The sequence below is a fragment of the Streptomyces sp. NPDC048637 genome, assembly GCF_040650675.1.
GTDB lineage: Bacteria > Actinomycetota > Actinomycetes > Streptomycetales > Streptomycetaceae > Streptomyces.
Map to the genome: position 1 here is coordinate 1 of NZ_JBEZHQ010000048.1, position 57,671 is coordinate 57,671.

Sequence of the window (57,671 nt, forward strand, 5' to 3'; positions counted from 1 at the left end):
CACCCGAACCTCCCACCTGGCAGCACTTCGCCCCGCCGAGCAACAAGCTCGGCGGGGCGAAACAACCCGGACCCCGGATTAACCAACGGCATCCCGGGTCGGTGCGGGGCCGTTCGAGCGGCGGTGGCGGGGCCGGCGGGCGACCCCGTGACGCGTCAGTTCCAGCTGTCGTGCAGCGGCTTGCCCTCGGCGTAACCGGCGGCGCTCTGCACACCGACCACGGCCTTCTCGGCGAACTCCGCCAGGGAGGCCGCGCCCGCGTAGGTGCAGGAGCTGCGGACGCCCGCGATGATCGAGTCGATCAGGTCCTCGACGCCGGGGCGCCCCTGGTCGACGAACATCCGCGAGGTGGAGATGCCCTCCTCGAAGAGCCCCTTGCGGGCCCGGTCGTAGGCCGACTCGTCGCTCGTACGGTTGCGCACCGCACGGGCGGAGGCCATACCGAAGCTCTCCTTGTACGGCCGGCCGTCGGCGGTGTGCTGGAGGTCACCGGGCGATTCGAGGGTGCCGGCGAACCAGGAGCCGATCATGACGTTGGACGCGCCCGCGGCCAGCGCCATGGCGACATCGCGGGGGTGCCGGATGCCACCGTCGGCCCAGACGTGCTTGCCGAACTTCTTGGCCTCCGCGGCGCACTCCAGCACCGCGGAGAACTGCGGCCGGCCGACGCCGGTCATCATCCGGGTGGTGCACATCGCGCCCGGTCCGACGCCGACCTTGATGATGTCCGCGCCGGCCTCGATCAGATCGCGGACGCCCTCGGCGGCGACGATGTTGCCCGCCACGATCGGGACCTGCGGGTCCAGCGCCCGGACCGCCTTGATCGCGCTGATCATCGACTCCTGGTGACCGTGCGCGGTGTCCACGACGAGCGTGTCCACACCGGCGTCCAGCAGGGCCTTGGCCCGGCCGGCCACATCGCCGTTGATGCCGACGGCAGCCGCGATCCGCAGCTTGCCGTTGGCGTCCGTGGCGGGGGTGTACAGGGTGGCGCGGAGCGCGCCCTTGCGGGTGAGGATGCCGACCAGCATGCCGTCCGCGTCGACCGCGGGCGCGAGCTTGCGGTTGGCGGCGTCGAGGCGGTTGAAGGCCTCCCGCGGGTCGATGTCCGCGTCCAGGACCAGCAGGTCCTTGGTCATGACCTCGGCCACCTGGGTGAAGCGGTCCACCCCGGCCAGGTCGTGCTCGGTGACGACGCCGACCGGACGGCCGCCCTCGACGACGATGCCCGCGCCGTGCGCCCGCTTGGGCAGCAGCGACAGGGCATCGGCCACGGTCGCGACCGGGGACAGCACGATCGGCGTGTCCAGTACCAGATGACGGCGCTTGATCCAGGTCACGACGTCGGTGACGACGTCGAGCGGGATGTCCTGCGGAATGACGACCAGACCACCACGACGGGCAACGGTCTCGGCCATCCGGCGGCCGGCGATCGCCGTCATGTTGGCGACCACGAGCGGGATGGTGGTCCCGGTCCCGTCGTGCGAGGACAGGTCCACGCCCTGGCGGGAGCCGACGGCGGAGCGGCCGGGCACCATGAACACATCGTCGTAGGTCAGGTCGTAGGGCACCGAAGAACTCTCTTCGAGCGCGCCGTTCTTCGGATTCAGGAATCGCATATGGCCAGGATACGGGCCCTGACCAGGGGTCATATGATTGTCTGAGCGCCCCGTCGGCCGTGTGTGCGATCCCCCAAGGGGCCCGGCGGAGGCCGGTGTGTCCCTGCCGCGCCGGGATGCGCTGTGCGGGCGGCGGACCGCATGGCATCGCCGCTGGTCGGGCCGCCGCGGCCGTCGCTACACGCCCTGCCGGGCCCGCCCCCGGGCCATGATCACGGCCAGGCCGGTGTCCGTGTCACGCCAGTGACCCACCGCATCCGCCAGCACACCCTCGACGATGCTCCACTCGTCGGGCGCCGCGGCCGCATAGCCCTGCCAGCCCGTCACCACGAGCAGCCGGCCGCGGTCGGCGGGGCACCAGGACAGATCGGTGAGGCAGTCGGCGAGCGCGTCCCAGTTGCGGCCGAACCAGTCCGGCAGCCGCAGCGCGCGGGCGCACCGCTCCATGAAGGCGGCCTTGTCCGCGACCCCGTCGAGATCCAGGGACGTCCCGGTCCAGCCGGCGTCCCGCGCGGCGGCCAGCGCGTCCGCCACCGAGCGCTCCGCGGGCCAGGGCAGCACTCCCGGGGGCGTGCTGCCGTCGAGCACCGCCGCGAGCGGCCGGGGCACGGAAGCCGTCATCGGAGCACCGCCTTGAAGGACCGGTAGTGATCGTGGGTGTAGTACGTCTCATGACCTTCGCCGGTGACGAGCCGGCGGGCGCCGCGATCCGGTGAGCCCGGCGTGGGCACCGTGTACTCGTGGTAGTAGCCGCGCGGATGACGGGGCAGCAGTTGCTCGCGGTTGCCGAAGACCGTGCCGTCCTGGGTGTACGGGAAGGGTCCGCCGGCGTCGATGAGGCGCAGGGTGTCCCGTGCCTGGGAGGGCAGCTCGCCGACCGGAACGACCGGCATGCCCTGCGCCCAGTCCGGTACGCCGGAAGCGCGCGGCGTACCGTCGACGGCCGTGGCGGTGGACCGTGGCGCGCCCTGCGAACTCCCGTTGTCACCACCGCCCGTGGAACACCCGGTCAGCACCAGGAGCAGCCCGGCGAGCAACGCGCCGACGACGGCGGCGGCACGGCGCGGGGAGAAGCGGATCACCATGCGCCGATGCTGTCACAGGCCCGCGCGGGCTGCTCGTCGATGACCGCGCCCCCGGGCCCGCGGGCGGCCCGGCACCGGGCCTCCCCGGCCCGCCCCGCACCGCGTCCGGACCCGGCGTGCGTCACGCCCCGTCAGGGTCCGCCCGGTCCAGTGCGGGGCGCGGCCCGGGGCCGGTCTCCAGCAGCAGATGGTCGGCGGCGGCGGTGTCCGTGACCAGGCTCGTCACCAGCCCGGAGCGCAGCACCGCGCCGATCGCGGCCGCCTTGCGCCGGCCGCCCGCGATGGCGACGACCTCCGGGATACGGCGCAGCCGGTCCGCCTCGACCGTGATGCACCGCTCGCCGAGGTCCCGGCCGATCCGCCGCCCCTCGGCATCGAAGAGGTGCGCCGACATCTCAGCGGCGGCACCCAGCGAGGCGTAGTGCTCCCGCTCCTGCTCCGTCAGCATGTCGTAGACGGTCGAGACGCCCGGCTCCCAGGAGCCGATGGAGACACAGGCGACGGTGACCTTGTCGAAGTAGTCGAAGGCGCGGGCGATGCCGGTCTGGCGGCGCAGCGCCTCGGCCGTCGCCGAGTCGGGCAGCAGCATCGGCGCGTAGATCGGGTGTGCCTCGCCCCCGGAGACATCGGCCGCGCGGCGCACCGCCTCGACGGAGCCACGGTCGGCGGTACCCGCGTCGTAGACGCCGGTCAGCTGCACAACGGTGCAGGGCGGCAGGCGGTGCAGCGCGGCGGCCATGTGAATGGTCGACCGGCCCCAGGCCAGCCCCAGCACATCGCCCTCGGCGACCAGCTCACCCAGCAGGTCGGCCGCGACTTCGCCGAGGTTCTCCGGGTCGGCGGCGTCCTCGGGCGGGGTCTGGCCTCCGAAGGCGGGGGGAGCGTCGGCGGGCGACTCGACGACCACCGCGTGCCGCAGGCCGTAGCGGGCCCGCAGGGCGTCGGAGCGTTCGGCGTCCAGCTCGGAGGGCACCCGGATCTCGATCCGTACGAGATCGCGCTCCAGCGCCGTCTCCAGCACCCGCGCGACCTTGAACCGGCTGACGCCGAATTCCTCCGCGATCTGAATCTTCGACTTGTTCTCAAGATAGAAACGGCGGGCCATGGCCGCGGCCTGCACCAGCTCGGCAGGGCCCATTCCGGACTGTGGGCGGCTGGCTACCACGAAATTCTCCCCTTTTGCGCATCTGATCGAGTCTTTGCTCATCCTTTCAGAAACCCGGGGGCGACGGGGACCATCACCGCCCCGACCCTCGTGAACGCTCGGTGGCGCCACGGACAAGGGACGGCGCGGCCGCACGACCAGGGATTCCCGTGGCCGGAATCGACCGGACCGCCCGCGCCCCCGCTCCGAAATTCAGTGCGCGCAGCCCCAGCCCGCCGCCGAGGTCGCCGCCTCGGCCTTCTCGCGCAGGTCCCGGACCGCCTTGGCCGGATCGTCCGCGCCGTAGACCGCGGAGCCCGCCACGAACACATCGGCGCCCGCCTCCGCGCACCGCTCGATGGTCTCCGCCGAGACCCCGCCGTCCACCTGCAGCCACAGCTGAAGGCCGTGCCGGGAGATCAGCTCACGGGTACGGCGGATCTTCGGCAGCATGATGTCCAGGAAGGGCTGACCGCCGAAGCCGGGCTCCACGGTCATGATCAGCAGCATGTCGAGCTCGGACAGCAGATCCTCGTACGGCTCGATCGGCGTGGCCGGCTTCAGCGCCATCGACGCCCGCGCCCCCTTGGCCCGGATCTCCCGCGCCAGCCGCACCGGCGCGGCCGCGGCCTCCACGTGAAAGGTCACGGAACCGGCCCCGGCCTCGATGTACTGGGGCGCCCAGCGGTCCGGGTCCTCGATCATCAGATGCAGATCGAGCGGGGTGTCCGTCGCCTTGCTCAGCGACTCGACAACCGGCACGCCGAGGGTGAGATTCGGGACGAAGTGGTTGTCCATGACGTCGACATGCAGCCAGTCGGCGCCCTCCACGGCCTTCGCCTCCTCGGCGAGCCGGGCGAAGTCAGCGGACAGAATGCTGGGGTTGATCAAGGCCATACCCCCAGTATGGCGTGCGGGCCGGGGGCCGACGGAGGCGGGACGGCCACGGGACTGCGGGCGGGGTGCTCCACGCCCTCACGACCGGGCCGGCACCACCATGAGCCCGCCCCTGGGGCAACCAGGGACGGGCTGAAGGATGCTCACCGAAGGGAGACCGGCCGCCCTCAGGCCGTCCGCCGCAGCAAGGCCAGATACATCGCGTCCGTGCCGTGCAGATGCGGCCACAGCTGGACGTCCGGGCCGTCGCCGAGGGCCGGTACGCCGGGCATCAGTGGGCGGGCGTCGATCCACTCCACCTCGACCGGCTCGCCGCCCCGTCCCTTGAGGACGTCGTCCACCACGGCCCGGGTCTCGGCCGGATGCGGTGAGCAGGTCGCATAGCCGACGACGCCGCCGACCCGGACCGCCGCGAGCGCCTGCCGCAGCAGCTCGCGCTGGAGCGGGGCGAAGCCGTCCAGGTCCTCGGGGCGGCGCCGCCAGCGTGCCTCCGGCCGCCGGCGCAGCGCGCCCAGACCGGTGCACGGCACGTCCACCAGGACCCGGTCGAAGGCGCCGGGCCGCCAGGCGGGGCGGGTGCCGTCGGCCGCGATGACCGCGTACGGGCCGGGGTTGCCCTCCAGCGCCCGGGCCACCAGACGTGCGCGGTGCGGCTGCTTCTCCGACGCCAGCAGGGCGGCGCCGCGCTGCGCGGCCAGCGCCGCCAGCAGCGCCGCCTTGCCGCCGGGGCCGGCGCAGCCGTCGAGCCAGGCGCGGTCGGAGCCCTCGACGGGCGCGTTCGCCAGCGCCAGGGCGACGAGCTGGCTGCCCTCGTCCTGCACCCCGGCGCGCCCCTCGCGGACCGGGTCCAGTGCGCCCGGCTCCCCGCCTTCCGCGAGCCGCACCGCGTACGGGGACCAGCGCCCCGGGAGGGCGCTCTCCTCGCCGGCCGCCGCCAGCAATTCCTCGGTGGTGCTCCGGCCGGGCCGGGCCACCAGGTTCACCTCGGGGCGTTCGTTGTCCGCCTCCAGCAGGTCCTCGATGCCGGCCCGGCCGCCACCGAGCGCGTCCCACAGGGCCGAGACGATCCAGCGGGGGTGTGCGTGGACGATGCCGAGGTGGTCCTCGGGGTCCTCGTCATACTCCGGGGCGACCCGCTCCAGCCAGCCGTCCAGGTCATGGGCCGCGATCTTGCGCAGCACCGCGTTGACGAACTTCGCCCGGCCGTCGCCCAGCACCACCCGCGCCAGATCGACGCTGGCGCTCACCGCGGCATGCGTGGGAATACGGGTACCGAGCAGCTGATGCGCCCCGAGGGTCAGCACGTCCAGGACCGGTGGGTCCACCTCGCGCAGCGGCCGGTCCACGCACTGCGCGATGATCGCGTCATACGTCCCCTGCCGCCGCAGCGATCCGTACACCAGCTCCGTCGCCAGCGCCGCGTCCCGGGCGTCGAAGTCACCGCCCTCACGCGCCTTGCGCAGCAACGGCGGCAGGACCAGATTCGCGTAGGCGTCGCGCTCGTCGACGGCCCGCAACGCCTCGAACGCGAGGATCCTGACCGGGTCCTTCTGCGGGCGGCGATAGGGCTTGCTGGGGCGACGGCGCGGCTGCTGACTCACAGAAAAGGTGCTCCGGATACGAGATGAGGGGTCCGTCCCAGACTACGCGGGCCCCCGGCCCGAGCGCGCGGGGCGGCCGGACCCGGGCCGGACCCGGGCCTGCCCGGGGTCCGCGGGTGACCCTCCCGACGACGGACCCGAGGACGACGGGTGACAACCCCGACGACGGACCCGAGGACGACGAGTGACGGCCCGACGACGGGCCCGCGTCGAGGGGGTCAGTCTCCCAGCCGCTCCCCGCCCTCGATTCGCACCCCGCGCGCCCAGTCCGCCGCCTTCATCGGCTTCTTGCCCTGCGGCTGGACCCAGAGGAGTTCGACGGGGTGGCTGCCGGTGCCGGCGTACACCGCCTTCTTCGTGACGGCGAGCGCACCGGGCGCCAGGCCCAACTCCGCGTGGTCCACGGCGGAGACGGCCGACATCAGCTTGAGGCGCTCGCCGCGGAACACCGTCCAGGCGCCGGGCGCGGGCGCGCAGCCACGGATCACCCGGTCGACCCGCAGCGCGGGCGCCGCCCAGTCCACCTTCGCGTCCTCGACCTCGATCTTCGGGGCGAGCGTGACACCCTCGGCCGGCTGCGGCACCGCCTTCAGCGTGCCGTCCTCGATGCCGTCCATCGTCGCCACCAGCAGCCCGGAACCGGCGAACGCCAGCCGGGTGAGGAGATCGCCGCTGGTGTCCGTCGGCCGGACCTCCTCGGTCAGCACCCCGAAGACCGGGCCGGAGTCCAGGCCGGTCTCGATCTGGAAGGTCGAGGCACCGGTCACCTCGTCGCCCGCGAGCACCGCATGCTGCACGGGCGCCGCGCCCCGCCAGGCGGGCAGCAGCGAGAAGTGCAGATTGACCCACCCCATGGCGGGAATGTCGAGCGCGGCCTTCGGCAGCAGCGCACCGTAGGCGACCACCGGGCAGCAGTCCGGCGCGATCTCCCGCAGCCGGGCCAGAAAGTCCTCGTCGCGCGGCTTGGCGGGCTTGAGCACCTCGATGCCCGCCTCCTCCGCACGGTCCGCGACGGGGCTGGCGACCAGCTTCCGGCCGCGTCCGGCGGGGGCGTCGGGCCGGGTCACCACGGCCACGACCTCGTGCCGGTCGGAGGCGATCAGGGCATCGAGGGCGGGTACGGCGACCTCGGGGGTGCCGGCGAAGACAAGCCTCATGGGTGGCGAACTACCTCTCACACGCAGCGGAACGACGCACCAGTCTATGGGTCCGCCGCAGGCCATGGGCGGTGCATCCAGGGGGCGTGCAGGATTTCCCGCGCCTCGTACGGAAGCTCGTACGCCCCCATACCGTGACCAGAGCCGCTGCTGTCGCGTTGGTCAAACAGCATTGACCCGGACCGGGCCGCTCTGGCGGCCCGCTCGCTTTCATCCTTCTTCATCCTTCCTTTTCCACGCCGGTTCGAGAGGCTTGCTCATGGCCGACCACGCAACCCACGACGCCCAGGCGCGCGCCAGCCTGCATCTCCTGGTGCGGGACATCGAACGGGTGCGCCGGCAGGTGGACGCACTGCGCACGCTGACCGCTCAGCTCGGCAACGTCTACCGGCCGCGGCGTACCGGCCCGTCCGCGGGCTTCGTCGTCTACGGACGCGCACCCGCCCCGACGGTGCGCCTCGCCCAGGAGCTGCGGGACAGCGTCGAAACCCTTGTCACGGCCGCGGTCGACTTCGACCGCTCGCTGGGATTCTCGTGGGACGCGGTGGGCTCGGCGCTCGGCGTCACCAAACAGGCGGTGCACCGCCGTTACGGCGCCCGCAGAGCCGCTGCCCAGCCCGCCGCGGAGCCCAACGGCGCCGAGCCGGCGGTGCGTTCACCCGAGTCCTCCGCGCCCCGTGCGGTGACCGTGGCCGCGGGACTGCCCGGCCCCGCGGCCGTCCCGGCCGCCCGGTCCATGCCCGCTCAGCCCTCCGCGGCCGCCCGCGACGAGCCGGCCCGGCCGGGCGCCTTCCCCGGCCCCCGCAACGGCTGAACCACCCGCGACACCGGGCGCCTTCGCCCCCACGCCGCTCGCCAACGCCCTGGGACGCCGACCTCGGTCCCGGGGCGGCGCCATGTCAGGGGAAGCGCCAGATCCGGGGAACCGCCAGGTCCACGGAAGCGCCGAGTCCGGGGCAGCGCCGAGTCCGATGGCGGGTACCCACGGTTCGCGGCGCCGCGGTGTCGGGCTGCCGGGCCGCCGGACAGCCGGGCATTGCAGCGCCCAGCCTCGCGGAGTCGCAGCCTCGCGGTGCCCTTCGCAGTCCCGGGGCCGCCTCCCCACCCCGCAACGCGCCCTGCACTCCGCTCCGGACGGACCGCCCGCTCCGGACGGACCGCCGCTCGCCCCGGACAGACCGCCGCCCGCCCCGGGCCGACGCTCACCCCAGATCGGGCGGATCGATCCGGACCCGTACAGCCTCCCCCTCCCGCTTGACCAACCGGGCCGCGCGAGCGGCCTTGAGCGCGGCGGCGAGGGCCGCACCCTGGCCGGGGCGGACCCGGACCAGCGCGCGCTCCCACTGCTCGCCCGGCGGCGGGTCGCCCGGCCGGCGCGGGCGCGCGGGGTCCGGCACCGGCAGCGGTACGGGCCCCAACACCTCGGCGTCCGCGGGGAGTTCGGCGGATCTCAACAGTTCGGCGACATCCTCGCCGCGGCCGGCCACGGAGGCCATCCGCGACACCGGAGGGAAGCCCAGCTCGGCCCGCTCGGCCAGCTCACGGACCGCATGGCCGACCGGATCCCAGCGGACCAGCGCCTGCACCGGGCGCAGCGTCGGCTCCGCGATCACCGCGACCGTGCCGCCCTCCGCCTGGCCGCGGACCAGCGCGGCGGCGCCCAGCCAGCGGCGCAGCGCCTCCTCCCCCGCCCGCAGATCCGGCCGCCCCAGCAGCGCCCAGCCGTCCAGCAGCAGCGCGGCCGCATACCCGCCGCCCTCGGCCACCGGCTCCGCGCCCGGGGTACTCACCACGAGCGCGGGGACACCGGGCACCGTGGCCAGCACATGGTCCCGCCCCGAGGTCCGCACCGGAACCGCCGGGAACACCCGGCCCAGCTCCTCCGCCGTCCGCCGCGCCCCCACGATCTGGGCCCGCAGCCGCGCACCGCCGCACTCGGAACAGTGCCAGTCCGGCTCCTGCCGTCCGCACCATGCGCAGCACAGCTCGCCGGCGTCCTGCGACTCCAGCGGGCCCGCGCAGGCCCGGCAGCGCGCGGGGGTACGGCACCGTTCGCACGCCAGCCGGGGCGCATATCCGCGGCGCGGGACCTGGATGAGCACCGGTCCGCGCTGGAGGCCCTCCCGCACCACCTGCCAGGCCATCGTCGGCAGCCGGGCGGCCCGCGCGGCGGCGTCCCGGGCCTCGTCGCCGTCGCTGACCGTACGTACCAGAGGCGCCGCGGCCCGTACCTGTTCACGCTCGGCGGTCAGCGGGCGTGCCCAGCCCGTCTCGACCAGCTGGGCTGCCTCGACCGTGCAGCTCAGCCCGCCCAGCAGGAATCCGGCGCGCTCATTGACCGACCGCTGGATGAGGACCTCACGGGCGTGCGGCTGCGGCGCATGCGGATCGCTGTGGCTGGCGTCCCCGTCGTCCCAGAGGGCGACCAGGCCCAGGTCGGCGACCGGCGCGAACATCGCCGCCCGGGTCCCGACCACGGCGCGCACCGCGCCACGGCTGACCGCGAGCCAGCGGCGATAGCGCTCCTCCGGCCCGGCGTCGGCGGTCAGCAGCACATGCCGGTCCGCGCCGATCACGTCGCCGAGCGCCGCGTCCACCCGGGCCGCGGCCCGCCCGTCCGGCACCACCACCAGCGCACCACGCCCGCCCGCCAGTGCCGCGGCCACCGCCCGCGCCAGCTCCTGCGGCCAGGTCGCCCCGGGCAGCGCCGTCCACACCGCCCGCGGCGCGTCCCCCCGGGTCAGCGCCGCCAGAAACCCGGCGCCCGCGCCATAGCGCTCCCAGCTCCCGGGCTCCGGCGGTGGGTTGGGCGGCAGGGGGGCGGGCGACGGCTTGGCCTCCGCGCGCGCCCGTCGTGGTGGCACCGCCAGCTGCACCACATCGGCGAGCGTCCCGGCATAGCGGTCCGCAACCGACCGGCACAGTCCCAGCAGCTCCGGCGTCAGCACCTGCTCGGACGACAGCACCTGCGCGACCGGGGCGAGCACCCCCCGGTAGTCGCTCTCCGCGACCCGCTCCACGATGAACCCGCTGACCAGCTTGCCGCCCTCGCGGCGGCCGCCCTTCTCCCCCGCCCCGAAGCGCACCCGGACCCGCACCCCGGGCTGCGCCTCGTGGTCCATCGCCGCCGGGACCGCGTAGTCGAAATACCGGTCGAGGTGCACCAGCCCCTTGTCGACCAGCACCCGCGCCACCGGCAGCTCGGCGGCCAGCTCGGCCCCCCGCCAGGTCCGCGGCTTCGCCCGCTCGGCCTTGGTCTCCCGCACGGCCTCCCGGATGAGGGCCAACTGCTCGCCCGCATCCGACGCCCCCGCCTCCGGTCGCCCGTTCTCCCTGCTCACAGCGTCAGTCTTAGCAGACCGCACCGACAGTGCCCGGCGGGCTGTGGACAGCCGACGGCCCCGGACCGCCGAGCGGTCCGGGGCCGTGGCACCTCACACGGGCGATACGGGACTTACAGCCCCGCGGCCTTCTTCAGCGCCTCCACCCGGTCCGTGCGCTCCCAGGTGAAGTCCTCCAGCTCACGGCCGAAGTGGCCGTAGGCGGCGGTCTCCGCGTAGATGGGACGGAGCAGGTCGAGATCGCGGATGATGGCCGCCGGGCGGAGGTCAAAGACCTCGCCGATGGCCTGCTCGATCTTGTCGGTGTCGACGGTGGCGGTGCCGAAGGTCTCGACGAAGAGACCGACCGGCTCGGCCTTGCCGATGGCGTAGGCGACCTGGACCTCGCAGCGGGCCGCGAGGCCGGCGGCGACGACGTTCTTGGCGACCCAGCGCATCGCGTAGGCGGCCGAGCGGTCGACCTTGGACGGGTCCTTGCCGGAGAAGGCACCGCCACCGTGGCGGGCCATGCCGCCGTAGGTGTCGATGATGATCTTGCGGCCGGTCAGGCCGGCGTCACCCATGGGGCCGCCGATCTCGAAGCGCCCGGTCGGGTTGACCAGCAGACGGTAACCGTCGGTGTCCAGCTTGATGCCGTCCTCGACCAGCTGGTTGAGGACGTGCTCGACGACGAACTCGCGGATGTCGGGCGCGAGCAGCGAGTCGAGGTCGATGTCGCTGGCGTGCTGCGAGGAGACCACGACGGTGTCGAGACGGACGGCCTTGTGGCCGTCGTACTCGATGGTGACCTGGGTCTTCCCGTCGGGACGGAGGTAGGGGATGGTGCCGTTCTTGCGGACCTCGGAGAGACGGCGGGAGAGCCGGTGCGCGAGGTTGATCGGGAGCGGCATCAGCTCCGGGGTCTCGTCACAGGCGTAGCCGAACATCAGGCCCTGGTCGCCGGCGCCCTGCTTGTCCAGCTCGTCGTCATCGCCCTCGACGCGGTTCTCGTACGCGGTGTCGACACCCTGGGCGATGTCCGGGGACTGCGCGCCGATGGACACCGAGACGCCGCAGGAGGCGCCGTCGAAGCCCTTCTTGGACGAGTCGTAACCGATGTCCAGGATCTTGTTGCGGACGAGGTTGGGGATGTCGGCGTACGCCTTCGTCGTCACCTCGCCGGCCACGTGCACCAGGCCGGTGGTGATCAACGTCTCCACGGCGACCCGGGATGTCGGGTCTTCCTTGAGGAGAGCGTCGAGGATGGTGTCGCTGATCTGGTCAGCGATCTTGTCGGGGTGGCCCTCGGTGACGGACTCCGAGGTGAACAGGCGGCGGGACACATCGCTCCCTGGGGTTGCAGCGGCTGCTGGCTGATCATTGGCGGATGGGCCGAGAGCTGCGCTCGGCCCGATCCACTCGCCAGTTTATCGGTCGTATGCGGCGTTCGGACACACGGTCTCGTTTTATGGACCCCCCGTGACCTGGGACACCACGCTTCACGGTAGGACGATCACCTTGAGGATGTGCCGGGTCAAGGGGACATGCCCGATTTTGTAGGGCCGGCGGAGTGATTCCGGGGCCGGTTCGGCGCCTCAGTGACGAGTCTCGGCCAGGCGGGGCGCGACCAGGTCCCAGACCGTATCGGCCAGGGTTTCCTTGGGTCCGTACGGTACCGGGGTCTCGGTACCGTCGGTGGCGAGGATCACTGCTTCGTTCTCCGCCGAGCCGAAGGCCTTGTGCTCGCCGACCTCGTTGACGACCAGCAGGTCACAGCCCTTGCGGGCGAGCTTGGCGCGGCCGTTGGCGAGCACCTCGTCGGTCTCCGCGGCGAAGCCGACCACAAGCTGACCAGGGTGGGCCCGCTCGGCGGAGAGCTCGGCGAGGATGTCCGGATTTCGCACCAGGGCGACGGGCTCCGGTTCCTGGCCCTCGACCTTCTTGATCTTGCCGGTGGTGTAGACGGCGGGGCGGAAATCGGCGACGGCGGCGGCCATGACCACCGCGTCGGCATCCGCAGCGGCCTTCAGCACGGCCTCGCGGAGCTGACGGGCCGTACCGATGTGGATCACGTCCGCACCGGCCGGATCGGGCAGCTCGGTGTTGCCGGCGACCAGAGTGACCCGGGCGCCGCGGGCCACCGCGGTACGGGCGAGCGCGTAGCCCTGCTTGCCGGAGGAGCGGTTGCCCAGGTAGCGGACGGGATCCAGCGGCTCGCGGGTACCGCCCGCGCTGATGACGACATGGCGCCCGGCGAGATCCTGCTCGGTCGCCCGGGTGCCGCGGGCCAGCACCCGGCGGCAGAGTTCGAAGATCTCGGCCGGGTCGGGGAAGCGGCCCTTGCCGGTGTCGACGCCGGTCAGCCGGCCGACCGCGGGATCGATGACGACCGCGCCGCGGCGCCGCAGGGTGGCGACGTTCTCCTGCGTGGCGGGGTTCTCCCACATCTCGGTGTGCATCGCCGGGGCGAAGACCACCGGGCAGCGCGCGGTGAGCAGGGTGTTGGTCAGCAGATCGTCGGCGAGACCGTGGGCGGCCTTGGCCAGCAGGTCGGCGGTGGCGGGGGCGACCACGACGAGATCGGCGGCCTGGCCGATACGGACGTGCGGGACCTCGTGGACGGACTCCCAGACCTCGGTGGTGGCCGGGTTGCCGGAGAGCGCCGACCAGGTGGCCTCCCCGACGAAGTGCAGCGCCGAAGCGGTCGGCACCACCCGTACGTCGTGCCCGGACTCGGTCAGCCGCCGCAGCAGCTCGCACGCCTTGTACGCAGCGATCCCGCCGCTGACCCCCAGGACGACCCTGGGCCGCTCCCGCTCCCGCTTGTCCATCGCTCGCCGCTCCCCGGCCTAGGTCCATACGTATGCCCCTATGACACACCAAGGGCCCGGCGGTCGCTCCGCCGGGCCCTTGGTGCATTGTTCAGCTGCTTACTGGGCGGGGCCCTCGATGGCCTCGGAGGTCAGCAGGCCCGCGTTGATCTCGCGGAGCGCGATCGACAGGGGCTTCTCGTGGACGTGCGTGTCCACGAGGGGGCCGACGTACTCGAGCAGGCCCTCGCCGAGCTGCGAGTAGTACGCGTTGATCTGGCGCGCGCGCTTGGCGGCGTAGATCACAAGGCTGTACTTCGAATCGGTGGCCTCGAGAAGCTCATCAATGGGCGGGTTGATGATGCCCTCGGGTGCAGTGATGGAAGAGGACACTCTCTACCTTCCGAAGGGGGATGAAGCGTGGGTGTAACGCAGAAGTCCTGGTCGGCCGGGGAGCTGCGCGGTCAGCCGCTGGTGTTCGCGTCCCCGGATCGATTCAGCATCAAGGCTAGCAGCTCACGGCTGACGTCCTCGACGGAGGTGTTGACAAGCGTCACATCGAACTCTTTCTCCGCTGCCAGTTCGACCCTGGCGGCGGAGAGCCGGCGCTCGATGACCTCCGGCGCCTCCGTGCCCCGTCCGGTGAGCCGGCGGACCAGCTCGTCCCAGCTCGGCGGGGCCAGGAAGACCAGATGGGCCTCCGCCATGGACGCGCGGACCTGGCGGGCGCCCTGCAGATCGATCTCCAGCAGGACCGGCTCCCCGGACTCCAGACGGTCCAGCACCGCCTTGCGGGGGGTGCCGTAGCGGTTGCCCGCGAACTCGGCCCATTCGAGCAGCTCACCGTTGGCGATGAGCTTGTCGAACTCCTCGTCCTCGACGAAGAAGTAATGGACGCCGTGCTGCTCCCCGGGGCGCGGCTTGCGGGTGGTGGCCGAAACCGAAAGCCAGACCTCGGGGTGGACCTTGCGCATATGCGCGACGACCGTGCTCTTGCCGACCCCGGAGGGGCCGGAGAGCACGGTCAGTCGCGGTTGTCTGGCCGGGGGCGCGGGGGTCGTCCCCCGGGAGACTGCAGAACTCATGCAGCGATTATTCCAGCTTCCCGGTGATGCCGGAAAATTCAGGAAGCAGTGCTGCCGAACTCGCGCTCCAGCGACGCGATCTGGTTGGAGCCAAGACCCCGGACACGGCGGCTTTCGGAGATGCCGAGCCGCTCCATGATCTGCTTGGCGCGGACCTTGCCGACGCCCGGCAGGGACTCCAAGAGGGCGGAGACCTTCATCTTGCCGATGACGTCGTTCTCCTGGCCCTGCTTGATGACCTCATGGAGGGAAGCACCGGAGTGCTTGAGCCGATTCTTGACCTCGGCGCGCTCCCGGCGAGCCGCGGCGGCCTTCTCGAGCGCGGCTGCGCGCTGTTCAGGGGTAAGGGGCGGAAGAGCCACGCCTACGTCACCTCGGATGTCGAACTGTCGGATACGGACCAGTGTGGAACCTAGTCACCCCGCACCTGCGGAGCAACGAGCAACGCGCTTACGTGCAGTGCTCTCGACGGAGACTAGCGGCAGAGTGCGCCGGAGTCAGCGAGAACAAGCGAAAAGTCCTGGTCAGACTCTGCCGACCAGGACATTTCGGGACTAAAGTCCCCGTCTTTCCGGCGTCAGGCGAGCGCGGTGCGCACTTCGTCGGCGAATCGGTCCGCCGCAGCACGCAGCGCCGCGGTGTCCGGACCGTGCCGCAGCACCCCCCGGCTGACGCTCGGGACGACATTGCGTACGGCGTCCCCGAAGACCTTCGGCAGGTCGGCGGGCGTGGCGCCCTGGGCGCCGATGCCGGGGGCGAGCAGCGGGCCGTTGATCGCCAGATCGAACGAGGAGAGATCGCCGAGCGTGGCACCGACGACCGCGCCGAAGGAGCCCAGCGGCTCGGCACCGGCGTTCTCGGCCGCAAGATGGCCGAGCATCGTCGCCGCGAGGGTGCTGCCGTCCTCGCGCACCGCCCGCTGGACCTCCGCGCCCTCCGGGTTGGAGGTGAGGGCGAGGACGAAGAGCCCGGCGCCGCTCTCCCGGGCCAGGTCGACGGCCGGCCGGAGTGAGCCGTATCCGAGGTACGGGGAGACCGTCAGGGCGTCCGAGAACAGCGGCGAGTCCTGGCGCAGGAAGGTCTCGGCGTAGGCGGCCATGGTGGAACCGATGTCGCCGCGCTTGGCGTCCATCAGGACCAGGGCACCGCGCTCGCGCGCCTCGACGACCGCGGTCTCCAGGACGGCCAGGCCGCGCGAGCCGAAGCGCTCGAAGAACGCGGACTGCGGCTTGAAGACGGCGACCGTCTCGCCGAGGGCCTCCACGACCGTGCGCGTGAACCGCGCCAGGCCCGCGACATCGTCGTTCAGGCCCCAGTCGGCCAGCAGCGAGGCATGCGGGTCGATCCCGACGCAGAGCGGGCCGCGGTCGTCCATGGCCTGACGAAGGCGCGTACCGAAGGGCAGGGTCATGCGGTGACCTTCTTGTGCTCGGCGCCGACGGCATCGGCGAGGGTGGCGTAGGGGCTGTTGCGCAGACGGGCGGCCAGCCCCTTGTGGATCGCGCGGCACCAGAACGGGCCCTGGTAGATGAAGGCGCTGTAGCCCTGGACGAGGGTGGCACCGGCGAGGATGCGCTGCCAGGCGTCCTCGGCGTTCTCGATGCCGCCGACCCCGATGAGGGTGATCTTGTCGCCGACGCGGGCGTAGAGGCGGCGCAGGACCTCCAGGGAGCGCTCCTTGACGGGCGCGCCGGACAGTCCGCCGGTCTCAGCGATCAGCTTCGGGTCGGAGGTCAGACCGAGGCCGTCGCGGGCGATGGTGGTGTTGGTGGCGATGATCCCGTCCAGGCCGAGCTCGACGGCGAGGTCGGCGACCGCGTCCACGTCCGTGTCGGCGAGGTCCGGGGCGATCTTGACCAGCAGCGGGACCCGGCGGTCGGTGACCGTACGGTCGGCGGCCTCGCGGACCGCGGTCAGCAGCGGGCGCAGATGCTCGACGGCCTGGAGGTTGCGCAGCCCCGGGGTGTTCGGGGAGGAGACATTGACGACCAGGTAGTCGGCGTGCGGGGAGAGCCGCTCGGTGGAGGTGACGTAGTCGGCGGTGGCCCCGTCCTCCGGGACGACCTTGGTCTTGCCGATGTTGACGCCGACGGTGGCCGGGAAGACCGGGTTGCGGGCCGCCAGACGGGCCGCCACGGACGCGGAGCCCTCGTTGTTGAACCCCATCCGGTTGATCAGCGCGCGGTCCGGTACGAGCCGGAACAGGCGCTTCTTGGGGTTGCCGGGCTGCGGCTGGGCGGTGACCGTGCCGATCTCGACATGGTCGAAGCCGAGCATGGTCATCCCGTCGATGGCGACGGCGTTCTTGTCGAAGCCGGCGGCCAGGCCGAAGGGGCCGTGCATACGGCGGCCCAGGGCCTCGGTGCGCAGCTCCTTGTGGCGGGGCGCGAGGGCGGCCGCGAGGAAGGTGCGCAGCACGGGGAGGCGCACGGCCAGCTGGATCCAGCGGAAGGCCAGGTGGTGGGCCTTCTCGGGGTCCATGCGCTTGAAGATCAGTTGGAAGAAGAGGCGGTACATCGGTCGGGGGTGCCTTCCGCGCTGAGGAGGTACTGGGGGGCTCATGAAGAGGGGGACACCGTTTCGGTGTCCCCCTCCCTGCCGCTACTCCTGGCGGGCCGCGGTGAGATGTTCGGCGTGTTCCTGGAGGGAACGCACGCCCACGTCTCCGCGGGACATGGCCTCGATGCCCTGTACGGCGGCGGCCAGCGCCTGGACCGTGGTCAGGCAGGGGACGCCGCGGGCGACGGCGGCGGTACGGATGTCGTAGCCGTCCAGCCGGCCGCCGGTGCCGTAGGGGGTGTTGACGATCAGGTCGACCTGGCCGTCGTGGATCAGCTGGACGATGGTCTTCTCGCCGTCCGGACCCTCGCCCTCGGACTGCTTGCGCACCACGGTGGCGTTGATGCCGTTGCGGCGCAGCACCTCGGCGGTGCCGGAGGTGGCGAGCAGCTCGAAGCCGTGGGCGACCAGCTCACGGGCCGGGAAGATCATCGAACGCTTGTCGCGGTTGGCGACGGAGACGAACGCGCGGCCCTTGGTGGGCAGCGCCCCGTAGGCGCCGGACTGGGACTTGGCGTACGCGGTGCCGAAGACCGAGTCGATGCCCATGACCTCGCCGGTGGAGCGCATCTCCGGGCCGAGGATGGTGTCCACACCGCGGCCGTGGATGTCGCGGAACCGCGACCAGGGCATCACGGCTTCCTTGACCGAGATCGGCGCGTCCAGCGGCAGGGTCCCGCCGTCGCCCGCCTTGGGCAGCATGCCCTCGGCGCGCAGCTCGGCGATGGTGGCGCCCAGCGAGATCCTGGCGGCGGCCTTGGCCAGCGGTACGGCGGTGGCCTTCGAGGTGAAGGGGACCGTACGGGAGGCGCGCGGGTTGGCCTCCAGGACGTAGAGGATGTCCCCGGCCATCGCGAACTGGATGTTGATCAGTCCGCGGACGCCGACGCCCTTGGCGATGGCCTCCGTCGAGGCCCGCAGCCGCTTGATGTCGAAGCCGCCGAGGGTGATCGGGGGCAGCGCACAGGCGGAGTCGCCGGAGTGGATACCGGCCTCCTCGATGTGCTCCATGACGCCGCCGAGGTAGAGCTCACGGCCGTCGTAGAGCGCGTCGACGTCGATCTCTATGGCGTCGTCGAGGAACCGGTCGATGAGGACCGGGTGCCGGTCGATCAGGCCGGCGTGCCGGGTGAGGTACTCCCCCAGCGAGGGCTCGTCGTAGACGATCTCCATACCGCGGCCGCCGAGCACGTAGGACGGGCGGACCATGACCGGGTAGCCGATCTCGGTGGCGATCCGCTTGGCCTCGGCGAAGGAGAAGGCGGTGCCGTACTTGGGGGCCGGCAGACCGGCCTCGGTCAGCACCCGGCCGAAGGCGCCGCGCTCCTCGGCGAGGTCGATCGCCTCGGGCGAGGTGCCGACGATCGGCACCCCGTTGTCCTTGAGCGCCTGCGCCAGGCCCAGCGGGGTCTGGCCGCCGAGCTGGACGACGACACCGGCGACCGGTCCTGCCTGGGTCTCGGCGTGCACGATCTCCAGGACGTCTTCCAGCGTCAGCGGCTCGAAGTACAGGCGGTCGGAGGTGTCGTAGTCCGTCGAGACGGTCTCCGGGTTGCAGTTGACCATCACGGTCTCGTAGCCGGCGTCGCTGAGCGCGAACGAGGCGTGGACGCAGGAGTAGTCGAACTCGATGCCCTGGCCGATGCGGTTGGGGCCGGAGCCGAGGATGATCACGGCCGGCTTCTCGCGGGGCGCGACCTCGGTCTCCTCGTCGTAGGACGAGTAGAAGTACGGCGTCTTCGCGGCGAACTCGGCGGCGCAGGTGTCGACCGTCTTGTAGACGGGGCGGACACCGAGGGCGTGCCGGACCTCGCGGACGACGTCCTCGCGCAGCCCGCGGATCGCGGCGATCTGGGCGTCGGAGAAGCCGTAGCGCTTTGCTTCCGCAAGGATCTCCGGGTTGAGCTTCTCGGCCGCGGCGATCTCGTCCGCGATCTCCTTGACGAGGAAGAGCTGGTCGACGAACCAGGGGTCGATCTTCGTGGCGTCGAAGACCTCCTGGGGCGTGGCGCCGGCCCGGATCGCCTCCATGACGGTGTTGATCCGGCCGTCGGTCGGGACCTCGGCCTTCTCCAGCAGCGCGGCCTTGTCGCCCGGCTCGGTGACGAAGTCGAACTGGCTGCCCTTCTTCTCCAGGGAGCGCAGGGCCTTGTTGAGCGCCTCGGGGAAGTTACGGCCGATGGCCATGGCCTCGCCGACCGACTTCATGGTCGTGGTGAGCGTGGCGTCGGCGGCCGGGAACTTCTCGAAGGCGAACCGCGGCACCTTGACGACGACATAGTCGAGGGTCGGCTCGAAGGACGCCGGGGTCTTCTCGGTGATGTCGTTGGGGATCTCGTCGAGGGTGTAGCCGACGGCGAGCCGGGCGGCGATCTTCGCGATCGGGAAGCCGGTGGCCTTGGACGCCAGCGCCGACGAACGGGAGACCCGCGGGTTCATCTCGATGACGATGACCCGGCCGTCCTCGGGGTTGACCGCGAACTGGATGTTGCAGCCGCCGGTGTCCACGCCGACCTCGCGGATCACGGCGATGCCGACGTCCCGCAGGGTCTGGTACTCGCGGTCGGTGAGCGTCATCGCCGGGGCGACGGTGATCGAGTCGCCGGTGTGCACGCCCATCGGGTCGAAGTTCTCGATGGAGCAGACGACCACGACGTTGTCGTTCTTGTCGCGCATCAGCTCCAGCTCGTACTCCTTCCAGCCGAGGATGGACTCCTCCAGGAGCACCTCGGTGGTGGGCGAGAGCGTCAGGCCCTGGCCGGCGATCCGGCGCAGCTCCTCCTCGTTGTGGGCGAAGCCGGAGCCGGCGCCGCCCATGGTGAAGGAGGGGCGGACGACGACGGGGTAGCCGCCGAGCTCGTCGACGCCCGCCAGGACGTCGTCCATGGAGTGGCAGATGACCGAGCGGGCGGACTCGCCGTGGCCGATCTTGGTGTTGACGGCCGCGACGACCTCCTTGAAGAGGTCGCGGTCCTCGCCCTTGTTGATCGCCTCGACGTTGGCGCCGATCAGCTCGACGCCGTACTTGTCGAGGGTGCCGGCCTCGTGCAGCGAGATGGCCGTGTTCAGGGCCGTCTGACCGCCGAGGGTCGGCAGGAGCGCGTCCGGGCGCTCCTTCGCGATGATCTTCTCGACGAACTCGGGGGTGATCGGCTCGACGTAGGTGGCGTCGGCGATCTCCGGGTCGGTCATGATCGTCGCCGGGTTGGAGTTCACCAGGATGACGCGCAGGCCCTCGGACTTGAGGACCCGGCAGGCCTGGGTGCCGGAGTAGTCGAACTCGGCGGCCTGGCCGATGACGATCGGGCCGGAGCCGATGACCAGGACGGACTGGATATCGGTGCGCTTAGGCACGCTGGCCCTCCATCAGGGAAACGAAGCGGTCGAAGAGGTACGCGGCGTCATGCGGACCCGCGGCGGCTTCGGGGTGGTACTGGACGCTGAAGGCCGGCTGGTCGAGGAGGTGCAGACCCTCCACCACGTTGTCATTGAGGCAGACGTGGGAGACCTCGGCGCGGCCGAAGGGGGTGTCGGAGACCTTGTCGAGCGGGGCGTCGACGGCGAACCCGTGGTTGTGCGCGGTGACCTCGACCTTGCCGGTCGTACGGTCCTGCACCGGCTGGTTGATGCCGCGGTGCCCGTACTTGAGCTTGAAGGTGCCGAAGCCCAGCGCGCGGCCCAGGATCTGGTTGCCGAAGCAGATGCCGAACAGCGGCGTCTTCCGCTCCAGGACTCCGCGCATGACGGAGACCGGGTGGTCGGCGGTGGCCGGGTCGCCGGGGCCGTTGGAGAAGAACACACCGTCCGGGTTCACCGCGTAGACGTCCTCGACGGTGGCGGTGGCGGGCAGCACATGCACCTCGATGCCGCGCTCGGCCATCCGGTGCGGGGTCATGCCCTTGATGCCCAGGTCGATCGCGGCAACGGTGAACTTCTTCGTGCCGATCGCCGGGACGACGTAGGACTCCTCGGTGGCGACCTGCGTGGACAGGTCGGCGCCCTGCATCTCGGGGGCCTGGCGCACCTTGGCCAGCATCGTGCCCGCGTCGGGCAGCGCCTCGCCGGAGAAGATGCCGACGCGCATGGCGCCGCGCTCCCGCAGATGCCGGGTCAGCGCGCGGGTGTCGACACCGCTGATGCCGACGATGTCCTGGTCGACCAGCTCGTCGTCCAGGGAGCGCACCGAGCGCCAGTTGGACGGGATGCGGGCGGGGTCACGGACGACGTAGCCGGCGACCCAGATCCGCTGCGACTCGGGGTCCTCGTCGTTCACACCGGTGTTGCCGATGTGCGGGGCGGTCATGACGACGACCTGGCGGTGGTACGAGGGGTCGGTCAGCGTCTCCTGGTAGCCGGTCATGCCGGTGGAGAACACCGCTTCGCCGAAGGTCTCCCCCACGGCCCCGTAGGCGCGGCCGCGGAAGGTGCGGCCGTCCTCCAGGACGAGTACGGCGGGGATCTTGGCGGTCCCCCTGGTGGAGGTCGTCATCGTGCGCCTTCCGTTTCGGTGTGCTCGGTGGTGCTGGTGTGGTGCTCGGTGGTGCTGGGCTCGGTGGTGCCCTGCTGCGTGGTGCTCAGCCGGTCGATGGCCTCGACCCAGGCCGGGTGCTCGCCCGCCCGGTCGGAGCGGAAGCCGGAGTCGATCTCCTTGTCCCCGTGCCGCCAGGTGACGATCAGCAGCCCGCCCTCGGGCAGGACCTTGCCGGCGATGCCCTTGTCGAGACGGGCGCCGCGCAGTGCGGCGGCCGGCACGAAGAAGTCCTCGGCGCCCGGCCGTACGACGTCCAGGCCCTGGTCGGTCAGGGTCAGCTCGGCGCGGCTACGGGTGCCCAGACCGCGCGCCACGATCCGGTCGAGCCACTGTCCGGCGGTGGTGGACCCGTGGTAGCGGCCGCTGAGGGTCAGCTCGGGCTCGCCGGTGTCGTCCGGGGTGGCCGGCAGCTCGGGCAGATCGCCCTGGAGCGTGCCGCGCCACTTCCAGCCCTGGCGCATCAGCCAGTAGACGAAGACGACGAAGACCAGCAGACCGACGACCCAGCCGATCCGTGCGGCCCAGTCGGTGACCGGCGCGGACTTCTGCGCTTCGGCCAAGTGGATCAGTGGAGGAGTCACGCCAGCTTCCCGTCGACGACCGTTGCCCGGCCCCGCAGGAAGGTGTGGGTGACGCGTCCCGGCAGCTCACGGCCCTCGTAGGGGGTGTTGCGGCTGCGGGAGGCGAAGCCCGCGGGGTCCACCTCTCCACGGTAAGCGGAATCGAGCAGTGTGAGGTTGGCGGGCTCACCAGCCGAGACGGGGCGGCCGTGGCCCTCCAGGCGGCCGATGTGCGCGGGGCGGAAGGACATCCGGTCGGCGACGCCGGCCCAGTCCAGCAGACCGCTGTCGACCATCGTGTGCTGGACGACCGAGAGCGCGGTCTCCAGGCCGACCATGCCCATGGCCGCCGCGCCCCACTCGCAGTCCTTGTCCTCGTGCGGGTGCGGGGCGTGGTCGGTGGCGACGCAGTCGATGGTGCCGTCGGCGAGCGCCTCGCGCAGCGCCAGGACGTCGGCCTCGGTGCGCAGCGGCGGGTTCACCTTGTAGACGGGGTTGTAGCTGCGGACCAGCTCGTCGGTGAGCAGCAGGTGGTGCGGGGTGACCTCGGCGGTGACGTTCCAGCCCTTGGACTTGGCCCAGCGGACGATCTCGACCGAGCCCGCCGTCGACAGGTGGCAGATGTGCACCCGGGAGCCGACGTGCGCGGCGAGCAGCACATCGCGGGCGATGATCGACTCCTCGGCGACCGCGGGCCAGCCGCCGAGGCCCAGCTCGGCGGAGACGATGCCCTCGTTCATCTGGGCACCCTCGGTGAGCCGGGGCTCCTGGGCGTGCTGGGCGACGACACCGTCGAAGGCCTTCACGTACTCCAGGGCGCGCCGCATGATCACGGCGTCGTCCACGCACTTGCCGTCGTCGGAGAAGACCCGCACACCGGCCGCGGAGTCGTGCATCGCACCGAGCTCGGCGAGCTTCTTGCCCTCCAGGCCGACGGTGACCGCACCGACGGGCTGGACGTCGCAGTAGCCGGACTCCTTGCCCAGCCGCCAGACCTGCTCGACGACGCCCGCGGAGTCCGCGACGGGGAAGGTGTTGGCCATCGCGTGGACGGCGGTGAAGCCGCCGACCGCGGCGGCCTTGGTGCCGGTCAGCACGGTCTCGGAGTCCTCGCGGCCCGGCTCGCGCAGATGGGTGTGCAGGTCGACCAGGCCCGGCAGCAGGATCTTGCCGTCGGCCTCGATGACCCGGGCGTCCCCGGCGCTCAGCCCGGTGCCGACCTCGGCGATGGTCTCCCCGTCGATCAGCACGTCCTGCGGCTCGCCACCGAGGACCTTCGCCCCGCGAATCAGGATCTTGCTCATGGTTACTTGCTCTCCTCGGTGCGGGTGCTGGTGCCGTTGCCGGCGGTGAGGGCGGGCTCGTTGCCGCCCAGCAGCAGATACAGGACGGCCATCCGGATGCTGACCCCGTTGGTGACCTGCTCGACGGCGGTGCAGCGCGGCGAGTCGGCGACCTCGGCGGTGATCTCCATACCGCGGTTCATCGGGCCGGGGTGCATCACGATCGCGTGCTCCGGCATCCGCGACATCCGGTCGCCGTCCAGGCCGTAGCGCCGCGCGTACTCCCGCTCGGTCGGGAAGAAGGCCGCGTTCATCCGCTCGCGCTGGACGCGCAGCATCATCACCGCGTCGGACTTGGCGACCACGGCGTCCAGGTCGTACGAGACCTCGCAGGGCCACTGCTCGACCCCGATCGGCACCAGCGTCGGCGGCGCGACCAGGGTGACCTCGGCACCCAGGGTGTGCAGCAGATGGACGTTGGAGCGGGCGACCCGGCTGTGCAGGATGTCGCCGACGATGGTGATGCGGCGCCCGGCCAGGTCCTGGCCCAGTCCCGCATCGGCGCCGACGAGGCGGCGGCGCATCGTGAAGGCGTCCAGCAGCGCCTGGGTGGGGTGCTCATGGGTGCCGTCACCGGCGTTCACCACGGAGCCGCCGATCCAGCCGGAGGTCGCCAGGCGGTGCGGAGCGCCGGAGTCATGGTGCCGGATGACGACGGCGTCCGCGCCCATCGCCTCCAGGGTGAGGGCGGTGTCCTTGAGCGACTCGCCCTTGGAGACCGACGAGCCCTTGGCGGAGAAGTTGATGACGTCGGCGGAGAGCCGCTTCGCGGCGGCCTCGAACGAGATGCGGGTGCGGGTCGAGTCCTCGAAGAAGAGGTTGACGACGGTGCGTCCGCGCAGGGTGGGGAGCTTCTTGATCGGCCGGTCGGCGACCCGGGCCATCTCCTCGGCGGTGTCGAGGATCAGTACGGCGTCGTCGCGCGTGAGGTCGGCGGCCGAGATGAGGTGACGCTTCATCCGGTTTTCTCCGTGGGTGAAGGAGGTGTACGGGAATGTCCGTTGAGCGGGCATGCCTGCGGACCCGGGGTCACCGGGCCCGTACGCCGTGCGCTATCGCTCGCCGGCCGGGGCGGTGTGCTTCACGCCGAGCAGCACGGCGTCCCGGCCGTCCTCCTCGGTGAGCTGGACCTTGACCGTCTCCCGCAGCGACGTGGGGAGGTTCTTGCCTACGTAGTCGGCGCGGATCGGCAGTTCGCGGTGGCCGCGGTCGACGAGGACCGCCAGCTGCACGGCGCGCGGCCGTCCGATGTCGCCCAGCGCGTCCAGGGCGGCGCGGATCGTGCGCCCGGAGAAGAGGACGTCGTCGACGAGCAGGACGACCCGGCCCTCGATGCCGTCGGCGGGGATGTCCGTGCGGGCGAGCGTGCGGGCGGGGCCCAGGCGCAGGTCGTCGCGGTACATCGTGATGTCGAGCGAGCCGACCGGGACCGTGCGGCCGGTGATCTCTTCGAGCTTGGCGGCCAGTCGCCGGGCGAGGAAGACGCCGCGGGTGGGAATCCCCAGGAGCACCACATCGTCCGCGCCCTTGGCGCGCTCGACGATCTCGTGGGCGATACGGGTGAGCATCCGCGCGATGTCCGGGCCTTCGAGCACCGGGCGTGCAGGGAGCTGAGCCGTCGTGTCGGAACTGCTTGCGTCCATATGAAACGGACCTCCTTCTCCGCCTCACGGGACGGACCTTAAAGGACGTCGGAATTACGCGCCCCAGGCTACCAGGGGGCCCTCCAGGACCCGTCGGCACCCCTGACGGGTGAGGGTCTGCCCCGTTCCGCTTGACGAAGTCAGATTACGCTGCGTAACCTCACAGTGAGTTACCAGCCCGCGGCGGAGCCGCATGTCGATACAGCCGTCTGGGGAGTTTTATGTCCAGCGAATACGCCAAACAGCTCGGGGCCAAGCTCCGCGCCATCCGCACCCAGCAGGGCCTTTCTCTCCACGGCGTCGAGGAGAAGTCCCAGGGCCGCTGGAAGGCCGTGGTGGTCGGTTCGTACGAGCGCGGCGACCGCGCCGTGACCGTGCAGCGCCTTGCCGAGCTGGCGGACTTCTACGGCGTTCCGGTGCAGGAGCTGCTGCCGGGCACGACACCGGGCGGAGCGGCCGAGCCGCCGCCGAAGCTGGTGCTCGACCTGGAGCGCCTTGCCCACGTCCCGCAGGAGAAGGCCGGCCCGCTGCAGCGCTACGCCGCCACCATCCAGAGCCAGCGCGGTGACTACAACGGCAAGGTGCTCTCGATCCGCCAGGACGACCTGCGCACCCTCGCGGTCATCTACGACCAGTCGCCCTCGGTGCTGACCGAGCAGCTGATCAGCTGGGGCGTGCTCGACGCCGATGCACGCCGTGCCGTGTCGCACGAGGAGCTCTGACACCCTCGTACCTGCAGAAACGTACCGCCGCCCCGGGCTTCCGGGGCGGCGGTTCTGCATTCCGGGGCCGTCCCGGGGCGCTCCGGTATTCGCGGGCACTCGCCGGTGCCCTCACAAAAGCCCCTGACGGCGCTCTGCGGGCATGCGACGGGCCCGGAGCACTTGTCCCTCGCTCCGGGCCCGTTCACACGCTCTGCCGACCGCCTACGCCTCGCGCCGCAGACTCGGCTTCAGCTCCTTGAACCGGCCGAGGAGGCCGTTGACGAAGGCCGGGGAGTCGTCCGTGGAGAACTCCTTGGCGAGCTGCACCGCTTCGTCGATCGCCACCGCGTCCGGCGTGTCGTCCACCCAGAGCAGCTCGTAGGCACCGAGCCGCACGATGCTGCGGTCGGCCGCCGGCATCCGGTCCAGGTCCCAGTCGACCGCGTAGGTGGAGATCAGCTCGTCGATGCGGGTGACATGGTCCGCGTATCCCTCGACCAGCTGCAGGGTGTACTCGTTCACCGGCGGCTGCCGTGGATCGGTCCGGGCGTGCCGCATCCAGTCCGCGAGCACGGACTGCACATCGGCACCGCGCTGGTCGGCCTCGAAGAGAATCTGGAAGGCGCGCTTACGGGCCTTGGTACGGGCAGCCACGGTTAGCTGTTCACCCGGCCGAGGTAGTCGCCGGTGCGGGTGTCGACCTTGATCTTCTCGCCCTCGGTGATGAAGAGCGGCACCTGGATCTCGTAGCCGGTCTCCAGCGTGGCGGGCTTGGAGCCGCCGGTGGAGCGGTCGCCCTGGACGCCGGGCTCGGTGTGCTGGATGACGAGCTCGACGGCGGCCGGCAGCTCGACGTAGAGCACCTCGCCCTCGTGCTGCGCCACGACGGCCTCGAAGCCCTCAAGGAGGAAGTTCGCGGCGTCACCGACGGCCTTGCGGTCGACCATCAGCTGATCGTAGGTGTCCATGTCCATGAAGACGAAGTACTCGCCGTCCATGTACGAGAACTGCATCCCGCGCTTGTCGACAGTGGCCGTCTCGACCTTCACGCCGGCGTTGAAGGTCTTGTCCACCACCTTGCCGGAGAGCACATTCTTCAGCTTGGTGCGGACGAAGGCCGGGCCCTTACCGGGCTTGACGTGCTGGAACTCGACGACGGACCAAAGCTGGCCCCCTTCGAGCTTGAGCACCAGGCCGTTCTTGAGGTCGTTCGTGGAAGCCACGGTTGCGGAATCTCCTGGACTGCAGGTGGTGGGTACCTCGGAGCCGTCCGCCGCAAGCCGTGGGGCTCACAGCGCGAGCAGCTCCTTGGTCGTGATCGTGAGTAGCTCGGGCCCGCCGTCCGCCTCGGGGCGGACGACGAGTGTGTCGTCGATCCGGACACCCCCACGGCCCGGGATGTGAACCCCCGGCTCGACGGTGACCGGCACGCAAGCGTCCAGTTTACCCATGGCGGCAGGGGACAACTGAGGGTCCTCATCGATTTCGAGTCCCACACCGTGCCCGGTCCACGGTCCGAGCCGCTCGCCGTACCCCGCGGCATCCAGGACATGGCGGGTCACCCGGTCCACCTCGCGGCACTCCACACCCGGCGCGAGCGCCTCGCGTCCGGCCCGCTGGGCTGCGAAAACGAGATCGTACAGCTCGATCTGCCAGTCCGAGGGCGTGGTGCCGATGACGAAGGTCCGGCCGATCTCGCAGCGGTAGCCGCGATAGTTGGCGCCCAGCCCGACGCTGAGGAAGTCGCCCTCCTCGACCCGCCGGTCGGTGGGCAGATGTCCGGGGCGGCCGGCGTTCGGGCCGGTCGCGACGGAGGTGGGAAAGGCCGGGCCGTCCGCACCGTGGTCGACCAGCCGGCGCTCCAGTTCGAGCGCGAGATGCCGCTCGGTGCGGCCGACCAGGATCGATTCGAGAAGCTCCCCCAGGGCCTGGTCGGCGATCTCGGCGGCGATCCGCAGACAGGCGATCTCGTCGTCGTCCTTCACCAGCCGCTGTGCCTCGACCGCGCAGGCCAGATCGGACAGCCGCAGCCGGGGCGCGACCTGCGAGAGCGCCCGGTGCCGGGTGACGGTGAGGTGGTGTTCCTCGACGGCCAGGATGTCCGCGCCGGCCTTCGCGGCCAGGTCGGCGCCGGCCACGACCGGGTCGCCGCCACGCGTCGGCAGCACCGAGACCCGTACGTCCTCGGCCGGGCGCCCCTCGGAGGGATCGCCGCTCAGCGGATTGCCGCAGAGCAGCACATCGTCGGCCGGTCCCAGCAGCAGCGCGGCACCCGGCGGCGCACAGCCGGTGAGGTAGCGGACGTTCGCGGGGCGCGAGATCAGTGCGGCGGCACTTCCGGCCCCGGCTACGCGGTCGCGCAGACGCGTGCGTCGGGCCGCGTACAACTCGGACATATCACGAGCGTACGGCGACTCCCCCGAGGCGGCCGGTCGAGCGGGGCCGCCCGGGGGACCGGTGCCGTACCGTCTACCAGTTGGGCGGGCTGGCGATGCTGCGGGCGACGACGTCGTCCAGCACCCGCACCGTCGTGGCGACGTCGTGCTGGGAGTTGTCGATGATCGGCAGGCCGGAGCCGTACCAGCCGGCCATCCGCCCGTGGATCCTGGCCACCTCTTCGTCGGAGAGCCGGCGGTTGCCGCTGCGCCGGGCGTTGCGCTCCAGAACGATCTCCAGACCGGGCAGCAGCACGATCGGCAGCAGACCGGGGCCCACATGGCGCTTCCAGCCGCCGAGGCCGACGACCGGCCGGTCGGGGAAGACGGCGTCGTCGAGGATGCAGGAGATGCCGTTGGCGAGGAAGTTACGGGCGGCGAAGCCGCAGGTACGGCGGGCGAGGCGGTACTGCGCCTCGGAGTGGTCGTTCCAGCCGGTCTGCGGGTCGGCGAAACCGGAGCGGACCCATTCGCGGACGTCGTCGAGGCTGATGTGCGCGGTCGGCACCCGCCGGGTGTCGGCCCAGTGGCGCGCCACGCTGGTCTTGCCGGCCCCGGCCGGGCCGATGAGCAGCACCGCGACGGCCGCATGCGCAGCGTCCGGTGCGGCATCGGTGGGCGGGCTGGGCAGCGGCACCGGGGCGGCCGGGGGAAGCCGCACCTGGCCGGTGATGTCCGTGCTGTGCGGGGTGGGCGGGGCCTGCTGGGGAGTGGGCCCGTGCCAGCCCTGGCCGGGGGCGGGCTGCTGCGCGGGCGGCGGGGCAGCGGGAGCCGGCGGCGGGACCGGAGGGGCCTGCGGCGAGGTGGGCGGGGTGTGCCCTCCCGGGGTGTGCCCTCCCGGGTTGGGCGTCCAGTGCATGGCGGCCCCGGGTCCTGATGCCTGCCCGTGGGGCGGTGGCAGCGGAGCCCCCACTGCGTACTGCATCCGGTGGCTCTCCGTCTCGTGCGGTCGACGTGGTGCGGTGCTCCCCCGGCTCACGCCGGGTGGTGCCCCCAGGCGCCGGGCCCGTCTGCCCGGTGCGTCGTGCGGTAACCCACCGGCCCGGAGGGGCCGTTGTGCCCCACGGCCGTCGGCATGGAGGGTACCGCTGCGAACGGTACCCTCCCGGACGCGGCCGGCGGGCCTGCTGCCCCCGGCGCTCGCGGCAGGAACGGCCGGGGGCGCCGGGGTGTGCCCGAGGGGGCGTCAGCCGCTCAGTTCCTCGGCCAGCGCACGGAGCGCGAGACGGTACGAGCCGATGCCGAAGCCGGCGACCGTACCGCTGGCGATGGCCGCGATGACCGAATTGTGGCGGAACTCCTCGCGGGCGTACGGGTTGGAGATGTGCACCTCGATCAGCGGGGCGGTGCGCTGGGCGGCCGCATCCCGCATGCCGTACGAATAGTGCGTGAAGGCACCGGGGTTGATGATGACCGGAATCGATCCGTCGGCGGCCTCGTGCAGCCAGCGGATCATCTCCCCCTCGTCGTTGGTCTCCCGGACCTCGGCCTCGAACCCCAGCTCCTTGCCGAGCCTGGTGCACTCCTCGACCAGCCCGGTGTAGGAGGTGGCGCCGTAGACGTCGGGCTCACGGGATCCCAGCCGGCCGAGGTTGGGCCCGTTGAGGACGAGCACCCGGCGGGTCTTGCCGCTCATGCCGTGCCCCTTCCGCTCACCCTGGCTCACGCCGCGATCTCCGCGTGTGCCGCGAGCAGCATGGCCGGGTCCGGGCCCTCCAGGACGGTCGGCTTGGCGAGGCCGTCCAGGACGATGAAGCGCAGCCGGTCGCCGCGGGACTTCTTGTCGACCTTCATCGTCTCCAGCAGCTTGGGCCACTGGTCGCCCCGGTAGGTCAGCGGCAGCCCGACGGACTCCAGGACGGAGCGGTGCCGGTCGGCGGTGGCATCGTCCAGCCGGCCGGCGATCCGGCCGAGTTCGGCGGCGAAGACCATGCCGACGGAGACGGCCGCGCCGTGCCGCCAGTTGTAGCGCTCGTTCTTCTCGATGGCGTGCGCCAGGGTGTGGCCGTAGTTGAGGATCTCGCGCAGACCGGACTCCTTGAGGTCCGCGGAGACCACCTCGGCCTTGACCCGGATCGCCCGCTCGATCAGCTCGGCGGTGTGCGCACCGTCCGGGCGCTTGGCGGCCTCCGGGGCCGACTCGATCAGGTCGAGGATCGCCGGGTCGGCAATGAAGCCGGCCTTGATGACCTCGGCCAGACCGGAGACGTAGTCGTGCACCGGCAGCGAGTCCAGCGCGGCCAGGTCGCAGAGCACACCGGCCGGCGGGTGGAAGGCACCGACGAGGTTCTTGCCCTCGGCGGTGTTGATGCCGGTCTTGCCGCCGACGGCCGCGTCCACCATGCCGAGCACAGTGGTCGGTACGGCGATCCAGCGCACCCCGCGCAGCCAGGTCGCGGCGACGAAGCCGGCCAGGTCGGTGGTGGCGCCGCCGCCGACGCCGACGATCACATCGCTGCGGGTGAAGCCGGACTGGCCGAGCGCCTTCCAGCAGTAGGCCGCGACCTCGGCGGTCTTGGACTCCTCGGCGTTCGGCAGCTGGACGGCGATCGCCTCGTAGCCCTGGGAGGCCAGGTCTTCGCGCAGCGCCTCGCCGGTGGCGGCCAGCGCCTCCGGGTGCAGCACCGCCACGCGCTTGACGCCCTCGCCGATCAGACCGGGGAGTTCACCGAGCAGCTGCCGCCCGACGAGCACCTCGTACGGATCGGTGCCCGCCGTGCCGCCGACCTGGATACGGGTGGCCTGCTCCGTCATGCCTGTTCCTCCCTGTGGGCGGCCTGCGGGGCGTCTCCCGCGGCCTGGCGTAGCTCCAAAGCGTCCAGGATCGCCTCGGCGACCTGCTCGGGGGTCCGCTCCCCCGTGGCGATCACGGCGCGCGCGACCTCGGTGTACAGCGGACGGCGGCGCTCCATCAGCTCGCGCCACTGCTTGCGGGGATTGACGGCCAGCAGCGGGCGGGGCGCGTCGAGGCCCACCCGCTTGACGGCGTCCGCGAGTTGGACGTCCAGGAAGACCACCGGAAGTCCGGTCAGCAGCTTGCGGGTGCCGTCGTCGAGGATGGCGCCACCGCCGAGCGCGAGCACTCCCGGGTGGCCGTCGAGCGCGGCACGTACCGCGGCCCGTTCCAGGTCGCGGAAGTGCGGCTCGCCCTCGTCGATGAAGATCTCGGCGATCGGCCGGCCGGCCGTTTCGACGATATCGGCGTCGGTGTCCCGGTAGCCGACGCCCAGCCGCTCGGCCAGCAGTGCACCCACCGTCGACTTGCCGGCCCCGGGCGGGCCGATCAGCACGACGGCCGGCGACGTCATCGGATCGCCAGGTTGTCGAGGAAGTTCTGCACATTGCGGCGGGTCTCCGGCACGCTGTCGCCGCCGAACTTCTCCACCACCGCATCCGCCAGCACGAGGGCCACCATCGCCTCGGCGACGATGCCGGCGGCAGGCACGGCGCAGACGTCCGAGCGCTGGTGGTGCGCCTTGGCCGCCTCACCGGTGGTCACATCGATGGTCGCCAGCGCCTTCGGCACCGTCGCGATCGGCTTCATCGCGGCGCGCACCCGCAGCAGCTCGCCGGTCGTCAGCCCGCCCTCGGTGCCGCCGGAGCGGCCCGAGCTGCGCTTGATCCCGTCGTCGGTCGAGAGGATCTCGTCATGGGCCTTCGAGCCCGGCACCCGCGCCAGGTCGAAGCCGTCGCCGACCTCGACGCCCTTGATCGCCTGGATGCCCATGAGGGCGGCGGCCAGCCGGGCGTCCAGACGCCGGTCCCAGTGCACATGCGAGCCGAGGCCCACCGGCACGCCGTAGGCCAGCACCTCGACGACCCCGCCGAGGGTGTCGCCGTCCTTGTGGGCCTGGTCGACCTCGGCGACCATCGCCTTGCTCGCGTCCGCGTCCAGGCAGCGCACCGGGTCGGCGTCCAGCTTCTCGACGTCGGAGGGCTTGGGGACGACTCCGTACGGGGCCTTGGCCGCGGCCAGCTCGACGACGTGCGAGACGATCTCGATACCGGCCGTCTCCTTGAGGAAGGAACGGGCGACCGCGCCGAGGGCGACCCGGGCGGCGGTCTCGCGGGCGGAGGCGCGCTCCAGGATCGGGCGGGCCTCGTCGAAGCCGTACTTCTGCATCCCGGCGAGGTCGGCGTGGCCGGGGCGGGGACGGGTCAGCGGCGCGTTACGGGCCAGCGCGGCCAGCTCCTCCGGGTCCACCGGGTCGGCCGCCATGACCTGCTCCCACTTGGGCCACTCGGTGTTGCCGACCATCACGGCCACCGGAGAGCCCAGCGACAGACCGTGCCGCACCCCGCCCAGGAAGGTCACCTGGTCCTGCTCGAACTTCATCCGGGCACCGCGGCCATAGCCGAGCCGGCGCCGGGCCAGCGCGTCCGCCACCATCTCCGTGGTGATCGGCACTCCGGCCGGAAGGCCCTCCAGCGTCGCCACGAGTGCGGGGCCGTGCGACTCCCCCGCCGTCAGCCAGCGCAACCTGCTCAACGGTGCTCCTCATGTACTGCTCATCCGCGTACGGTCTTCCCCCGATCCTCCCACGTCGCACGGGACGACCGGCGCCCAGTCCAGGGTGCGGACCGGGCGCGCGGGGACGTACGGGACGGACCGGGCCGACCGGGCCCGGTACGGAGCGTCAGCGGGCGGCGAGCGCCGCCTCACCTGCCGTGCGCATCGCGGCCAGCGGCGCCGGTGACCGGCCCGTCATCTGCTCCACCTGCAGTACGGCCTGGTGGACCAGCAGGTCGAGGCCGCCGACCACGGCGCCGCCGCGGGCGGCCCAGGCCGCGGCCAGCGCCGTCGGCCAGGGCTCGTAAAGCACATCGAAGAGCGTGCCGGGCCGGTCGGGGACCGCGGCGGCGAGCGCGTCGGTGGTCCCTGCCGGGGTGGTGGCGACGGTCAGCGGTGCCTCGAAGGCCGCGGCGGCGTCCTCCCAGGCGGCGGTGCGGACCGTGACCCCGAGCCGCTCGCCCCAGCCGCGCATCTCGTCGGCACGCGCCGCGCTGCGGACATACGCGGTGACCTCGCCGGTGCAGATCCGGGAGAGCGCGGCGAGCGCCGAGGAGGCGGTGGCTCCGGCACCCAGGACCGACGCCCGCTCGACCTGCCGCACCCCGCGCTCACGCAGCGCGGCGATCATGCCGGGGATGTCGGTGTTGTCGCCGAGACGACGCCCGTCGTCGGTGAAGACCACCGTATTGACGGCCTCAACGGAGGCAGCGACGTCGCTGACCTCGTCGAGCAGCGGCATCACCGCTCGCTTCAGCGGCATGGTCAGCGAAAGCCCACGCCATTCCGGGCCAAGCCCCGCACAGAAACCGGGCAGTGACGCCTCGTCAACCTCGAACCGGCCATACGTCCAATTCCGCAGCCCCAATGCCTCGTATGCGGCTCGGTGCAACACCGGCGAGAGGGAGTGCGCAATAGGCGATCCGAGGACCGCCGCCTTCTTCGTATCCGACACGACCCGGCCTTAGTTCGCGTTCTTCTGCGCTTGCTGTCGCTTGTTGAATTCCCTGACAAGCTTCATGTGATCGGTGAGATTCGTAGTGAAGTCCGTCTTCTTCCCATCGACCGAAATGAAGTAGAGCCACCTGTTGGACTTGTCCGGGTTGACCGTCGCCTTCAAGGCATCGTCCCCGGGGTTTCCGATCGGGCCGGGTGGCAGACCTCGATAGAAATAGGTGTTGTACGGGTCGTCGTAGTTCCGGATCTCGTCCGTACTGATATTGATTTTACTCTGATTCTTCAGGTAGTTGAAGGCCGAGTCAAATTCGAGCTTCTGGTTGGTGTCCGTGTTACTCGGGTCGAGCCGGTTGTAGACGACCGCCGCCATCTTCCGGAAGTCATCGTGCGTCATACCCTCGGCCTGGGTGAGGCTGGCGACAGTAATCAGCTGCAACGGGGACTTCAGATGGAATTTCTTGGCGTTCGCCTCCAGGTCGTAATTCGCGTACACCTGCTTCGCCCGGGAGACCATCTGCTTCAGAACATCCGTCGGCTTGGCCTTCTCACCGACGCTGTAGGTCGACGGATAGAGGAAGCCCTCCAGCGGGTCCTTCAGCTTCGACGAGCTCTTGACCCACGACGGCAGCCCGAGGCTCTTGGTCTCGGCCTCGGCGGCGTCCTTGGTCGTGCCCTTCTTGAGGTGGAGCTTCGTGTCGATCAGTTTGTAGACGTCGCCGGAGCGCAGCCCCTCACGGATCGTGAGGCCGTTGCGGCTCTTGGGGTCCACCATCAGCTCGACGGCCGAGGCCGCGGACATGTGCTTGCGCAGGGAATATGTCCCGGGCTGCAGGACTTTATCCTTCTTGCTGTCGGTAGCGGCCTCGGAGAAGGCGTCAGCGCTCTTGACCACGCCTGCACGCTTGAGGGCCAGCCCCATCTGCAGGATCGTGGAATTCTCCGGGATGTCGACCTGGACCTCGCCGGTTCCTTCGCCCTCGTAGTCGGGGGCCGAGCCGAGGTGGCTCATGATGAAGTCATAGCCGAAATAGCCGACGGTGCCGACGGCTCCGGCGAAGAACAGGGTGACGACCAGGCAGGCCCGGCCGCTGCGTCGCTTGTTCTTCTTGTTCTTCTTGTTCTTCTTCCCGCGGCGCTCGCGGCCGCCCCGGCCGTCCTCGCGCGGGTCGAGGTCGTCACGGCCGTCGTCATCGCCGTGGTCCGCGAAGAACGCATGCTCCGGCTCCGGCTCGCGCGGCTCCGGATCGGCCCGCCAGTCGTCGCCGGCACCGGTGCCGTCGTCGTAGTGCGGCTCCGGGTGCTGAGGGTGCGGCGGCTGCTGGTACTGCTGTTGCTGCTGCATCCCCTGCTGGCCCTGCATACCCGGCTGCCGCAGCTGCTGGGCCTGCGGCGGCGGATAGGCGTCCGGAGCGGCGTAGTAGTCGGAACCCGTCCCGCCGTACGGGTCGGCCGGCGGCTGCTGCCCGTAGGGGTCGTACGGGTCGTACGGCGACTGCCCGCCCTGCGCACCGTCCCAGCCGCCGTTGTAGTGCTGCTGGGCATACGGGTCAGCCTGCTGCTGGGGATACCGGTGGGCCTGGTGTCCGTCCCACTGAGGCTGCTGCTCCTGGCCTCTGGAGGAACCCTGGTCTCCGTAGAGCGGGTCCTCGGGATGCCACGGTTCGGAGCCGTAGCCCCGGCCATACTCGGTCATCGATCCCCTAGAGCCGAGAGGCGGTGCACTCGGTCTGGCAGCGCGTCCTTGCTGTACCCGATCCGCCTCTACTTGCACGCGCGGCTGTTCGAACGCCGCACATCGCGCGGAACGTTACCGTACCGCGATCAGATGACCACTTCGACGCTCTCGCCCGGAGGTTCCCCGGAGACGCGTTCGGTCTCCAGCGCGCTCTGCAGGATGACCACCGCGGCCGCCTGGTCGACCACCGAGCGGCCCTTCTTGCTCCGGACGCCCGAGGCCCGCAGGCCCTGGGTGGCCGTGACCGTCGACATCCGCTCGTCGACCAGCCGGACCGCTATGGGGGCGATGTTCCGGGCCATTTCCTGGGCGAAGGCCCGGACCTTGGCCGCGGCCGGCCCCTCTCCCCCACTGAGGGAGCGGGGCAGGCCGACCACGACTTCGAGGGGCTCGTACTCCTCGACGATCGCCTTGAGCCGACGGTGCGCTGACGGAACATCACGTCCCGGCACGGTCTCGACGGGGGTGGCGAGGACCCCGTCGGGGTCGCACGAGGCGACCCCGATCCGGGCATCCCCGACATCCACGGCGATGCGCCGTCCGCGTCGCATCTCACTCACGCGCGTCAGGCCGCCTCGGCGACGAGGCGCTCGACGGCCTCGATGGCCTCGGGCACCGCGGCGGGGTTCTGACCGCCGCCCTGGGCGACGTCCGGCTTGCCGCCGCCACCGCCACCGAGCGTCTTGGCGGCCGTACGGACCAGGTCACCGGCCTTGATACCGCGCTCGCGGGCGGCCTCGTTGGTGGCGATGACCGTCACCGGGCGGCCGTTGGCGACCGAGAACAGCGCCACGACGACGGCACGGTCGCCCTGGATCCGGCCGCGGACGTCCAGCACCAGCTTGCGCAGATCGTCGGCGGAGGTGCCGTCCGGGACCTGCCCGGCGGCCAGCGCCACCCCGCGGACGTCCTTGGCGCCGTCGGCCAGCCCCGCGGCGGCCTGCAGCACCTTCTCGGCGCGGAACTTCTCGATCTCCTTCTCGGCGTCCTTCAGCTTGGCCAGGACACCGGAGATCTTCTCGGGCAGCTCCTCCGGGCGGCCCTTGACCAGCTCGGTGAGCTGGGAGACGACGGTGTGCTCCCGGGCCAGGAACTTGTAGGCGTCCACGCCGACCAGCGCCTCGACGCGGCGTACGCCGGAGCCGATGGAGGACTCGCCGAGCAGCTTCACCAGGCCCAGCTGAGCGGTGTTGTGGACGTGAGTGCCGCCGCACAGCTCCTTGGAGAAGTCACCGATGGTGACGACCCGGACGCGGTCGCCGTACTTCTCGCCGAATTCGGCGATGGCGCCCTGCTTCTTGGCGTCGTCCATGCTCATGACCTCGGCGTGCACATCGAGCTCACGCGAGAGCACCTCATTGATCTTCTGCTCGACGTCCGTGAGGACCCCGCCCGGCACGGCGGCCGGCGAGCCGAAGTCGAAGCGGAAGCGGCCCGGGGAGTTCTCCGAGCCGGCCTGCGCGGCCGTGGGGCCGAGGGCGTCGCGCAGCGCCTGGTGGGTGAGGTGGGTGGCGCTGTGGGCGCGGGCGATGGCGCGCCGGCGGGTGACATCGATGGTGGCGTACGCGGCCGAGCCGAGCACCACCTCGCCGACCTGGACGGCGCCCTTGTGGACCGTGACCCCGGGCACCGGCTGCTGGACGTCACGGACCTCGACGACGGCGCCGGAGTCCAGCTTGATCCGGCCGGTGTCGGCGAGCTGGCCGCCGCCCTCGGCGTAGAAGGGGGTGCGGTCCAGGACGACCTCGACCTCGTCGCCCTCATGGGCGGCGGGGGCCGGGGCGCCGTTGACCAGGAGGCCGACGACCGTGGACTCGCCCTCGGTGGAGCTGTAGCCGGTGAACTCCGTGCTACCGGACTTGTCGGCGACCTCACGGTAGGCGGACAGGTCGGCGTGGCCGCTCTTCTTGGCCTGGGCATCGGCCTTGGCGCGCTCCCGCTGCTCCTTCATCAGGCGGCGGAAGCCGTCCTCGTCCACCGAAAGGCCCTGCTCGGCGGCCATTTCGAGGGTGAGGTCGATCGGGAAGCCCCAGGTGTCGTGGAGCAGGAAGGCCTTGTCGCCGGGCAGGACCGAGCTGCCGGCGGCCTTGGTGTCCGTGACGGCGGTGTCGAGGATGTTGGTGCCGGCCTTCAGCGTCTTGACGAAGGCGGCCTCCTCGGCGAGGGCGACGGTCTCGATGCGGCGGCGTTCCTCCAGCAGCTCCGGGTACTGCTGGCCCATGGTCTTGATGACCACGTCCAGCAGCTCGCCGACGACCAGTCCGCTCGCGCCGAGCAGGCGCATGTTGCGGATGGCGCGGCGCATGATGCGGCGCAGGACGTAGCCGCGGCCCTCGTTGCCGGGGGTGACACCGTCGCCGATGAGCATCGTGGACGTACGGATGTGGTCGGCGACCACGCGCAGCGAGACATCGCTGTCGTGGGAGGTGCCGTAGTGGACGCCGGTCAGCTCGGTGGCCTTGTCGATGACGACGCGCAGGGTGTCCGTCTCGTACATGTTCGGGACGTCCTGCAGGATCATCGCCAGGCGTTCGAGGCCGAGGCCGGTGTCGATGTTCTTGCTGGGCAGGTCACCGAGGATCTCGAAGTCCTCCTTGCTGGTGCCCGCACCCCGCTCGAACTGCATGAAGACCAGGTTCCAGATCTCCACGTACCGCTCGTCGTTGACGGCCGGGCCGCCCTCGATGCCGAACTCCGGGCCACGGTCGTAGTTGATCTCGGAGCACGGGCCGCAGGGGCCCGGGACGCCCATGGACCAGTAGTTCTCCTTCTTGCCCAGGCGCTGGATGCGCTCCCTGGGCACCCCGACGACGTCGTGCCAGATGCGCTCGGCCTCGTCGTCGTCCAGGTAGACGGTGATCCAGAGCTTCTCCGGGTCGAGGCCGTAGCCGCCGTCGGCCTGCGAGCCGGTCAGCAGCTCCCAGGCGTACTTGATGGCGCCTTCCTTGAAGTAGTCGCCGAAGGAGAAGTTGCCGCACATCTGGAAGAACGTGCCGTGCCGGGTGGTCTTGCCGACCTCTTCGATGTCCGGCGTACGGACGCACTTCTGGACGCTGGTGGCGCGCGGGGCGGGCGGCTTGACCTCGCCGAGGAAGTACGGCTTGAAGGGGACCATGCCCGCGTTGACGAGCAGCAGCGTCGGGTCGTCCGCGATGAGCGACGCCGACGGCACGACGGTGTGCCCACGCTCTTCGAAGAAGCGCAGCCAGCGGCGGCGGATTTCAGCCGACTCCATCAGTGGTCCTCTTTTCCAGTCGGTCCGGTCAGACCGGTGTGTCCGGTTGTTCTCGTGGTTCGGTACTGCGGTTCGAGCACCGCGCGACGCGGCGCGGGCAGCTCACGGACCTCGTTCGGCTCGCCGAGCCCCAGGGCGTCGTGCAGCTGCTCTTCACGGTCCGCCATTCCGGTCCGTACGTCCAATGCAAATTGGCGCAGCCGGTGTCCGGTCTCGACGGCCTTGTCCGCGGCCTGTGCGGCGAGGCTGTCGGGCTGCAGCTTGCGCAGCTTGCGGTGGACCTTGTTGGTGGCCCACACGCCGGCGGCGGCGCCGGTGGTGAACCAGAATGCGCGGCGGAACATCGCTGTGATCAGTCCTTGGAGCGACGGTTGCGGCGCCCGCCGCGGCGGGCGCCGGGCAGGGTACGGCCGAGGACGACGGTGCGCTTCGGCTCCGGTTCGCCCTTCTTGCCGATCGCGCGGCGCACGCCGTAGCCGAACGCCGCCACCTTGACCAGCGGGCCGCCGAAGGCGGAGGACACGGTCGAGGAGAGCGCGGAGGCGTTGGCGGTGACCTCTTGGACGTCGGCGGCGATGGCATCGACGCGGGCCAGCTGGGTGTGCGCGGAGCGGACCGTTGCGGAGGCGTCGGCGAGGAGGGGCACGGCCTGCTCGGACACCTCGGCCACCATCTTGGTGGTCGCCTTGAGCGTCTGTGCGAGCCTCACCAGCACGAGGGCGAGGAACGACACAAGGATCGCCCAGAAGACGGCCACGAGGATCCCGGCCACCTCTCCACCGGACACGTTGGCACCACTCTCCGACTGGTTTGGTCTGGTTCTCGTCCTGCTCGAACGGCAACCTTGACCTTATCGCGCCGTGACTGTCCGTCCGTACCCGTTCCCGGTGGCGCGGAGCGGCCGCCAGGGGAATCCGGCGACGTGATTGTACGGTCCGCATCCTGCCGAGTACGCTCCGTGTGCCATGCGACGCCTCACGCGCCCCGGTCCCGTCTCCCGCCCTTCCCCCGAGCGTCTGCGGGCGCCGGGCAGGCCGGGGAACCTTCCCGCGGAACTCAACCGCTTCATCGGCCGCGACGACGAACTGGCCGCGCTGGCACGGCAGCTGGACTCGGCCCGGCTGGTGACGCTCACCGGCCTCGGCGGCGTCGGCAAGTCCCGGCTCGCCCGCCATGGCGCAGCGATCTTGCAGGATCGCTTCTGCGATGGGGTGTGGCTGGTCGAACTGTCTTCTCTGCGCGAAGCGCATCTCCTGGACCACACCGTCGCCGAGGCGCTGGCACTGGCCGACCACAGCGGCCGTCCGGTGCGCGCCGCACTGTGCGACCACCTCGCCGGCCGGGAACTGCTGCTCGTCCTGGACGGCCATGAGCATCTGGTCGACGCCTGCGCCGAACTGACCGCGGAGCTGCTGCGCCGCGCCCCCGGGCTGCGGGTGCTGGCCGCCGGACGGCGGCCGCTCGGGCTCACCGGCGAGCAGACTGTGGCGCTGGCGCCGCTGAACACCGCCGATGCGACCGCCCTGTTCGCCGACCGCGCCGCGGCCGTGCTCGGCGGCTTCACCGTCGAAGCGGCCAACGAGGCGGCGGTCACCGAGCTCTGCGAGCGGCTCGACGGGATTCCGCTCGCGCTGGAGCTGGCCGCCGGACGGCTGCGCGCGCTGTCCGTGGACCAGGTGCTCCACCGGCTCGACGACCGCTTCCGGCTGCTGACCGGCACTGCCCGCGGCGCCCTGCCGCGCCATCAGACTCTGCGTACCGCGATCGGCTGGAGCCATGAGCTGTGCACTCCCGAGGAGCGGCTGCTGTGGGCGCGGCTGTCGGTCTTCGCCGGGCAGTTCGACCTGGAGGCGGCCGAGTACGTCTGCTCGGGCCCTGAGCTGCCGGCCGCCGAACTCCTCGACGTCATCGCGGAGTTGGTCGCCCAGTCGGTGCTGGTGCGCGAGGAGACCGCGGCCGGGGTGCGCTACCGGATGCTGGACACCGTACGGGCCTACGGCGCGGGCTGGCTGGCGGCGACCCCCGACGGTGACCGGCTGCGGCGCCGGCACCGCGACTGGTATCTGGGGCTGGCCACCTGGTGCGAACTGGACTGGTTCAGCTCCCGGCAGACCGAGATCGCGGCCCGGATCGAGGCCGAGCTGCCCAATCTGCGGGTGGCGCTGGAGCAGAGCCTGGAGTGCCCCGCCGATACGCACCTGGGCCAGTACCTGGCGGGCACTCTGTGGTTCTACTGGGTGGGCTGCGGGCGGCTCTCCGAGGGCCGGCACTGGCTGGACCGGGCCCTAGAGCTGGAGAGCGACCACGACGACGCACGGCTGAAGGCGCTGTGGGTGGCCGGCTATGTCGCGGTGCTCCAGGGGGACACCGTCGGCGCGCTGGGGGCGCTGCAGGAGTGCCGCGACGAGGCCGAGCGGACCGGCAACGCCACCGCGGCCGCCTATGCGCTGCACCGCACCGGCTGTCTGGCGCTGGTCTGCGACGACATGCCGCGCGCCGAGGGGCTGCTGCGCGGGGCGCTGCGGCGCTACCGGGAGATCGGCGAGCTCAACAGCAATGTGCTGCTGGGGCAGGTCGAGCTGGCGATGGCGGTGGCCTTCCGGGGCGAGCCGGCGGACGCGGTGCGGCTGTGCGAGGACGTCCTGGAGGTGTGTGAGGACCACGGGGAGCGCTGGACGCGGGCGTACGCCCAGTTCGTGCTGGCGTACGCGGCATGGTCGCGCGGCGACGGCGAGCGGGCCCGGGCCCTGCTGGAGGAGTCCCTGGCCGTCCATCACGCCTTCCACGACCTGCTGGGCGTGGTGCTGGCGATCGAGCTGCTGGCGATGGTGACGCTCGGCGAGGGGGACGCGGAGGAGGCGGCGGTGCTCCAGGGCGCCGCGGGCGGGATCTGGCCTTCGGTGGGGCTGCCGCTGTTCGGTTCGCGCCACTTCCGCCGGCCGCATGCGCTGTGCGAGGAACAGGCCCGGCAACGACTGGGGGCCGAGGGCTACGGGCGTGCCCTGCGCGCGGGCGAGCGTCTCGGCCTGGACGCGGCGGTGGCCCGGATCCTGCGGTCCGGCGGTCCGGTGCCCGCCCGGCACCGGACGGTGTGGATCGTGCCGCCGGGCACGAACGAGCCCGCCGCCTCCCCCTCCGCGAGCGGCGGGGAGACGGCGGGCTGAGCGTGGTGCTGCGCCTGCGGTGGTGCTTAGCGGGCGTAGTACTCGACGACGAGCTGCTCGTCGCAGATCACCGGGATCTCCTTGCGGTTCGGGTCCCGGTCGAGGCGGAACGCCAGAGCCGGCAGGTTGACCTCGAGGTAGCGCGGGGTCTCACCGTCGGTGTCGTAGCCACCCTCACGGGCGACCTGGAAGGGGTGCTTCTCGCGGCTGCGCTCGCGGACCATCACGACGTCGCCGGGGCGGACGCGGAAGGACGGCTTGTCGACCTTGCGGTCGTTCACCGAGATGTGGCCGTGGACGACCATCTGACGAGCCTGGTAGATGGTGCGGGCGATGCCCGACCGCAGGACGAGCGCGTCCAGACGGCGCTCAAGCTCGATGATCAGCGCTTCGCCGGTCTTGCCTTCGACCTTCCGAGCGCGGTCGTAGGCACGCGCCATCTGGCGCTCGCTGATGTCGTACTGCGCACGCAGACGCTGCTTCTCGAGCAGACGGACCTTGTAGTCACTGTTCTGCTTGCGGCCACGGCCGTGCTCGCCGGGCGGGTAGGGACGGGCCTCGAAGTACTTGACGGCCTTCGGCGTCAGGGCGATGCCGAGCGCGCGGGACTTCTTGACCTTGGGACGCGACTGGTTCACGTGGAACGGACCTCCGTGTAAGTTAGGTGAGGCTTACCTTAGCGCGAGGAGAACGCATGTTTCGACCTGGGATCCCCCTGCCCGGTGCACACCGCACCGAGGCGGGTCAGCCGCGTCCCGTGGAAGACGCCCAGCAGCCCACTGCCGCCGAGCGCGTACGAACCCTCGTCGAGTCCAATGGTATGGCGTCTTTGGACATCCCCGGTGTCGAGGACCCTGACGAGAGCGGACTCTCGGCGCCGGTCTGCCGGACCGTGACACCCGACGGAGACGTGCTGTTGCTGGTTTCCGGCGACTCTGCGGCGGCTCGGGCGGCGGCACACGCACAGGACGACGACCTGACAGCCGTGATGGAGATCACGGATGTCGCGCCGGTTTCGGTGCCCCATCGCATCCGCGGACGGGCCTGGGTGGCCGGCTGGCTCACCCCCGTACGCAACGAGCAGCGCGCCGGGGCGGCGCTGCTGCTCGCGGAGCGGCACCCGGTCGGCGAGCTGCTCGGCATCGGCGAGGCACTGCAGCCGGAGCCCGCACCGGGCCTGTACGGGCGGACCGCCTGGATGATGCTGCGCCTAGAGGTCGGTGAGGGCGCGGTGGACGATCTGTGGGGCTCCGAGTCCGTCGAGCCGGACGACTTCGCCGCCGCGGCCGCCGATCCGCTGGCCGCCCACGAGGCGGAGCTGCTGCAGCATCTGCACGCCGCGCACAGCGAGCAGGTGCGCGGGCTGTGCGCCCTGCTGGGCGACCGCGAGGCGGCCTGCGGGCTGCGCGACCGGGCCGTGCCGGTGGGCCTGGACCGCTTCGGCCTGCGGGTCCGCTTCACGGACGCCGAGCAGCACTCCTTCGACGCGCGGTTCGACTTCCCCGAGCCCGTGCGGGACGTGAGGGAGTTGCGGCGGGCGATGCATCTCCTCTTCGAGGCGGCGGCCGAGTAGACCGGGTCCGCCGCCCGCTCGGCGGACGGTGGCCGGGAGACCGACGGGATCGGCGCCCGGCCCGGCCGGCGGCGGGGTTATTCGGCGGCGCTCTCGCCGGAGTCCGAGCGCAGGCGCACCCGCACCCGCTCGACGACATCGGCGTAGCGCGCCTCCGCACCGTGGCGGGTGGGCTCGTAATAGCGCTTGCCGTGCACCTCGTCCGGCGCATACTGCTGGGCCGCGATACCGCCCGGCAGGTCGTGCGGATACTGATAGCCCTGGCCGTGGCCGAGCTTCTGAGCGCCCTTGTAGTGGCCGTCGCGCAGATGCGGCGGCACCGCACCCGCCCGGCCGGCCCGGACGTCCGCCAGCGCGGCGTCGATGGCCATATAGGCGGCGTTCGATTTCGGCGCCAGGGCGAGCGCGATGGTGGCCTGGCTCAGCGTGATCCGCGCCTCCGGGAAGCCGATCATCGCCACGGCCTGGGCGGCGGCGACCGCGGTCTGCAGGGCCGCCGGATCGGCCAGGCCGATGTCCTCGCTCGCCGAGATCATCAGCCGGCGGGCGATGAACCGCGGGTCCTCCCCCGCCTCGATCATGCGCGCCAGGTAGTGCAGCGCGGCGTCGACGTCCGAGCCCCGGATGGACTTGATCAGCGCGCTGGCGACGTCATAGTGCTGGTCACCGTCGCGGTCGTACTTCACCGCCGCGCGGTCGACGGACTCCTCCAGGGTGGCGAGGGTGATCTCCTTCTCGCCCTTGGCCAGCGCGGAGCCCGCCCCGGCCTCCAGGGCCGTCAGCGCGCGCCGGGCGTCGCCGCCCGCGATCCGCAGCAGATGCCCCTCGGTGTCCTCGGGGAGGGTGACCGCGCCGGCCAGCCCGCGCGCATCGGTCAGCGCACGCCGCAGCAGCCCGCGCAGATCGCCGTCCGTGAGGGGTTCGAGGGTCAGCAGCAGCGAGCGGGACAGCAGCGGCGAGATCACCGAGAAATACGGATTCTCGGTCGTCGCAGCGATCAGGGTGACCCAGCGGTTCTCCACGGCCGGCAGCAGGGAATCCTGCTGGGCCTTGCTGAAACGGTGGATCTCGTCGAGGAAGAGGACGGTCTCCTTGCCGAAGCCGCCCGAGGCGCGCCGCGCACCGTCGATGACCGCGCGGACCTCCTTGACGCCCGCGGTGATCGCCGAGAGCTCCACGAAGCGCTTGTTCGTCGCCTGGCTGACGACATACGCCAGGGTCGTCTTCCCGATGCCCGGCGGTCCCCACAGGAACACCGAGGACGGCCCCGCGGGCCCCCCGCTGCCCTCGCCGACGAGGCGGCGCAGGGGCGAGCCCGGCTTGAGCAGATGCTGCTGGCCCACGACTTCGTCGAGGGTGCGCGGGCGCATCCGGACGGCGAGCGGGGACCCCGCGGGGTCCTTCTCCTGGCGGTCTTCGGCAGCGGCGGTGAACAGGTCGGGCTCCACGATCACGAGCCTAAGCCACCCCACTGACAACGCCCCGGCCGCCGTCAGGGACGGGCCGGGGCGTCAGGGCCGGACATGCGGGCCGAGGGGCGTTCTAGAGCAGGGTGCTCCAGTACGACGACCACCACCTGGTGAGGATCAGCAGCGCGATCACGCCGTACCAGAGCACCGGCACGACCCAGTGGAACTCCAGCACCGCCCGGCGCAGCCCCGCGGGGGCCGGGATGATGCCGTGCTTGACGTTGTGCACGGTGGTGTACCAGAACATCAGGATGGTGACGCACCAGGTCAGCGTGCACCACAGGCACAGCGAGTTGATGTGGTAAAGCGACTGGACCATCAGCCACATGCAGAAGACCGCGGCGAGCCCGGTGCCGATGTTCAGCCCGGTCCAGTACCAGCGGCGGAAGCGGGCACCCGCCAGCAGGGCCATACCGATCGCGATGACCACGCCGAAACCGACCAGCCCGGCCATCGGGTTCGGGAAGCCGAAGACCTCCGCCTGCTGGCTCTTCATGACGTTGGTGCAGGAAAGGATCGGGTTGAAAGTGCAGTCCGGCACGTATCCCGGGTTCTTCAGCAGCTCGAACTTGTCCAGCGTGATGATCCAGGACGCGAGGATGCCCAGCGCGCCGGTGATCACCAGGAGCAGCGAGAAGCCGCGACCCGAGCCGGTGGTGCCCGTGCCGCTCGCGCGGTCGTCGTCGGTGGACACGTCGTCAAGCTCTGTCGTCGTCATATCGCCGTTCCGTCGATCCCTTGGGAGATGGGGCTGAGCGCGGGCCCGGTCACGGGCACGCCGTTCATTCTGCCCCAACTCCACCATGACCCACTGTGCGACGAACATAAAGAAGAGCCCTCCGCACACAGCGTTCTCTCAGGTTCGCTCCACTCGCGCCTGCCCTGTCCGCCCGCCCGGCGGGCGGACACCGCGGGTGCTGCCGGGCCGGAATCCCTTCGCCGGGATGAACGCACGGCCGGCGTTGACACCGGACGCCCGGCGGCACGGGGGCCCGGCAAAGACGAGGGGCCCGGCCGGCCGCTCGCCGTCCGGGCCCCCCGGGGCCGCCGCCCCGCGGTCTCAGCCCAGCGTGCGCCGGACCTCCTCGACCGCGGTGTCCAGCGCGACCGCGGTCTGCTCACCGCTCTCCAGGTCCTTGAGCTGGACCACGCCCTCGGCCAGATCCCGCTCGCCCGCCACCAGCGCCAGCCGCGCGCCGGAGCGGTTGGCGGACTTCATCGCGTTCTTCAGGCCCTTGCCGCCGAACGCGAAGTCGGTGGCGACACCGGACCGGCGCAGCTCGGTGACCACACCGAACAGCACCCGGCGGGCCTCCTCGCCGAGCGGCACCGCGTAGACGGCCGTGGCGGCGGGGATGTCGAGCGTGATGCCCTCCGCCTCCAGCGCCAGCACCGTGCGGTCGACGCCCAGCGCCCAGCCCACGGACGGCAGTGCGGGCCCGCCGATCATCTCGGAGAGACCGTCGTAGCGGCCGCCGCCGCCCACCGCGGACTGCGAGCCCAGGCCGTCGTGGACGAACTCGAAGGTGGTGCGGGTGTAGTAGTCCAGGCCGCGGACCAGCTTCTCGTCGTCCTCGAAGGCCACTCCCGCCGCGGTCAGCAGCTCACGCACCTGCTCGTGGTACGCCTTGCAGGCCTCGCAGAGGTAGTCGCGCAGCTTGGGCGCCCCGTCGAGCTGCTTCTGTACGGCCTCGCGCTTGTCGTCCAGGACGCGCAGCGGGTTGATGTCGACCCGGCGCCGGGTGTCCTCGTCCAGGTCGAGCCCGCGCAGAAAGTCCTGCAGCACGGCGCGGTAGACGGGGCGGCACTCCTTGTCGCCCAGGGAGTTGAGCAGGATGCGGAAGCTCCGCAGCCCCAGCGCGCGGTAGGACTGGTCGGCCAGGATGATCAACTCGGCGTCCAGCGCCGGGTCTTCGGCACCGATGGCCTCGGCGCCGACCTGGGAGAAGTGGCGGTAGCGGCCCTTCTGCGGACGCTCGTAGCGGTAGTACGAGCCGGAGTACCAGAGCTTGACCGGGAGGTTGCCCGCCTTGTGGAGGTTGGCCTCCAGTGCGGCGCGCAGCACGGACGCGGTGCCCTCGGGGCGCAGCGCCAGCTGGTCGCCGCCCTTGGTCTCGAAGGCGTACATCTCCTTGGTCACGATGTCGGTGGACTCACCGACGCCGCGCGCGAACAGCTCGACATTCTCGAAACCGGGTGTCTCGATGTAGCCGTACCCGGAGTTCTTCAGCGGCGCGGCGATCGCCTCGCGCACCGCGAGATAGGTGGCGGACTGCGGCGGAATCAGGTCGTACGTGCCCTTGGGGGCCTTGAAGGTGCTCACGGAAGTCTCGTCACATTCCTCGTCGTGGAGCGGCGCTGAAGCCGTCTCCGAGGCCGGCGGCCACTTCCCGCAGGAAGGGGTTGGTGGCGCGCTCGCGGCCGATGGTGGTCTGGGGGCCGTGGCCGGACAGGACGACGGTCGAGTCCTCCAGCGGCAGGCACACACGCGCCAGCGACTGCAGGATCTCGCCGTGGTCGCCGCCCGGCAGATCGGTGCGTCCGATGGAGCCGGCGAAGAGCAGGTCGCCGGAGAAGAAGACCGGCGGAATGTCGGCCTGCTCGGGCATCCTGAACGTCACCGACCCCTTGGTATGGCCCGGGGCGTGCGCGACGGAGAATTCCATCCCGGCGAGTTCCAGGGCGGCACCGTCGCTCAGCTCCTTGACGTCGTCCGGCTCCCCCACGGTGAGTTCGCCCATGAGCTGCTGACCGATGGAGCGGCCGATGCCCTTCTCCGGGTCGCTCATCATGTAGCGGTCCGCGGGGTGGATCCAGGCCGGGACATCGTGCGCACCGCACACCGGGACCACGGAGGCGACATGGTCGATATGGCCATGGGTGAGAACGACCGCGACAGGCTTGAGCCGATGCTTTGCGACCGCGTCCTCGACTCCTTGGGCCGCCTGGTGGCCCGGGTCGATGATGACGCACTCCTCGCCGGCGGCGGGGGCGACCAAGTAGCAATTGGTGCCCCAGGCCCCGGCGGGGAACCCGGCAATCAGCACGTTCGTCCTTAAAGGTCGGTGGTGGGGGGCGGTCCGCGGGACCGCTCCCGGACATCTCGGCAGCTCCAGAGCCTACCGGCGGGACTCCCGACAGGGCGAACCCGTATACGGTACGGCCACGGCCGACGACAACGATCGGTGACCGGACTAAGGAGACGACCGGTGGTCAGCAGAGATCAGCGGCGGCGGCAGCTCGCCAGGGAGAAGTACGAGCGCCAGCAGCAACGGCGGTCCGTGGCCCAGCACAAGGCCAAACGCCGCACGGTGGTCATCGCGTCCGCGGTGGCCGTCGCACTGGCCGCCGGCGTCGCCGCCTACGCCTCCGCCGGACTGGCCGGCAACGACCAGGAATCCGACCGGGCGGCGGCAACCCCGTCCCCCGCCAAGGCGCCGGACCCGTGCGGCAGGCCCGCCCCGGGCACGCCCGCCACCAAGACCTGGAAGAAGGAGCCGGCGATGTCCCTCGACACCTCGGCCCCCTACTCCGCGAAGCTGGCGACGACCTGCGGCACGATCGAGCTGAAGCTGGACGCCGGCAAGGCACCGCACACGGTCAACTCCTTCGCCTTCCTGGCTGGCCAGGGCTACTTCGACCACAGCAAGTGCCACCGCCTGGTCGACCAGGGCCTCTACGTCCTGCAGTGCGGCGACCCGATGGGCACCGGCCAGGGCACCCCCGGCTACACCATCCCGGACGAGAACCTCAACGACTCCCGGCTCAAGGGCGGCGTCTATCCGGCGGGCACGGTCGCGATGGCCAACCGCTATGACGGCCGGAGCGACCGGACCCGCAATTCCGGGGGCAGCCAGTTCTTCCTCGTCTACCGGGACAGCAAGCTGCCCCCGAACTACACACCGTTCGGCACCGTCACCGGTGGTATGGATGTGCTGAAGAAGATCGCCAAGGCCGGTTCGACGCCCGACCGGCAGACCGGCAACACCGCGCCGAACGCCACCGTCGTGATCGACAAGGCATCCGTCAAAAGGTCCTGACCTGCCGGGCGACCTGGGGTGGTGCATCGGCGCCGCCGTGCGCACCGCGGAATTTCGGTCGTGCTGGATGCGGACAGCCGACCGCCGGTCGCCTAGATTGGCGTTGTGTAGGGTGCCTGCTCCGACGGCTGCCACCCTCACCCGCAATTCAGCCCGTCGGACCGGTCAGGGCGCGGCTCTGCCGGACAGAAACTGTGGACGATGCCGGGGGGCCGCACGCCCCCGTCGGCATCATGTGGAGGAGGCGCTGTGAGCAGCGACCCATGGGGCCGCGTCGACGAGACGGGGACCGTGTACGTGCGTACCGCCGAGGGCGAGCAGGTCGTCGGATCGTGGCAGGCGGGAACCCCCGAGGAGGCCCTCGCCTACTTCGAGCGCAAGTATGAGGGCCTGGTCGTCGAGATCGGCCTCCTCGAGCGCCGGGTCAAGACCACCGACCTGTCGGCGAAGGACGCCACGACCGCGATCGAGCATCTGCGCACCCAGGTCGACGAACACCACGCGGTGGGCGATCTGGACGCGCTGCGGAAGCGGCTCGACAAGCTCGTCGAGTCCGTCGAATCGCGCCGCGAGGAGCGCAAGGCACAGAAGGCGCGGCAGAGCAACGAAGCCCGGCAGGCCAAGGAGAAGCTGGTCGCCGAGGCCGAGGAGCTGGCGGCCAGTGAGCAGTGGCGGGCGGCCGGCGAGCGGCTGCGCGCCCTGGTCGACACCTGGAAGGGCCTGCCACGGCTCGACCGCAAGGCGGACGACGAACTGTGGCACCGCTTCTCGCACGCCCGCTCGGCGTTCTCCAAGCGGCGCAAGGCGCACTTCGCGTCGCTGGACGCGCAGCGCGAGGAGTCCCGTAAGGCGAAGGAGAAGCTGGTCGCCGAGGCCGAGGCGCTGTCGAACTCGACGGACTGGGGGGCCACCGCGGCCCGCTACCGCGAGCTGATGGCGGACTGGAAGGCCGCCGGACGCGCCCAGCGCGAGCACGAGGACGATCTGTGGAACCGCTTCCGCGGCGCCCAGGACATCTTCTTCCAGGCGCGCGGTGAGGTCTTCGCGGAGCGCGATGCCGAGCAGCGGGAGAATCTGACCCGCAAGGAGGAGCTGGCCGTCGAGGCCGAAAAGCTGCTCCCCGTCTCGGACCTGAAGGCCGCGCGGGCGGCGTTCCGCTCGATCAATGAGCGGTGGGAGGCCATCGGCCATGTCCCGCGGGACGCCCGCCCGAAGATCGAGGGCCGGATGCACGCCGTCGAGCGGGCCATCCAGGAGGCCGAGGAGACCGAGTGGCGCCGTACGAACCCTGAGGCGCGGGCCCGCGCCGCGGGGCTGACCGGCCAGCTCCAGGACGCGGTCGACAAGCTGGAGAAGCAGATCGACACGGCCCGGGCGGCCGGCAACAACGCCAAGGCCGACAAGCTCGGCCGGGAGCTGGCGGGCCGCAAGGCACTGCTGGACCAGGCGCTCAAGGGCCTGGAGGAGTTCGGCGGCTGAGAGTGACGCACCGAGGGCCCCGGTACGGATTCCGTACCGGGGCCCTTCGTGCGTGCGGCCTATGGCCTCCGGGCCGACGTCACCCGGTACACGTCGTACACGCCCTCCACGCCCCGGACCGCCTTCAGCACATGCCCCAGATGCTTCGGATCGCCCATCTCGAACGTGAAGCGGGAGGTGGCGACGCGGTCGCGGGAGGTCTGGACGGCCGCTGAGAGGATGTTGACGTGCTGGTCGGACAGGATCCGGGTGACGTCCGACAGGAGCCGGGAGCGGTCCAGGGCCTCGACCTGGATGGCGACCAGGAAGACCGAGGACTGGGTGGGCGCCCACTCGACCTCGAGTATCCGCTCCGGCTGCCGGGACAGCGAGTCGACGTTCACGCAGTCGGCGCGGTGCACCGAGACGCCGTTGCCGCGGGTGACGAAGCCGATGATGGGGTCGCCCGGCACCGGCGTACAGCAGCGGGCCAGCTTGACCCACACATCGTCGACGCCCTTGACGACCACACCGGGGTCGGCACTGGAACGGCGCTTGGAACGCGGCCGGATCGGGGTCGACTCGGCGATGTCCTCGGTCGCCTCGTCCTGGCCGCCGAGCGCCTGCACCAGCTTCTGGACGACGCTCTGCGCGGCGACATGGCCCTCGCCGATGGCGGCGTACAGCGAGGAGATGTCGGGGTAGCGCATCTCGTGCGCGAGGGTGACCAGGGAGTCGCCGGTCAGGATCCGCTGGATCGGCAGGTTCTGCTTGCGCATGGCGCGCGCGATGGCGTCCTTGCCCTGCTCGATGGCCTCGTCGCGGCGCTCCTTGGAGAACCAGCCGCGGATCTTGTTGCGGGCGCGCGGGGACTTGACGAAGCCGAGCCAGTCGCGGGACGGCCCGGCACCCGCCGCCTTGGAGGTGAAGACCTCCACCAAGTCGCCGTTGTCCAGGGTCGATTCGAGCGGTACGAGGCGCCCGTTGACCCGTGCCCCTATCGTGCGGTGGCCGACCTCGGTGTGCACCGCATAGGCGAAGTCGACGGGGGTGGCACCGGCCGGCAGCGCTATGACATCGCCCTTGGGCGTGAAGACGAAGACCTCGTTGCGGGACAGGTCGAAGCGCAGCGACTCCAGGAACTCGCCGGGGTCCTCGGTCTCCTTCTGCCAGTCCAGCAACTGCCGCAGCCAGGCCATGTCGTTGACGGTGTCCTGGCCGGCGCCCTTGCCGACGCCCTTGGGCACGTCCGTACGCACCTTGGACGTGCCGGCGACCGCCTCCTGCTTGTACTTCCAGTGGGCGGCGATGCCGTACTCGGCACGGCGGTGCATGTCGAACGTACGGATCTGGAGCTCAACGGGCTTGCCGCTGGGGCCGATCACGGTCGTGTGCAGCGACTGGTACATGTTGAACTTCGGCATCGCGATGTAGTCCTTGAACCGGCCGGGGACCGGGTTCCATCGCGCGTGGATGGTGCCGAGCGCGGCGTAGCAGTCGCGGACGGTGTCGACGAGGACGCGGATGCCCACCAGATCGTAGATCTCGGCGAAGTCGCGGCCGCGCACGATCATCTTCTGGTAGACGCTGTAGTAGTGCTTCGGGCGGCCGGTGACGGTGGCCTTGATACGGGCGGCACGCAGATCGGCCTGGACCTCGTCGGTCACTATGGCCAGATACTCGTCGCGCTTGGGCGCCCGCTCGGCGACCAGCCGCACGATCTCGTCGTACATCTTGGGGTAGAGGATCGCGAAGGCGAGGTCCTCCAGCTCCCACTTGATGGTGTTCATGCCCAGGCGGTGGGCGAGCGGAGCGTAGATCTCCAGCGTCTCGCGGGCCTTCTTCTCCTGCTTCTCCCGCTTGAGGTAGCGCATGGTGCGCATGTTGTGCAGCCGGTCGGCGAGCTTGATGACCAGGACGCGCGGGTCCTTGGCCATCGCGACGACCATCTTGCGGACGGTCTCGGCCTGCGCCGCCTCGCCGAACTTGACCTTGTCCAGCTTGGTGACGCCGTCGACCAGCAGCGCCACCTGGTCGCCGAAGTCGCGGCGGAGGGTGTCCAGGCCGTACTCGGTGTCCTCGACGGTGTCGTGCAGCAGGCCCGCCATCAGCGTGGCCGGGTCCATGCCCAGCTCGGCGAGGATGGTGGTGACCGCGAGCGGGTGGGTGATGTACGGGTCGCCGCTCTTGCGCTTCTGGCCGCGGTGCCAGCGCTCGGCGACCTGGTAGGCCCGCTCGACCTGGCGCAGCGTCGCGGTCTCGATCTTGGGGTCATTGCCGCGGACGGCCCGCAGCAGCGGCTCCAGGACCGGGTTGTACGGGCTGGAGCGCTGGACACCGAGGCGGGCCAGGCGGGCGCGTACCCGGTTGGGGGAGCCGGAGCGGCCGGCGGGGGCGGGCGGCAGCGGCTTGGGAGCGGCGGGCTGGTCGGCCTTGGCGGGCGGCTTGGCCGCCCGGGACGGCGCGGAGGCCGACCGGGACGACGAGGAGGCGGGCCCCGGCTTGGGCTCCGTACGGGGCCGCTCGGCGGGCGCCGGGGACGCGGAGGTGGGGCCGGCCGGCGGCCGGGGCGTGGCGGTGCCGTCGGGCGCGCCCTGCCGCTCGGGCTGGGGCGCGTCCGCGGAAGCCACGTCCGTGGGCTTCGGCTCGTCCGGGCGCGCGGCGTCGGATCCCGTCGGACGCAGTCCGGGGGAGAGCGGCTGGGCCTCGTCTGGCAAGAGCACTCCTCAGGCGGTTCCGGACCCCAGGACCTCGTACGGGCCGGGGTGCCATGGTATCGACCCCGGGGCCGCGGCTCCCCCGCGGCCAGGGGTCCGTACATGACACAGCAGCGGGGGCACCCGGATTCTTCCGGATGCCCCCGCTGCAGAGGTGCTGTGGTGCGAGCCGCTCAGACCGTGATCAGGGCCTCCAGCGGAGCGCCCTTCAGCCCCGGCTCCAGCCGCTGCCGCCCGGCGAGGAAGCCGAGCTCCAGCAGCACGGCCAGGCCCGCGACCTCGGCGCCCGCGCGGCGGATGAGCTGCATCGAGGCGTCGGCGGTACCGCCGGTGGCGAGGACGTCGTCGATCACCAGCACCCGGTCGCCCGGGGCCAGCGCATCGGCGTGGATCTCGATCTCGGCCGTGCCGTACTCCAGCTCGTAGGCCTGGCCGAGCGTCGTGCCGGGCAGCTTGCCCGCCTTGCGGACGGGGACGAAGCCGACACCGGCCCGGACCGCGACCGGAGCGGCGAGTATGAACCCGCGCGCCTCCAGGCCCACGATCTTGTCGACGCGGTGCCGCCCGCACAGCTCGGCGAACGCCTCGGTGAGCGCGCCGAAGGCGGCCGGGTCGGCCAGCAGCGGGGTGATGTCCTTGAACACCACACCCGGCTGCGGGTGGTCCGGGATGTCCGCGATCCGGCTGAGCAGGAGCTCACGCAGTTCGGCGGGGGCGCTCATCGGCGCTTGCCCGACGGGCGGCCGCGTCCGCGGTTACGGGAGGCGGGCTGGTGGCGCGGCCCGACGACCGCGGCACCACCGTCCTCGGCGTCCGCCGTGGCGGGGGCCGGGTCCTCGGTGTCCTCCTGGCTCGCGTCCTTGGCCGCGGCTGCCGCGCGCTTCGCCTTCACCCGCTTGGCCAGTGCCTTTATCTGCGGCTCGCGGCCCTTCAGATCGGCGACCAGCGGGGTCGCGATGAAGATCGACGAGTACGCACCGGCGGCGAGACCGACGAACAGGGCCAGCGAGATGTCGTTGAGCATGCCCGCGCCCAGCACACCGCCACCGACGAACAGCAGACCGGCGACCGGGAGCAGCGCCACGACCGTGGTGTTGATGGAGCGCACCAGGGTGCTGTTGATGGAGCGGTTGGCGATCTCGCTGTACGTGAAGCGGTTCTGCTTGGTGATGTCCTTGGAGGCTTCCTTGAGGCTGTCGAAGACGACCACCGTGTCGTACAGGGAGTAACCGAGGATCGTCAGCAGACCGATGACCGTGCCGGGAGTGACCTCGAAGCCGACCAGGGCGTAGATGCCGACGGTGATCGTGAGGTCGTGGATCAGCGCGATCAGCGCGCCGAGCGCCATCCGCCACTCGAAGGCGATCGCGAGATAGAGCACCACGAGGACCATGAAGATCCCCAGGCCCAGCCAGGCCTTGTTGGCGATCTCCTCACCCCAGCTCGGGCCGACCAGCTGGGTGTTGACGTCCTTGACCGGGATCTTCAGGTCCTTGGCGAGCTCTTCCTGAACCGGCAGCGCCTGCTTGGTGTCCAGACCGCTGATCTGGATGCGCAGCGAGCCGCCGCCGAGCTTCTGCACCACGGCCTGGTGGCCGCCCGCCGCCGACTCGGCCTGGTGCTGGGCCTGCGTGGCGGACACAGAGGTCGCAGGCGTGGTGAAGACCGCGCCGCCGGAGAACTCGATGCCCATGTTCAGGCCGCGCACCGCGAGGCCGACGATGGCCGTGATGGTGATGAGGATCGAGATGCCGTACCAGATCTTCCGCTTGCCGATGAAGTCGTAGCCGACTTCCCCGCGGTAGAGCCGGGCGCCGAGGTTGCCGAGCTTGGACATCTCACGCCTCCTTCGTCTGGGTGGGGGCGGCGCCGCGACGACGGCGCAGCGGCGGCTTGGCGCCCAGGCGCTTGGGATCGAGGCCGGACCAGGGGTGACCGTCGGAGAAGAACTTCCGCCGGGCCAGCATCGTCATCAGGGGCTTGGTGAAGTAGAAGACCACGACGACGTCGAGGACGGTGGTCAGGCCGAGCGTGAACGCGAAGCCCTTCACCTTGCCGACGGTGACGATGAACAGCACCGCGGCGGCCAGGAACGACACGAAGTCGGAGACCAGGATCGTACGGCGGGCCCGGGGCCAGCCGCGCTCGACGGCCGGGCGCAGGGTGCGGCCCTCACGGATCTCGTCCCGGATGCGTTCGAAGTAGACGATGAACGAGTCGGCGGTGATACCGATGGCCACGATGGCGCCGCAGACCGCCGGGAGGTTCAGCGCGAACCCGATGGTCGGGCCGAGCAACGTCATGATCGTGTACGTCAGGATCGCCGAGACGAACAGACTCGCCAGCGCGACCAGGGCCAGGCCCCGGTAGTAGGCGACGAGGTAGACGATGACCAGTGCGAGGCCGATGGCGCCGGCGATCAGACCGGCCTGCAGCTGCTCGCCGCCGAGTGCCGCGGTGACCGTGGTCTCGTCGTCGATCTTGAAGGAGAGCGGCAGGGAACCGTAGGACAGCATGTTGCCGAGGTCTTCGGCGGACTGCTGGGTGAAGCCGCCGGAGATCGTGGCGTTACCGCCGTTGAGCCGCTCGGTGACGCGCGGGTCGGAGACCACCGCGCCGTCCAGGACGATCGCGAACTGGTTCTGCGGCGGCGCCTGGGTGGCGAGCTTGCCGGTGACGTCCGCGAACTTCTTGCCGCCCTCGGAGGTGAAGTCCATCTGGACGATCCAGCCCCCGCCCTGCTGGCTGTCGAAGACCGCCTTGGCGTCCTTGACGTCCGTGCCCTCGACGCCGACCGGGCCGAGCGCGTACTTCTGCTTCCCGTCGTCACCACAGGCCACGACCGGGTCGGACGGCTTGGTGTTCGCGGCCTTGTCGCCGGCGGTGGCGCGGCTCTGCTTGCTGGAGCAGTCCAGCGCGTTGAGCTGCTTCTGCAGGGCCGGCGGGATGTCCGCACCGGCCGGGGGCGTCGGCGGCACCTGAGGCGCGGAGGGCTTGGCCGGGCCGGAGGGGGTGGGCTTGGCGGACGGTGCCTTCTTCAGCGCGTCGGTCACCGCGCGGCCCTGCGTCGTCGGCTTGGCGCTCGGCGACGGCGAGGACGAGGCGCTCTGCTGGGTGCCCGGCTGGTCCTTGGCCTGGTCACCCGCGGCCTTGTCGCCCTTGCCCTGGTCGCTCGCGCCGCTCTTGGAAGGGTTGGGCTTGGGCTCGGGGGTCTTGACGCCCGCCGTGGTGGTGAGTACCGGCCGGAACCCGAGCTTGGCGGTGGTGCCGACCTGCTCGCGGGCCTGCTTCGCGTCCGTCCCCTTGGGGATGTTCACGATGATGTGGTCGCTGCCCTGGGTCTGGACCTCGGCCTCGGACACTCCGAGACCGTTGACCCGTCGCTCCATGATGCCGGCGGCGGTCTTCATATTGGTCTCGTTGATCGCGTTGGGCTTGCCCGGCTGGTTCTGGGCCGCCAGCGTGAAGCTGGTGCCGCCGGCCAGGTCGATGCCCAGTCGCGGCGTCAGCGTGCCGGAGTAGAACATCCCTCCGATCAGCCCCGCCATGGCGATGAGGACCAGGATCAGGGTGCGGCCCGGATGCCCCTGGCTCGCGGGCGCCCTGCGGCCCTTCTTCGGTGCTGCCACCTTCTCGTATCTCCCTGTCCAACCCCTCGGCCCGGGTTTCCGGCCGAGGGGCCACGAAGTCTTGTGGGGACGTGCCCCCGCCGGAGCCTAGACCGTCCCGGAACCGCGGTGCACGACACACCACGCGTGCTCCGCGGTTCCGTGGGGGGGACTACTTCGCGTCGCCGCCGGACTTCTTGTCGTCCTTGGCGGTGTCGGCGTCCGCCTTGACGGTGTCCTTGGCCTCGTCGGCGGGCTTGGCGTCCTTGGCCTCGTCGGCCGCGGGCGCGGCGTCGGCCGGAGCCCCGGCGGCCTTGCCCAGGTCGATCTTGTCGGCCTTCTCGGCCTCGGCGGCGGTGCCGCCGGTCAGCGAGGAGGCGTCATCCGGAACGACCGGCTCGTCGGCGTGGATCGGGTCGGCACCGTCCAGGATGCGGTTGTACTCCTCGTCCGCGAGCACGGCGCCGATGGCGTTCTTGGCGTAAATGGCGTGCACGCCGGGGGCGACCTCCAGGAGGACGGTGTCCTCGTGGACTTCCTTGACAGTGGCGTACATACCGCCGATCGTCCGGACGCCGGTGCCGGCCTGCATTTCGTTGCGCATCTGCGCGGCCGCCTGCTGCTTCTTCTTGGCAGACCGAGTCATCAGGAACATGGCCCCGATGAGGACGATGAAGGGGAGGAGAGTCACGATATTCACGGGACGGAAATT

51 protein-coding genes are annotated in these 57,671 nt (G+C 71.2%); 6 read left to right on the forward strand and 45 right to left on the reverse strand.

All coding sequences use genetic code 11. The annotated features are described in order from the left end of the window. Positions 1-155: 155 nt before the first annotated feature. From AB0C46_RS35935 to fmt, 7 genes are all read right to left on the reverse strand, one after another. Positions 156-1,619 (reverse strand): GuaB1 family IMP dehydrogenase-related protein, encoded by a 1,464-nt coding sequence (locus AB0C46_RS35935; RefSeq protein WP_362833178.1) that lies wholly within the window; start codon positions 1,617-1,619, stop codon positions 156-158. Positions 1,620-1,796: 177 nt separating this feature from the next. Then, positions 1,797-2,240, reverse strand: a complete 444-nt coding sequence (locus AB0C46_RS35940; RefSeq protein WP_362833179.1) for a barstar family protein — start codon at positions 2,238-2,240, stop codon at positions 1,797-1,799. Further along, positions 2,237-2,704 (reverse strand): ribonuclease domain-containing protein, encoded by a 468-nt coding sequence (locus AB0C46_RS35945; protein ID WP_362833180.1) that lies wholly within the window; start codon positions 2,702-2,704, stop codon positions 2,237-2,239. The genes AB0C46_RS35940 and AB0C46_RS35945 overlap by 4 nt, the downstream gene beginning before the upstream one ends. Before the next feature lie 121 nt (positions 2,705-2,825). Further along, positions 2,826-3,842, reverse strand: a complete 1,017-nt coding sequence (locus AB0C46_RS35950; protein WP_362833254.1) for a sugar-binding domain-containing protein — start codon at positions 3,840-3,842, stop codon at positions 2,826-2,828. 219 nt (positions 3,843-4,061) lie between these two features. Beyond that, the gene (gene rpe / locus AB0C46_RS35955) at positions 4,062-4,745 is read right to left on the reverse strand and encodes a ribulose-phosphate 3-epimerase (protein WP_362833181.1); all 684 of its coding nucleotides are present in this window, start codon (positions 4,743-4,745) and stop codon (positions 4,062-4,064) included. A gap of 167 nt (positions 4,746-4,912) precedes the next feature. Then, positions 4,913-6,346, reverse strand: a complete 1,434-nt coding sequence (locus AB0C46_RS35960; RefSeq protein WP_362833183.1) for a transcription antitermination factor NusB — start codon at positions 6,344-6,346, stop codon at positions 4,913-4,915. A 218-nt stretch (positions 6,347-6,564) separates the two neighbouring features. After that, entirely contained in the window at positions 6,565-7,503 is a 939-nt protein-coding gene (gene fmt / locus AB0C46_RS35965) for a methionyl-tRNA formyltransferase (protein WP_362833184.1), read from the reverse strand. A gap of 259 nt (positions 7,504-7,762) precedes the next feature. Between fmt and AB0C46_RS35970 the strand changes: the two genes are divergently transcribed. Beyond that, the gene (locus AB0C46_RS35970) at positions 7,763-8,317 is read left to right on the forward strand and encodes a hypothetical protein (protein WP_362833185.1); all 555 of its coding nucleotides are present in this window, start codon (positions 7,763-7,765) and stop codon (positions 8,315-8,317) included. A gap of 388 nt (positions 8,318-8,705) precedes the next feature. On the opposite strand, the gene AB0C46_RS35975 is transcribed toward AB0C46_RS35970, so the two are convergent. The 14 genes from AB0C46_RS35975 to pyrR all read right to left on the reverse strand — a co-directional run bounded on the left by AB0C46_RS35975 (position 8,706) and on the right by pyrR (position 25,354). Then, the gene (locus AB0C46_RS35975; protein WP_362833187.1) at positions 8,706-10,844 is read right to left on the reverse strand and encodes a primosomal protein N'; all 2,139 of its coding nucleotides are present in this window, start codon (positions 10,842-10,844) and stop codon (positions 8,706-8,708) included. Positions 10,845-10,957: 113 nt separating this feature from the next. Then, positions 10,958-12,166, reverse strand: a complete 1,209-nt coding sequence (metK, locus tag AB0C46_RS35980; protein WP_093644722.1) for a methionine adenosyltransferase — start codon at positions 12,164-12,166, stop codon at positions 10,958-10,960. A gap of 252 nt (positions 12,167-12,418) precedes the next feature. After that, on the reverse strand, positions 12,419-13,654 hold the full coding sequence (gene coaBC, locus AB0C46_RS35985) for a bifunctional phosphopantothenoylcysteine decarboxylase/phosphopantothenate--cysteine ligase CoaBC (RefSeq protein ID WP_362833188.1): 1,236 nt from the start codon (positions 13,652-13,654) through the stop codon (positions 12,419-12,421). A 99-nt stretch (positions 13,655-13,753) separates the two neighbouring features. Further along, positions 13,754-14,026, reverse strand: coding sequence for a DNA-directed RNA polymerase subunit omega (rpoZ, locus tag AB0C46_RS35990; protein WP_005319902.1), 273 nt, complete (start codon positions 14,024-14,026; stop codon positions 13,754-13,756). A gap of 71 nt (positions 14,027-14,097) precedes the next feature. Beyond that, the gene (gmk, locus tag AB0C46_RS35995; RefSeq protein WP_362833189.1) at positions 14,098-14,718 is read right to left on the reverse strand and encodes a guanylate kinase; all 621 of its coding nucleotides are present in this window, start codon (positions 14,716-14,718) and stop codon (positions 14,098-14,100) included. Between the two features lie 38 nt (positions 14,719-14,756). Next, positions 14,757-15,080: an integration host factor gene (locus AB0C46_RS36000; RefSeq protein ID WP_006607450.1), complete on the reverse strand. Its 324-nt coding sequence runs from the start codon at positions 15,078-15,080 to the stop codon at positions 14,757-14,759. 215 nt (positions 15,081-15,295) lie between these two features. Next, positions 15,296-16,129, reverse strand: coding sequence for an orotidine-5'-phosphate decarboxylase (gene pyrF / locus AB0C46_RS36005; protein WP_362833191.1), 834 nt, complete (start codon positions 16,127-16,129; stop codon positions 15,296-15,298). Further along, positions 16,126-17,235: a quinone-dependent dihydroorotate dehydrogenase gene (locus AB0C46_RS36010; protein WP_362833192.1), complete on the reverse strand. Its 1,110-nt coding sequence runs from the start codon at positions 17,233-17,235 to the stop codon at positions 16,126-16,128. Before AB0C46_RS36010 ends, pyrF begins: the two co-directional genes overlap by 4 nt. A gap of 84 nt (positions 17,236-17,319) precedes the next feature. Beyond that, positions 17,320-20,631: a carbamoyl-phosphate synthase large subunit gene (gene carB, locus AB0C46_RS36015; RefSeq protein ID WP_362833194.1), complete on the reverse strand. Its 3,312-nt coding sequence runs from the start codon at positions 20,629-20,631 to the stop codon at positions 17,320-17,322. Next, positions 20,624-21,766: a glutamine-hydrolyzing carbamoyl-phosphate synthase small subunit gene (gene carA / locus AB0C46_RS36020; protein ID WP_362833195.1), complete on the reverse strand. Its 1,143-nt coding sequence runs from the start codon at positions 21,764-21,766 to the stop codon at positions 20,624-20,626. The genes carB and carA overlap by 8 nt, the downstream gene beginning before the upstream one ends. Then, positions 21,763-22,389 (reverse strand): hypothetical protein, encoded by a 627-nt coding sequence (locus AB0C46_RS36025; RefSeq protein WP_362833196.1) that lies wholly within the window; start codon positions 22,387-22,389, stop codon positions 21,763-21,765. Before AB0C46_RS36025 ends, carA begins: the two co-directional genes overlap by 4 nt. Next, positions 22,386-23,672 carry a dihydroorotase gene (locus AB0C46_RS36030; RefSeq protein ID WP_362833198.1) on the reverse strand — a complete coding sequence of 429 codons (1,287 nt, stop codon included), beginning with the start codon at positions 23,670-23,672 and terminating at the stop codon, positions 22,386-22,388. The genes AB0C46_RS36025 and AB0C46_RS36030 overlap by 4 nt, the downstream gene beginning before the upstream one ends. Before the next feature lie 2 nt (positions 23,673-23,674). Next, positions 23,675-24,670: an aspartate carbamoyltransferase catalytic subunit gene (locus tag AB0C46_RS36035; RefSeq protein WP_018087603.1), complete on the reverse strand. Its 996-nt coding sequence runs from the start codon at positions 24,668-24,670 to the stop codon at positions 23,675-23,677. A 93-nt stretch (positions 24,671-24,763) separates the two neighbouring features. After that, entirely contained in the window at positions 24,764-25,354 is a 591-nt protein-coding gene (gene pyrR / locus AB0C46_RS36040) for a bifunctional pyr operon transcriptional regulator/uracil phosphoribosyltransferase PyrR (protein WP_018087604.1), read from the reverse strand. Positions 25,355-25,575: 221 nt separating this feature from the next. Between pyrR and bldD the strand changes: the two genes are divergently transcribed. Next, positions 25,576-26,076 (forward strand): transcriptional regulator BldD, encoded by a 501-nt coding sequence (bldD, locus tag AB0C46_RS36045; RefSeq protein ID WP_018087605.1) that lies wholly within the window; start codon positions 25,576-25,578, stop codon positions 26,074-26,076. 204 nt (positions 26,077-26,280) lie between these two features. Here bldD and nusB read toward each other — a convergent pair whose 3' ends face one another. From nusB to AB0C46_RS36115, 14 genes are all read right to left on the reverse strand, one after another. Next, the gene (gene nusB / locus AB0C46_RS36050) at positions 26,281-26,712 is read right to left on the reverse strand and encodes a transcription antitermination factor NusB (protein WP_208685959.1); all 432 of its coding nucleotides are present in this window, start codon (positions 26,710-26,712) and stop codon (positions 26,281-26,283) included. A gap of 2 nt (positions 26,713-26,714) precedes the next feature. After that, positions 26,715-27,281 carry an elongation factor P gene (gene efp, locus AB0C46_RS36055; RefSeq protein WP_030076436.1) on the reverse strand — a complete coding sequence of 189 codons (567 nt, stop codon included), beginning with the start codon at positions 27,279-27,281 and terminating at the stop codon, positions 26,715-26,717. A gap of 66 nt (positions 27,282-27,347) precedes the next feature. Further along, positions 27,348-28,454 carry an aminopeptidase P family protein gene (locus tag AB0C46_RS36060; RefSeq protein WP_362833201.1) on the reverse strand — a complete coding sequence of 369 codons (1,107 nt, stop codon included), beginning with the start codon at positions 28,452-28,454 and terminating at the stop codon, positions 27,348-27,350. Positions 28,455-28,527: 73 nt separating this feature from the next. Beyond that, the gene (locus tag AB0C46_RS36065) at positions 28,528-29,418 is read right to left on the reverse strand and encodes a Pro-rich N-terminal domain-containing protein (protein ID WP_362833203.1); all 891 of its coding nucleotides are present in this window, start codon (positions 29,416-29,418) and stop codon (positions 28,528-28,530) included. A 261-nt stretch (positions 29,419-29,679) separates the two neighbouring features. Then, complete coding sequence (aroQ, locus tag AB0C46_RS36070) at positions 29,680-30,129, reverse strand: type II 3-dehydroquinate dehydratase (RefSeq protein ID WP_362833205.1); 450 nt, start codon at positions 30,127-30,129, stop codon at positions 29,680-29,682. A gap of 26 nt (positions 30,130-30,155) precedes the next feature. Next, positions 30,156-31,247 (reverse strand): 3-dehydroquinate synthase, encoded by a 1,092-nt coding sequence (gene aroB, locus AB0C46_RS36075; RefSeq protein WP_362833207.1) that lies wholly within the window; start codon positions 31,245-31,247, stop codon positions 30,156-30,158. Further along, on the reverse strand, positions 31,244-31,801 hold the full coding sequence (locus AB0C46_RS36080; RefSeq protein ID WP_362833209.1) for a shikimate kinase: 558 nt from the start codon (positions 31,799-31,801) through the stop codon (positions 31,244-31,246). Before AB0C46_RS36080 ends, aroB begins: the two co-directional genes overlap by 4 nt. Further along, positions 31,798-32,982 (reverse strand): chorismate synthase, encoded by a 1,185-nt coding sequence (aroC, locus tag AB0C46_RS36085; RefSeq protein ID WP_362833211.1) that lies wholly within the window; start codon positions 32,980-32,982, stop codon positions 31,798-31,800. The genes AB0C46_RS36080 and aroC overlap by 4 nt, the downstream gene beginning before the upstream one ends. Before the next feature lie 148 nt (positions 32,983-33,130). Then, positions 33,131-33,958: a shikimate dehydrogenase gene (locus AB0C46_RS36090; RefSeq protein ID WP_362833213.1), complete on the reverse strand. Its 828-nt coding sequence runs from the start codon at positions 33,956-33,958 to the stop codon at positions 33,131-33,133. A 9-nt stretch (positions 33,959-33,967) separates the two neighbouring features. Beyond that, a complete protein-coding gene (gene mltG / locus AB0C46_RS36095) occupies positions 33,968-35,653 on the reverse strand; it encodes an endolytic transglycosylase MltG (RefSeq protein ID WP_362833215.1) in 1,686 nt (561 codons plus the stop codon). A 128-nt stretch (positions 35,654-35,781) separates the two neighbouring features. Further along, positions 35,782-36,246, reverse strand: a complete 465-nt coding sequence (gene ruvX, locus AB0C46_RS36100; RefSeq protein WP_362833256.1) for a Holliday junction resolvase RuvX — start codon at positions 36,244-36,246, stop codon at positions 35,782-35,784. Between the two features lie 14 nt (positions 36,247-36,260). Then, complete coding sequence (gene alaS / locus AB0C46_RS36105) at positions 36,261-38,930, reverse strand: alanine--tRNA ligase (protein WP_362833217.1); 2,670 nt, start codon at positions 38,928-38,930, stop codon at positions 36,261-36,263. Beyond that, positions 38,930-39,274, reverse strand: a complete 345-nt coding sequence (locus tag AB0C46_RS36110) for a DUF6167 family protein (RefSeq protein ID WP_362833219.1) — start codon at positions 39,272-39,274, stop codon at positions 38,930-38,932. The genes alaS and AB0C46_RS36110 overlap by 1 nt, the downstream gene beginning before the upstream one ends. A gap of 8 nt (positions 39,275-39,282) precedes the next feature. After that, the gene (locus AB0C46_RS36115) at positions 39,283-39,717 is read right to left on the reverse strand and encodes a DUF948 domain-containing protein (protein WP_174876461.1); all 435 of its coding nucleotides are present in this window, start codon (positions 39,715-39,717) and stop codon (positions 39,283-39,285) included. Between the two features lie 178 nt (positions 39,718-39,895). On the opposite strand from AB0C46_RS36115, the gene AB0C46_RS36120 reads away from it, so the two are divergent. Continuing rightward, complete coding sequence (locus AB0C46_RS36120; RefSeq protein ID WP_362833221.1) at positions 39,896-42,094, forward strand: AAA family ATPase; 2,199 nt, start codon at positions 39,896-39,898, stop codon at positions 42,092-42,094. A gap of 26 nt (positions 42,095-42,120) precedes the next feature. Here the strand turns inward: AB0C46_RS36120 and rpsD are convergent, their stop codons facing one another. Next, complete coding sequence (rpsD, locus tag AB0C46_RS36125) at positions 42,121-42,732, reverse strand: 30S ribosomal protein S4 (RefSeq protein WP_127149924.1); 612 nt, start codon at positions 42,730-42,732, stop codon at positions 42,121-42,123. Between the two features lie 182 nt (positions 42,733-42,914). Between rpsD and AB0C46_RS36130 the strand changes: the two genes are divergently transcribed. Continuing rightward, positions 42,915-43,667 (forward strand): DUF2470 domain-containing protein, encoded by a 753-nt coding sequence (locus tag AB0C46_RS36130; protein ID WP_362833258.1) that lies wholly within the window; start codon positions 42,915-42,917, stop codon positions 43,665-43,667. A gap of 77 nt (positions 43,668-43,744) precedes the next feature. On the opposite strand, the gene AB0C46_RS36135 is transcribed toward AB0C46_RS36130, so the two are convergent. From AB0C46_RS36135 to AB0C46_RS36150, 4 genes are all read right to left on the reverse strand, one after another. Next, positions 43,745-45,115 carry a replication-associated recombination protein A gene (locus AB0C46_RS36135; protein WP_362833224.1) on the reverse strand — a complete coding sequence of 457 codons (1,371 nt, stop codon included), beginning with the start codon at positions 45,113-45,115 and terminating at the stop codon, positions 43,745-43,747. Between the two features lie 94 nt (positions 45,116-45,209). After that, complete coding sequence (locus tag AB0C46_RS36140) at positions 45,210-45,854, reverse strand: vitamin K epoxide reductase family protein (protein ID WP_362833226.1); 645 nt, start codon at positions 45,852-45,854, stop codon at positions 45,210-45,212. Positions 45,855-46,196: 342 nt separating this feature from the next. Then, entirely contained in the window at positions 46,197-47,459 is a 1,263-nt protein-coding gene (gene hisS / locus AB0C46_RS36145; RefSeq protein ID WP_362833228.1) for a histidine--tRNA ligase, read from the reverse strand. Between the two features lie 10 nt (positions 47,460-47,469). Further along, entirely contained in the window at positions 47,470-48,183 is a 714-nt protein-coding gene (locus tag AB0C46_RS36150) for an MBL fold metallo-hydrolase (protein ID WP_362833230.1), read from the reverse strand. A 162-nt stretch (positions 48,184-48,345) separates the two neighbouring features. On the opposite strand from AB0C46_RS36150, the gene AB0C46_RS36155 reads away from it, so the two are divergent. Together AB0C46_RS36155 and AB0C46_RS36160 are read left to right on the forward strand one after the other, a co-directional pair. Next, the gene (locus AB0C46_RS36155; protein WP_362833232.1) at positions 48,346-49,176 is read left to right on the forward strand and encodes a peptidylprolyl isomerase; all 831 of its coding nucleotides are present in this window, start codon (positions 48,346-48,348) and stop codon (positions 49,174-49,176) included. Between the two features lie 249 nt (positions 49,177-49,425). Further along, the gene (locus AB0C46_RS36160; RefSeq protein ID WP_362833234.1) at positions 49,426-50,655 is read left to right on the forward strand and encodes a DUF349 domain-containing protein; all 1,230 of its coding nucleotides are present in this window, start codon (positions 49,426-49,428) and stop codon (positions 50,653-50,655) included. Positions 50,656-50,714: 59 nt separating this feature from the next. Here AB0C46_RS36160 and AB0C46_RS36165 read toward each other — a convergent pair whose 3' ends face one another. The 5 genes from AB0C46_RS36165 to yajC form a co-directional block, all read right to left on the reverse strand. After that, a complete protein-coding gene (locus tag AB0C46_RS36165; RefSeq protein WP_362833236.1) occupies positions 50,715-53,351 on the reverse strand; it encodes a RelA/SpoT family protein in 2,637 nt (878 codons plus the stop codon). A 173-nt stretch (positions 53,352-53,524) separates the two neighbouring features. Beyond that, a complete protein-coding gene (locus AB0C46_RS36170) occupies positions 53,525-54,073 on the reverse strand; it encodes an adenine phosphoribosyltransferase (RefSeq protein ID WP_362833238.1) in 549 nt (182 codons plus the stop codon). Next, positions 54,070-55,188 (reverse strand): protein translocase subunit SecF, encoded by a 1,119-nt coding sequence (gene secF / locus AB0C46_RS36175; protein ID WP_362833240.1) that lies wholly within the window; start codon positions 55,186-55,188, stop codon positions 54,070-54,072. Before secF ends, AB0C46_RS36170 begins: the two co-directional genes overlap by 4 nt. 1 nt (position 55,189) lies before the next feature. Next, positions 55,190-56,980 (reverse strand): protein translocase subunit SecD, encoded by a 1,791-nt coding sequence (secD, locus tag AB0C46_RS36180; protein WP_362833242.1) that lies wholly within the window; start codon positions 56,978-56,980, stop codon positions 55,190-55,192. A gap of 151 nt (positions 56,981-57,131) precedes the next feature. After that, positions 57,132-57,659: a preprotein translocase subunit YajC gene (gene yajC / locus AB0C46_RS36185; RefSeq protein ID WP_362833244.1), complete on the reverse strand. Its 528-nt coding sequence runs from the start codon at positions 57,657-57,659 to the stop codon at positions 57,132-57,134. Positions 57,660-57,671: the final 12 nt, after the last annotated feature.

Bases quoted from the DNA above. Each gene is read 5' to 3' on its own strand.
- ruvX (WP_362833256.1), bottom strand. From the start codon at position 36,246: ATGCGACGCGGACGGCGCATCGCCGTGGATGTCGGGGATGCCCGGATC.
- AB0C46_RS36065 (WP_362833203.1), bottom strand. From the start codon at position 29,418: ATGCAGTACGCAGTGGGGGCTCCGCTGCCACCGCCCCACGGGCAGGCA.
- AB0C46_RS36170 (WP_362833238.1), bottom strand. From the start codon at position 54,073: ATGAGCGCCCCCGCCGAACTGCGTGAGCTCCTGCTCAGCCGGATCGCG.
- pyrF (WP_362833191.1), bottom strand. From the start codon at position 16,129: ATGACCCTGCCCTTCGGTACGCGCCTTCGTCAGGCCATGGACGACCGC.
- AB0C46_RS35970 (WP_362833185.1), top strand. From the start codon at position 7,763: ATGGCCGACCACGCAACCCACGACGCCCAGGCGCGCGCCAGCCTGCAT.
- mltG (WP_362833215.1), bottom strand. From the start codon at position 35,653: ATGACCGAGTATGGCCGGGGCTACGGCTCCGAACCGTGGCATCCCGAG.
- AB0C46_RS35945 (WP_362833180.1), bottom strand. From the start codon at position 2,704: ATGGTGATCCGCTTCTCCCCGCGCCGTGCCGCCGCCGTCGTCGGCGCG.
- fmt (WP_362833184.1), bottom strand. From the start codon at position 7,503: ATGAGGCTTGTCTTCGCCGGCACCCCCGAGGTCGCCGTACCCGCCCTC.
- AB0C46_RS36010 (WP_362833192.1), bottom strand. From the start codon at position 17,235: ATGTACCGCCTCTTCTTCCAACTGATCTTCAAGCGCATGGACCCCGAG.
- AB0C46_RS35950 (WP_362833254.1), bottom strand. From the start codon at position 3,842: ATGGGCCCTGCCGAGCTGGTGCAGGCCGCGGCCATGGCCCGCCGTTTC.
- AB0C46_RS36110 (WP_362833219.1), bottom strand. From the start codon at position 39,274: ATGTTCCGCCGCGCATTCTGGTTCACCACCGGCGCCGCCGCCGGCGTG.
- AB0C46_RS36030 (WP_362833198.1), bottom strand. From the start codon at position 23,672: ATGAGCAAGATCCTGATTCGCGGGGCGAAGGTCCTCGGTGGCGAGCCG.
- aroQ (WP_362833205.1), bottom strand. From the start codon at position 30,129: ATGAGCGGCAAGACCCGCCGGGTGCTCGTCCTCAACGGGCCCAACCTC.
- AB0C46_RS36140 (WP_362833226.1), bottom strand. From the start codon at position 45,854: ATGACGACGACAGAGCTTGACGACGTGTCCACCGACGACGACCGCGCG.
- AB0C46_RS36080 (WP_362833209.1), bottom strand. From the start codon at position 31,801: ATGACGTCGCCGGCCGTCGTGCTGATCGGCCCGCCCGGGGCCGGCAAG.
- AB0C46_RS36120 (WP_362833221.1), top strand. From the start codon at position 39,896: ATGCGACGCCTCACGCGCCCCGGTCCCGTCTCCCGCCCTTCCCCCGAG.
- alaS (WP_362833217.1), bottom strand. From the start codon at position 38,930: ATGGAGTCGGCTGAAATCCGCCGCCGCTGGCTGCGCTTCTTCGAAGAG.
- rpe (WP_362833181.1), bottom strand. From the start codon at position 4,745: ATGGCCTTGATCAACCCCAGCATTCTGTCCGCTGACTTCGCCCGGCTC.
- pyrR (WP_018087604.1), bottom strand. From the start codon at position 25,354: ATGGACGCAAGCAGTTCCGACACGACGGCTCAGCTCCCTGCACGCCCG.
- gmk (WP_362833189.1), bottom strand. From the start codon at position 14,718: ATGAGTTCTGCAGTCTCCCGGGGGACGACCCCCGCGCCCCCGGCCAGA.
- AB0C46_RS36130 (WP_362833258.1), top strand. From the start codon at position 42,915: ATGGCGTCTTTGGACATCCCCGGTGTCGAGGACCCTGACGAGAGCGGA.
- bldD (WP_018087605.1), top strand. From the start codon at position 25,576: ATGTCCAGCGAATACGCCAAACAGCTCGGGGCCAAGCTCCGCGCCATC.
- AB0C46_RS35940 (WP_362833179.1), bottom strand. From the start codon at position 2,240: ATGACGGCTTCCGTGCCCCGGCCGCTCGCGGCGGTGCTCGACGGCAGC.
- secF (WP_362833240.1), bottom strand. From the start codon at position 55,188: ATGTCCAAGCTCGGCAACCTCGGCGCCCGGCTCTACCGCGGGGAAGTC.
- AB0C46_RS36035 (WP_018087603.1), bottom strand. From the start codon at position 24,670: ATGAAGCGTCACCTCATCTCGGCCGCCGACCTCACGCGCGACGACGCC.
- coaBC (WP_362833188.1), bottom strand. From the start codon at position 13,654: ATGGACAAGCGGGAGCGGGAGCGGCCCAGGGTCGTCCTGGGGGTCAGC.
- carA (WP_362833195.1), bottom strand. From the start codon at position 21,766: ATGACGACCTCCACCAGGGGGACCGCCAAGATCCCCGCCGTACTCGTC.
- AB0C46_RS36060 (WP_362833201.1), bottom strand. From the start codon at position 28,454: ATGTCCGAGTTGTACGCGGCCCGACGCACGCGTCTGCGCGACCGCGTA.
- aroB (WP_362833207.1), bottom strand. From the start codon at position 31,247: ATGACGGAGCAGGCCACCCGTATCCAGGTCGGCGGCACGGCGGGCACC.
- AB0C46_RS35935 (WP_362833178.1), bottom strand. From the start codon at position 1,619: ATGCGATTCCTGAATCCGAAGAACGGCGCGCTCGAAGAGAGTTCTTCG.